Source organism: Leptospira vanthielii serovar Holland str. Waz Holland = ATCC 700522 (genome assembly GCF_000332455.1).
Lineage (GTDB): Bacteria > Spirochaetota > Leptospiria > Leptospirales > Leptospiraceae > Leptospira_A > Leptospira_A vanthielii.
Window position 1 is genome coordinate 1 of sequence record NZ_AOGY02000065.1, and the last position, 55,141, is coordinate 55,141.

At 40.4% G+C, this 55,141-nt stretch carries 63 protein-coding genes, 2 tRNA genes and 2 pseudogenes (1 of these 67 cut by a window edge); 46 read left to right on the forward strand and 21 right to left on the reverse strand.

Annotated features, from left to right (window positions below; translation table 11 throughout):
* Positions 1 to 46 precede the first annotated feature (46 nt).
* From LEP1GSC199_RS14860 to LEP1GSC199_RS14890, 5 genes are all read left to right on the forward strand, one after another.
* Positions 47 to 433 carry a hypothetical protein gene (locus LEP1GSC199_RS14860; RefSeq protein ID WP_002987303.1) on the forward strand — a complete coding sequence of 129 codons (387 nt, stop codon included), beginning with the start codon at positions 47 to 49 and terminating at the stop codon, positions 431 to 433.
* Between the two features lie 696 nt (positions 434 to 1,129).
* The gene (locus LEP1GSC199_RS14875) at positions 1,130 to 1,384 is read left to right on the forward strand and encodes a hypothetical protein (protein ID WP_157356638.1); all 255 of its coding nucleotides are present in this window, start codon (positions 1,130 to 1,132) and stop codon (positions 1,382 to 1,384) included.
* 57 nt (positions 1,385 to 1,441) lie between these two features.
* Complete coding sequence (locus LEP1GSC199_RS14880) at positions 1,442 to 1,837, forward strand: hypothetical protein (RefSeq protein WP_002987215.1); 396 nt, start codon at positions 1,442 to 1,444, stop codon at positions 1,835 to 1,837.
* A 536-nt stretch (positions 1,838 to 2,373) separates the two neighbouring features.
* Positions 2,374 to 2,883 carry a hypothetical protein gene (locus LEP1GSC199_RS14885; protein WP_039927007.1) on the forward strand — a complete coding sequence of 170 codons (510 nt, stop codon included), beginning with the start codon at positions 2,374 to 2,376 and terminating at the stop codon, positions 2,881 to 2,883.
* A 1-nt stretch (position 2,884) separates the two neighbouring features.
* Complete coding sequence (locus LEP1GSC199_RS14890) at positions 2,885 to 3,139, forward strand: hypothetical protein (RefSeq protein ID WP_039927009.1); 255 nt, start codon at positions 2,885 to 2,887, stop codon at positions 3,137 to 3,139.
* A 64-nt stretch (positions 3,140 to 3,203) separates the two neighbouring features.
* Here LEP1GSC199_RS14890 and LEP1GSC199_RS14895 read toward each other — a convergent pair.
* Both LEP1GSC199_RS14895 and LEP1GSC199_RS14900 read right to left on the reverse strand, forming a co-directional pair.
* A pseudogene (locus LEP1GSC199_RS14895) lies at positions 3,204 to 3,434 on the reverse strand (IS481 family transposase); the annotation flags it as partial.
* 223 nt (positions 3,435 to 3,657) lie between these two features.
* Entirely contained in the window at positions 3,658 to 4,257 is a 600-nt protein-coding gene (locus LEP1GSC199_RS14900) for a hypothetical protein (protein WP_002987204.1), read from the reverse strand.
* Between the two features lie 608 nt (positions 4,258 to 4,865).
* Here LEP1GSC199_RS14900 and LEP1GSC199_RS21480 point away from each other — a divergent pair.
* From LEP1GSC199_RS21480 to LEP1GSC199_RS14950, 10 genes and pseudogenes are all read left to right on the forward strand, one after another.
* Positions 4,866 to 5,138, forward strand: a complete 273-nt coding sequence (locus LEP1GSC199_RS21480) for a hypothetical protein (RefSeq protein ID WP_039927011.1) — start codon at positions 4,866 to 4,868, stop codon at positions 5,136 to 5,138.
* Between the two features lie 12 nt (positions 5,139 to 5,150).
* A complete protein-coding gene (locus LEP1GSC199_RS14910) occupies positions 5,151 to 5,378 on the forward strand; it encodes a hypothetical protein (RefSeq protein ID WP_157356639.1) in 228 nt (75 codons plus the stop codon).
* Positions 5,379 to 5,526: 148 nt separating this feature from the next.
* Entirely contained in the window at positions 5,527 to 5,922 is a 396-nt protein-coding gene (locus LEP1GSC199_RS14915; RefSeq protein WP_002987113.1) for a hypothetical protein, read from the forward strand.
* Positions 5,919 to 6,164, forward strand: coding sequence for a hypothetical protein (locus LEP1GSC199_RS14920; RefSeq protein ID WP_002986971.1), 246 nt, complete (start codon positions 5,919 to 5,921; stop codon positions 6,162 to 6,164). The genes LEP1GSC199_RS14915 and LEP1GSC199_RS14920 overlap by 4 nt, the downstream gene beginning before the upstream one ends.
* Positions 6,165 to 6,199: 35 nt before the next feature.
* Positions 6,200 to 6,445: a hypothetical protein gene (locus tag LEP1GSC199_RS14925; RefSeq protein ID WP_039927017.1), complete on the forward strand. Its 246-nt coding sequence runs from the start codon at positions 6,200 to 6,202 to the stop codon at positions 6,443 to 6,445.
* Between the two features lie 110 nt (positions 6,446 to 6,555).
* On the forward strand, positions 6,556 to 7,986 hold the full coding sequence (locus tag LEP1GSC199_RS14930; RefSeq protein WP_051999775.1) for an RHS repeat domain-containing protein: 1,431 nt from the start codon (positions 6,556 to 6,558) through the stop codon (positions 7,984 to 7,986).
* Complete coding sequence (locus LEP1GSC199_RS14935) at positions 7,987 to 8,451, forward strand: hypothetical protein (RefSeq protein ID WP_039927020.1); 465 nt, start codon at positions 7,987 to 7,989, stop codon at positions 8,449 to 8,451.
* Between the two features lie 1,066 nt (positions 8,452 to 9,517).
* A pseudogene (locus tag LEP1GSC199_RS22330) lies at positions 9,518 to 9,770 on the forward strand (RHS repeat-associated core domain-containing protein); the annotation flags it as partial.
* 766 nt (positions 9,771 to 10,536) lie between these two features.
* Positions 10,537 to 10,779 carry a hypothetical protein gene (locus LEP1GSC199_RS14945; protein WP_002987242.1) on the forward strand — a complete coding sequence of 81 codons (243 nt, stop codon included), beginning with the start codon at positions 10,537 to 10,539 and terminating at the stop codon, positions 10,777 to 10,779.
* Positions 10,780 to 10,820: 41 nt separating this feature from the next.
* Positions 10,821 to 11,075 (forward strand): hypothetical protein, encoded by a 255-nt coding sequence (locus tag LEP1GSC199_RS14950; RefSeq protein ID WP_002987298.1) that lies wholly within the window; start codon positions 10,821 to 10,823, stop codon positions 11,073 to 11,075.
* Between the two features lie 39 nt (positions 11,076 to 11,114).
* Here LEP1GSC199_RS14950 and LEP1GSC199_RS14955 read toward each other — a convergent pair whose 3' ends face one another.
* Positions 11,115 to 11,750, reverse strand: coding sequence for a TetR/AcrR family transcriptional regulator (locus LEP1GSC199_RS14955; RefSeq protein WP_002987434.1), 636 nt, complete (start codon positions 11,748 to 11,750; stop codon positions 11,115 to 11,117).
* Positions 11,751 to 12,017: 267 nt separating this feature from the next.
* On the opposite strand from LEP1GSC199_RS14955, the gene LEP1GSC199_RS14960 reads away from it, so the two are divergent.
* Both LEP1GSC199_RS14960 and LEP1GSC199_RS14965 read left to right on the forward strand, forming a co-directional pair.
* Positions 12,018 to 12,785 (forward strand): SDR family NAD(P)-dependent oxidoreductase, encoded by a 768-nt coding sequence (locus LEP1GSC199_RS14960; protein ID WP_002987306.1) that lies wholly within the window; start codon positions 12,018 to 12,020, stop codon positions 12,783 to 12,785.
* Positions 12,786 to 12,941: 156 nt separating this feature from the next.
* Positions 12,942 to 13,427 carry a hypothetical protein gene (locus LEP1GSC199_RS14965; protein ID WP_198288791.1) on the forward strand — a complete coding sequence of 162 codons (486 nt, stop codon included), beginning with the start codon at positions 12,942 to 12,944 and terminating at the stop codon, positions 13,425 to 13,427.
* A 184-nt stretch (positions 13,428 to 13,611) separates the two neighbouring features.
* On the opposite strand, the gene LEP1GSC199_RS14970 is transcribed toward LEP1GSC199_RS14965, so the two are convergent.
* Positions 13,612 to 13,686 (reverse strand) — tRNA-Arg (locus LEP1GSC199_RS14970).
* Between the two features lie 18 nt (positions 13,687 to 13,704).
* Positions 13,705 to 14,547 (reverse strand): hypothetical protein, encoded by an 843-nt coding sequence (locus LEP1GSC199_RS14975; protein ID WP_002987131.1) that lies wholly within the window; start codon positions 14,545 to 14,547, stop codon positions 13,705 to 13,707.
* A 32-nt stretch (positions 14,548 to 14,579) separates the two neighbouring features.
* Between LEP1GSC199_RS14975 and LEP1GSC199_RS14980 the strand changes: the two genes are divergently transcribed.
* From LEP1GSC199_RS14980 to LEP1GSC199_RS15005, 6 genes are read left to right on the forward strand one after another with little or no spacing between them, the layout of a single operon-like run.
* On the forward strand, positions 14,580 to 14,936 hold the full coding sequence (locus LEP1GSC199_RS14980) for an HIT family protein (protein ID WP_002987233.1): 357 nt from the start codon (positions 14,580 to 14,582) through the stop codon (positions 14,934 to 14,936).
* Positions 14,937 to 14,995: 59 nt separating this feature from the next.
* Entirely contained in the window at positions 14,996 to 15,751 is a 756-nt protein-coding gene (locus LEP1GSC199_RS14985) for a polyphosphate kinase 2 family protein (protein WP_002987308.1), read from the forward strand.
* Positions 15,748 to 16,488, forward strand: coding sequence for a UDP-galactose-lipid carrier transferase (locus LEP1GSC199_RS14990; RefSeq protein WP_039927025.1), 741 nt, complete (start codon positions 15,748 to 15,750; stop codon positions 16,486 to 16,488). Before LEP1GSC199_RS14985 ends, LEP1GSC199_RS14990 begins: the two co-directional genes overlap by 4 nt.
* 57 nt (positions 16,489 to 16,545) lie before the next feature.
* Entirely contained in the window at positions 16,546 to 17,016 is a 471-nt protein-coding gene (locus LEP1GSC199_RS14995; protein WP_002986961.1) for a MarR family winged helix-turn-helix transcriptional regulator, read from the forward strand.
* Between the two features lie 10 nt (positions 17,017 to 17,026).
* A complete protein-coding gene (locus LEP1GSC199_RS15000) occupies positions 17,027 to 17,446 on the forward strand; it encodes a DUF1398 domain-containing protein (protein ID WP_002987099.1) in 420 nt (139 codons plus the stop codon).
* A 20-nt stretch (positions 17,447 to 17,466) separates the two neighbouring features.
* Positions 17,467 to 17,901 carry a hypothetical protein gene (locus LEP1GSC199_RS15005; protein WP_002987249.1) on the forward strand — a complete coding sequence of 145 codons (435 nt, stop codon included), beginning with the start codon at positions 17,467 to 17,469 and terminating at the stop codon, positions 17,899 to 17,901.
* A gap of 62 nt (positions 17,902 to 17,963) precedes the next feature.
* Here LEP1GSC199_RS15005 and vapC read toward each other — a convergent pair whose 3' ends face one another.
* The 5 genes from vapC to LEP1GSC199_RS15025 form a co-directional block, all read right to left on the reverse strand.
* Positions 17,964 to 18,362, reverse strand: a complete 399-nt coding sequence (gene vapC / locus LEP1GSC199_RS21015) for a type II toxin-antitoxin system tRNA(fMet)-specific endonuclease VapC (RefSeq protein WP_083901965.1) — start codon at positions 18,360 to 18,362, stop codon at positions 17,964 to 17,966.
* Positions 18,359 to 18,589: a ribbon-helix-helix domain-containing protein gene (locus tag LEP1GSC199_RS15010; protein WP_002987196.1), complete on the reverse strand. Its 231-nt coding sequence runs from the start codon at positions 18,587 to 18,589 to the stop codon at positions 18,359 to 18,361. Before LEP1GSC199_RS15010 ends, vapC begins: the two co-directional genes overlap by 4 nt.
* A 130-nt stretch (positions 18,590 to 18,719) precedes the next feature.
* Positions 18,720 to 19,331 (reverse strand): hypothetical protein, encoded by a 612-nt coding sequence (locus LEP1GSC199_RS15015; protein WP_002987400.1) that lies wholly within the window; start codon positions 19,329 to 19,331, stop codon positions 18,720 to 18,722.
* Positions 19,332 to 20,825 carry an NAD(P)H-hydrate epimerase gene (locus LEP1GSC199_RS15020; RefSeq protein ID WP_002987005.1) on the reverse strand — a complete coding sequence of 498 codons (1,494 nt, stop codon included), beginning with the start codon at positions 20,823 to 20,825 and terminating at the stop codon, positions 19,332 to 19,334.
* Entirely contained in the window at positions 20,826 to 21,932 is a 1,107-nt protein-coding gene (locus LEP1GSC199_RS15025; RefSeq protein ID WP_002987267.1) for an LIC_12708 family protein, read from the reverse strand.
* A 132-nt stretch (positions 21,933 to 22,064) separates the two neighbouring features.
* Here LEP1GSC199_RS15025 and rimP point away from each other — a divergent pair, with 132 nt between their 5' ends.
* From rimP to LEP1GSC199_RS15095, 14 genes are all read left to right on the forward strand, one after another.
* A complete protein-coding gene (rimP, locus tag LEP1GSC199_RS15030; protein ID WP_232420803.1) occupies positions 22,065 to 22,553 on the forward strand; it encodes a ribosome maturation factor RimP in 489 nt (162 codons plus the stop codon).
* A 4-nt stretch (positions 22,554 to 22,557) separates the two neighbouring features.
* Entirely contained in the window at positions 22,558 to 23,955 is a 1,398-nt protein-coding gene (nusA, locus tag LEP1GSC199_RS15035) for a transcription termination factor NusA (protein ID WP_002987013.1), read from the forward strand.
* Positions 23,956 to 23,970: 15 nt separating this feature from the next.
* Positions 23,971 to 26,559, forward strand: coding sequence for a translation initiation factor IF-2 (infB, locus tag LEP1GSC199_RS15040; RefSeq protein WP_002987433.1), 2,589 nt, complete (start codon positions 23,971 to 23,973; stop codon positions 26,557 to 26,559).
* Between the two features lie 10 nt (positions 26,560 to 26,569).
* Positions 26,570 to 27,070, forward strand: coding sequence for a 30S ribosome-binding factor RbfA (gene rbfA / locus LEP1GSC199_RS15045; protein WP_002987134.1), 501 nt, complete (start codon positions 26,570 to 26,572; stop codon positions 27,068 to 27,070).
* Positions 27,071 to 27,106: 36 nt separating this feature from the next.
* Positions 27,107 to 28,036, forward strand: coding sequence for a tRNA pseudouridine(55) synthase TruB (truB, locus tag LEP1GSC199_RS15050; RefSeq protein WP_002987274.1), 930 nt, complete (start codon positions 27,107 to 27,109; stop codon positions 28,034 to 28,036).
* Positions 28,037 to 28,062: 26 nt separating this feature from the next.
* The gene (gene rpsO, locus LEP1GSC199_RS15055; protein WP_002987282.1) at positions 28,063 to 28,329 is read left to right on the forward strand and encodes a 30S ribosomal protein S15; all 267 of its coding nucleotides are present in this window, start codon (positions 28,063 to 28,065) and stop codon (positions 28,327 to 28,329) included.
* A gap of 5 nt (positions 28,330 to 28,334) precedes the next feature.
* Positions 28,335 to 30,425: a polyribonucleotide nucleotidyltransferase gene (pnp, locus tag LEP1GSC199_RS15060; RefSeq protein ID WP_002987149.1), complete on the forward strand. Its 2,091-nt coding sequence runs from the start codon at positions 28,335 to 28,337 to the stop codon at positions 30,423 to 30,425.
* A gap of 36 nt (positions 30,426 to 30,461) precedes the next feature.
* Complete coding sequence (locus LEP1GSC199_RS15065) at positions 30,462 to 31,748, forward strand: M16 family metallopeptidase (protein WP_002987208.1); 1,287 nt, start codon at positions 30,462 to 30,464, stop codon at positions 31,746 to 31,748.
* Between the two features lie 84 nt (positions 31,749 to 31,832).
* Positions 31,833 to 32,276, forward strand: a complete 444-nt coding sequence (gene dut, locus LEP1GSC199_RS15070) for a dUTP diphosphatase (RefSeq protein ID WP_002987379.1) — start codon at positions 31,833 to 31,835, stop codon at positions 32,274 to 32,276.
* 72 nt (positions 32,277 to 32,348) lie between these two features.
* Entirely contained in the window at positions 32,349 to 33,146 is a 798-nt protein-coding gene (gene flgG, locus LEP1GSC199_RS15075) for a flagellar basal-body rod protein FlgG (RefSeq protein WP_002974360.1), read from the forward strand.
* On the forward strand, positions 33,146 to 34,087 hold the full coding sequence (gene flgA / locus LEP1GSC199_RS15080) for a flagellar basal body P-ring formation chaperone FlgA (protein ID WP_002986954.1): 942 nt from the start codon (positions 33,146 to 33,148) through the stop codon (positions 34,085 to 34,087). Before flgG ends, flgA begins: the two co-directional genes overlap by 1 nt.
* A gap of 7 nt (positions 34,088 to 34,094) precedes the next feature.
* On the forward strand, positions 34,095 to 34,895 hold the full coding sequence (locus tag LEP1GSC199_RS15085) for a flagellar basal body L-ring protein FlgH (protein WP_039927032.1): 801 nt from the start codon (positions 34,095 to 34,097) through the stop codon (positions 34,893 to 34,895).
* 28 nt (positions 34,896 to 34,923) lie between these two features.
* A complete protein-coding gene (locus LEP1GSC199_RS15090; protein WP_051999780.1) occupies positions 34,924 to 36,033 on the forward strand; it encodes a flagellar basal body P-ring protein FlgI in 1,110 nt (369 codons plus the stop codon).
* A 35-nt stretch (positions 36,034 to 36,068) separates the two neighbouring features.
* Complete coding sequence (locus LEP1GSC199_RS15095; RefSeq protein ID WP_002987025.1) at positions 36,069 to 36,551, forward strand: rod-binding protein; 483 nt, start codon at positions 36,069 to 36,071, stop codon at positions 36,549 to 36,551.
* A gap of 61 nt (positions 36,552 to 36,612) precedes the next feature.
* Here LEP1GSC199_RS15095 and LEP1GSC199_RS15100 read toward each other — a convergent pair whose 3' ends face one another.
* Genes LEP1GSC199_RS15100 through LEP1GSC199_RS15120 form a run of 5 tightly spaced genes read right to left on the reverse strand, consistent with a single transcriptional unit; the run spans position 36,613 to position 42,032 of the window.
* On the reverse strand, positions 36,613 to 38,964 hold the full coding sequence (locus tag LEP1GSC199_RS15100) for a YhjD/YihY/BrkB family envelope integrity protein (protein ID WP_002986934.1): 2,352 nt from the start codon (positions 38,962 to 38,964) through the stop codon (positions 36,613 to 36,615).
* 10 nt (positions 38,965 to 38,974) lie between these two features.
* Positions 38,975 to 39,856, reverse strand: coding sequence for a class I SAM-dependent methyltransferase (locus LEP1GSC199_RS15105; protein WP_002987054.1), 882 nt, complete (start codon positions 39,854 to 39,856; stop codon positions 38,975 to 38,977).
* Complete coding sequence (locus tag LEP1GSC199_RS15110) at positions 39,856 to 40,464, reverse strand: class I SAM-dependent methyltransferase (protein WP_039927033.1); 609 nt, start codon at positions 40,462 to 40,464, stop codon at positions 39,856 to 39,858. Before LEP1GSC199_RS15110 ends, LEP1GSC199_RS15105 begins: the two co-directional genes overlap by 1 nt.
* On the reverse strand, positions 40,461 to 41,663 hold the full coding sequence (locus LEP1GSC199_RS15115) for an ATP-grasp domain-containing protein (RefSeq protein ID WP_002987318.1): 1,203 nt from the start codon (positions 41,661 to 41,663) through the stop codon (positions 40,461 to 40,463). Before LEP1GSC199_RS15115 ends, LEP1GSC199_RS15110 begins: the two co-directional genes overlap by 4 nt.
* Positions 41,664 to 42,032, reverse strand: a complete 369-nt coding sequence (locus LEP1GSC199_RS15120; RefSeq protein WP_002986958.1) for an RNA recognition motif domain-containing protein — start codon at positions 42,030 to 42,032, stop codon at positions 41,664 to 41,666.
* Positions 42,033 to 42,144: 112 nt separating this feature from the next.
* Here LEP1GSC199_RS15120 and LEP1GSC199_RS15125 point away from each other — a divergent pair, with 112 nt between their 5' ends.
* A complete protein-coding gene (locus tag LEP1GSC199_RS15125; RefSeq protein WP_002987198.1) occupies positions 42,145 to 43,005 on the forward strand; it encodes a flagellar hook-basal body protein in 861 nt (286 codons plus the stop codon).
* A gap of 424 nt (positions 43,006 to 43,429) precedes the next feature.
* Here LEP1GSC199_RS15125 and LEP1GSC199_RS15130 read toward each other — a convergent pair whose 3' ends face one another.
* The gene (locus LEP1GSC199_RS15130) at positions 43,430 to 44,182 is read right to left on the reverse strand and encodes an SDR family NAD(P)-dependent oxidoreductase (RefSeq protein ID WP_039927034.1); all 753 of its coding nucleotides are present in this window, start codon (positions 44,180 to 44,182) and stop codon (positions 43,430 to 43,432) included.
* 196 nt (positions 44,183 to 44,378) lie between these two features.
* On the opposite strand from LEP1GSC199_RS15130, the gene LEP1GSC199_RS15135 reads away from it, so the two are divergent.
* Both LEP1GSC199_RS15135 and LEP1GSC199_RS15140 read left to right on the forward strand, forming a co-directional pair.
* The gene (locus LEP1GSC199_RS15135; RefSeq protein ID WP_002987165.1) at positions 44,379 to 45,239 is read left to right on the forward strand and encodes an AraC family transcriptional regulator; all 861 of its coding nucleotides are present in this window, start codon (positions 44,379 to 44,381) and stop codon (positions 45,237 to 45,239) included.
* A gap of 137 nt (positions 45,240 to 45,376) precedes the next feature.
* Entirely contained in the window at positions 45,377 to 45,865 is a 489-nt protein-coding gene (locus LEP1GSC199_RS15140) for a GyrI-like domain-containing protein (RefSeq protein ID WP_002986980.1), read from the forward strand.
* A 36-nt stretch (positions 45,866 to 45,901) separates the two neighbouring features.
* Here LEP1GSC199_RS15140 and LEP1GSC199_RS15145 read toward each other — a convergent pair whose 3' ends face one another.
* Together LEP1GSC199_RS15145 and LEP1GSC199_RS15150 are read right to left on the reverse strand one after the other, a co-directional pair.
* A complete protein-coding gene (locus LEP1GSC199_RS15145; RefSeq protein ID WP_002987107.1) occupies positions 45,902 to 46,633 on the reverse strand; it encodes a class II aldolase/adducin family protein in 732 nt (243 codons plus the stop codon).
* A 62-nt stretch (positions 46,634 to 46,695) separates the two neighbouring features.
* On the reverse strand, positions 46,696 to 47,346 hold the full coding sequence (locus LEP1GSC199_RS15150) for a class II aldolase/adducin family protein (protein WP_002987229.1): 651 nt from the start codon (positions 47,344 to 47,346) through the stop codon (positions 46,696 to 46,698).
* A 154-nt stretch (positions 47,347 to 47,500) separates the two neighbouring features.
* Here LEP1GSC199_RS15150 and LEP1GSC199_RS15155 point away from each other — a divergent pair, with 154 nt between their 5' ends.
* The 3 genes from LEP1GSC199_RS15155 to LEP1GSC199_RS15165 all read left to right on the forward strand — a co-directional run bounded on the left by LEP1GSC199_RS15155 (position 47,501) and on the right by LEP1GSC199_RS15165 (position 50,756).
* The gene (locus tag LEP1GSC199_RS15155; protein WP_002987393.1) at positions 47,501 to 48,166 is read left to right on the forward strand and encodes a TetR/AcrR family transcriptional regulator; all 666 of its coding nucleotides are present in this window, start codon (positions 47,501 to 47,503) and stop codon (positions 48,164 to 48,166) included.
* A 182-nt stretch (positions 48,167 to 48,348) separates the two neighbouring features.
* Complete coding sequence (locus LEP1GSC199_RS15160; protein ID WP_002987322.1) at positions 48,349 to 50,211, forward strand: PP2C family protein-serine/threonine phosphatase; 1,863 nt, start codon at positions 48,349 to 48,351, stop codon at positions 50,209 to 50,211.
* Positions 50,212 to 50,450: 239 nt separating this feature from the next.
* Entirely contained in the window at positions 50,451 to 50,756 is a 306-nt protein-coding gene (locus tag LEP1GSC199_RS15165; protein WP_002987122.1) for a hypothetical protein, read from the forward strand.
* Between the two features lie 203 nt (positions 50,757 to 50,959).
* Here LEP1GSC199_RS15165 and LEP1GSC199_RS15170 read toward each other — a convergent pair whose 3' ends face one another.
* A complete protein-coding gene (locus LEP1GSC199_RS15170) occupies positions 50,960 to 52,360 on the reverse strand; it encodes a flavin-containing monooxygenase (protein WP_002987389.1) in 1,401 nt (466 codons plus the stop codon).
* Positions 52,361 to 52,496: 136 nt separating this feature from the next.
* Here LEP1GSC199_RS15170 and LEP1GSC199_RS15175 point away from each other — a divergent pair, with 136 nt between their 5' ends.
* Both LEP1GSC199_RS15175 and LEP1GSC199_RS15180 read left to right on the forward strand, forming a co-directional pair.
* Positions 52,497 to 53,141: a TetR/AcrR family transcriptional regulator gene (locus LEP1GSC199_RS15175; protein ID WP_002987087.1), complete on the forward strand. Its 645-nt coding sequence runs from the start codon at positions 52,497 to 52,499 to the stop codon at positions 53,139 to 53,141.
* A 127-nt stretch (positions 53,142 to 53,268) separates the two neighbouring features.
* Positions 53,269 to 54,123, forward strand: coding sequence for an ankyrin repeat domain-containing protein (locus LEP1GSC199_RS15180; RefSeq protein ID WP_002987162.1), 855 nt, complete (start codon positions 53,269 to 53,271; stop codon positions 54,121 to 54,123).
* A 132-nt stretch (positions 54,124 to 54,255) separates the two neighbouring features.
* On the opposite strand, the gene LEP1GSC199_RS15185 is transcribed toward LEP1GSC199_RS15180, so the two are convergent.
* Complete coding sequence (locus LEP1GSC199_RS15185) at positions 54,256 to 54,930, reverse strand: CDP-alcohol phosphatidyltransferase family protein (protein WP_039927098.1); 675 nt, start codon at positions 54,928 to 54,930, stop codon at positions 54,256 to 54,258.
* Between the two features lie 103 nt (positions 54,931 to 55,033).
* On the opposite strand from LEP1GSC199_RS15185, the gene LEP1GSC199_RS15190 reads away from it, so the two are divergent.
* Positions 55,034 to 55,110, forward strand: a tRNA-Asp gene (locus tag LEP1GSC199_RS15190).
* A 13-nt stretch (positions 55,111 to 55,123) separates the two neighbouring features.
* Here the strand turns inward: LEP1GSC199_RS15190 and fliG are convergent.
* Positions 55,124 to 55,141 carry the final stretch of a flagellar motor switch protein FliG gene (fliG, locus tag LEP1GSC199_RS15195; RefSeq protein ID WP_002987461.1) on the reverse strand. The gene runs 1,002 nt beyond the window's last position, so 18 of the gene's 1,020 nt are visible here — the last part of the coding sequence; its start codon lies beyond the right edge, outside the window; its stop codon occupies positions 55,124 to 55,126.

Below are 55,141 nucleotides of genomic sequence, written 5' to 3' on the forward strand. Positions count from 1 at the left end.
AGTTAAGCTTTGATGATGAACTATGAATTATGGAGCAGGAAAACTGATGCAACGTGATACAAAGTTAAAGAAAGTAAATGGGGGATATGTAGTCCAGGGTGGTCCACTGATGCCATACTCTGAAGGAGAAGGTATTACCATAGGTCAATTTGCGGTTACTAAGGGAACTGATGAGGCAACTCTTCGTCATGAAACGGGACATTTGCAACAATATCGGGAGTGGGGAGCGTATAAATACTTGAGCAATCTGGGCTCGTCTCCTTTTCGAAGAGGCGAAGCAGTCGGAGAGAATGAAGCGGACCGGCGAGCAGGAACATTTGCTTATGATGTGAATGAAAACAAGATACTTTTGCCCCTTAGTAATTTTAGCAATAGTACAGGAGATGGGCGTGTTGTATTTTATATTTATCTAGCACAAAAGTATATGCCATGAATTTTACTGCTAAAATAATAGTTATGTTTGGTTTGTTATTCGTCGGAACTTCCTGCGGAAGACCTAGAAATGTTATGGAAAATAAATGTAAGCTAATCGCTCTCCCTCTTTTAACACTAACACAAGGGAATGATAGTATGCAGGAATACGAGGATAAGAAGTTCGGATTGATTTTTTCTTATTATGCGTGTATGTCAAACGCAAAGTTATTCGGTACAGAATACCCATAGCAAGTTAAGAGGTTAAACTCATTATTTCGTTTTATCAATAATAGGACGATAAAGAAAATATGACTTAAGTTTGGCAATGTTTGCTGGCCGGAACAGATTTGGTTTGTTCATTTACTAGTGCGTCATCGATTTTCCTTCAGAACAAATATTTTTCCCTAGAAATTGGTTTGTGGAGCATCAACTCACTTCAAGCGAGAAGGATACGTCGGGCTTTGTCTGCAGGACGGGAGCGAACGCGGACCCCAGAGTAGCCTGATCCCGACGAACACGAGAAAAGTGATCGCCAAACAGAATGCAATGGTAAGCTCTGTTCTATGTTCGGGATTCGCCCAAATGAAAGAACTTATAACCCGTTTGGTGGTCCGCTTGCCACAACTGGGGTAACGATCGGCCAATTTGCGGTGACTGCTGGAACGGATGAAGCATCTTTGCGACATGAAACAGCACATTTGCAGCAATATAGAGAATGGGGGGAATACAAGTATTTGGGAAATCTTGGATCATCGCCTTTGTGATCCATTTTTTAAGATGTTCTGGAGATTTGGAAGAACAAAGAATTGAAGAATGCCAAACCACCACTGTGATTGCTTCCATTGCGATATCTCAGCAAGCAATAAGTAAGGAAGAAGAAAGGGATACTCAAATTTTGAATTTACTCACCTACAAATGGTGTATCGATATGGAGAAAGAGGCAATGGAAAGAAATACACCTTCTTTGTAGGCGATGCTTTAAGTTAAGCTTTGATGATGAACTATGAATTATGGAGCAGGAAAACTGATGCAACGTGATACAAAGTTAAAGAAAGTAAATGGGGGATATGTAGTCCAAGGTGGTCCACTGATGCCATTCTTTGGTGGAGAAGGTATCTCAATAGGACAATTTGCGGTTACTAAGGGGACTGATGAAGCGACTCTTCGTCACGAGACTGCACATTTACAACAATATAGAGAGTGGGGTGCCTTTAAATATATGAGCAACCTGGGAACGTCGCCCTATAGAAATGATCCAGTCGGAGAGAATGAAACGGACCGGCGAGCAGGAACGTTTGCTTATGATGTGAATAAAGATAAAAGACGATATTCGCTGCTTTTGCGGTATGTTAATTATTCGTCTCAGAGTCTTGATGGACAAAATGCATTAATTATTATGATCTATCTGGATTACATCCCATGAAGAAGATTAACATAATTATTATAATATTTTACATCTTTCTCTTCCATGCTAATTCTTGCGGTCGAACGAAAGAATCTTTAGAAAAGGAATGTAGGTTGGAGCTAACGTTTGCTGGGATGCCGAAAAGAAGTGATGAAACTAGGGAAGAATATGAAAATTCTAGAACTGGATTTCTTTTTTCATATTATTTTTGCATGAGTAGTGCAAAAAAATATGGTACTGAGAATCCTTTTTAGTGGATGATGAAAAAGAGATTACTGTATCTGTACAGTTAAACCAATTGTTTTTTTACATTTCTATCTCATTATTGCGAAGTCTTTAGTATGTAATTCTACAAGGATCTCATCGATATTTCCTTCAGAACAAATATTTTTCCCTAGAAATTGGTTTGTGGAGCATCAACTCACTTCAAGCGAGAAGGATACGTCGGGCTTTGTCTGCAGGACGGGAGCGAATGCGGACCCCAGAGTAGCCTGATCCCGACAAACAATGAAATAGTGGTCGCCAAACGGTAGATATGCTGTAGACTTAACTTCATGTTCGGGACTCGCCCAAAAGAAAGAACCTTTACTAAAACGGGCAGTGCCCCTATAGATGAAGCGTCAAGGGAACATGATTCATATGATCCTGGGTTTTTCCATGGATCGAATCAGAATATCAATGCGTATGCTAATTGGATTAAGAATGCATGGTCAAGTAGGCTTTCTACAAATTATTTTCCGGCTATTTATAAGCGAGAGTTCAATGCATTAGGTGGAAGATGTACGAAAGTTAAATTAAATGAAAGAGATCTTTGCGCAGGAATAAATACCTACTATACATCAATGGGAGACTTAGCTGTATTAGGCTTAGATACTACTTTGTTTACTACCGATATAGTAGTTTCTATACGTGTTCAGCAAGTTGAGAGATTAGCAAAATTTGTTCGTGACGGTCGTTATAAAATAGATGCCAATAGATTACCAAATATTGGAGAGCGTTTAAATCTTGGAGATCTAGTTGGAAGAACGAAAGATTTTACTAATTTTAGGAAGTGGAAATTTTGATATGAAAAGAATATTGTTAGTTTTATTATCTTTGATCTTTGTAAGTTGTCAATCTAGTAGGGATAAATGCTATGAGAACTTAGTGCCCGATTATAAATCATTTTGTGATAGCATTGTAGTTGGCTATGGTGCAGCAGAGGATGATGCAGAGCGGGAAAAAATTCGAAATCTCTCTGTTACAAGTTGTTTACTAGGAAGCATCCAGGATAAAAAATGCAAGCAAGAGCGTAATTGGGATATTGTAGATGTGTTCTAACTTTTCAATGATTGTATGTACAGATATCGTATTCGCCTTACATAATCCTCTAACTTATTTTAGATTATTGATCTTCTTCCTTTTCTAATTCTAGGAATCCATCGAGGAAAAATTGATCGGGAGTTCTCCCGTTTATATTTTTACCTTGGTGAGATTTTTTGTTGTTATATAACTTGAGATAAAGCTGAAAATCTTTTTCTATCTGATCAGCCGTTTCATAAAAATTTGTTCTACCAGCGACACGGAAGTGTTCGTCGCACAAGGTTCTATGAAGCCTTTCCACATATCCGTTGCTTTGTGGTCTTCGGAGAAAGGAAGAACTTCATTGTTTAATTAATTTACTAGTTCTAACAAATTCAGCTTTCTTCTCGCTACTTTGGTGCTGGTCAAGCATTTTACCACCTAAGAAATGACTTTGTGGTAAAAATCATTTTTCTAATTAGAGGATGTGTGACCACTGCTTATTTTCGAAACTGTCAGGTGAATGCTATATTAGCACACCTAAACTTTATTTAGTTTTAGTCTATCTCGTCGTCATTAAGTATATCTAATGTTGAATATCCGACGATAAGGTCTAGCAATTCACTTAGGTTAAATCCAAATCTTACGCCGAAATATAAGCCGAGAGACGCCTCAATTTTTACAGGAGAGTTGCAGTATGCTACTTTTCTCTTTGATTCGGGTATTGATGGTATTGGAAAGATGGTTAAAATATTTACGATTTGGTAATCTTTCTCTTTTGTTCTATCTTGTGGGTGTAATTGTTTATGACCATTGGAATTGATTAATATATTTGAAATCCCAATTTTGTTAGCGGGCGAATCCTTTCTAACTAATGGGAATATATCCAGGTTTGAATTGTCATTTATTTCATAGATTCCGAAATGTCCATCCCTCATACCGATCCCACGAGTGCTACTGCTGATAGTTAAACCTCCTCCTAGACACCAGAAAAAAAAATTTGCTCCGATATTCTCCTTTTCGATACCGATGGTAAAAATGTCTGCGGTGTCGTGAATTCGGTTACGCGAGTATCTTTTGACACTTTCACACTGAATAAGAAAACAAATTAATATTATTTTAAAAAATAAAAAGGATTTTATCGTAACTTTTTTCATAGATATACTTAATCGATTAAAATGATCTCATTGATTATGTTTAAGTTGTATGAACAGTGAATTGCTTATACACACAAAATAAGATAGCATTTTTTTGTGCGAAAACGAGGAAATATTGTCAAGAGTAGACTAACTAAATAAAAACGAACACCGATTTGGTTACTGGGGCTTGGGAATGGAATCCCAGCAGACACTCAATCTGTTGCCGACGAATCAGGGCAAGGTGGTAAAAGTCATATCACGTATAAACCGTATGGGGAGATATTTCTTTCCTGGTAGAACCTTTCGTTGTAATATTACTTGAGATAAACCTGAAAATCTTTTTCCATTTCATCAACCGTTTCATAAAAAATCGTTCGACCAGCGAGAAGGATACGTCGGGCTTTGTCTGCAGGACGGGAGCGAACGCGGACCCCAGAGTAGCCTGATCCCGACGAACACTAGAAAAATGATCGCCAAACGGGAATGCAATGGTAAGCTCTGTTCTATGTTCGAGATTCGCCCAAACGAAAGAACTTATAACCCGTTTGGTGGTCCGCTTGCCAACGGAGGTATCTCAATCAGCCAGTTTGCGGTGACTGCTGGTACGGATGAAGCATCTTTGCGACATGAAGCAGCAATATAGAGAATGGGGGGAATACAAGTATCTGGGAAATCTTGGATCATCGCCTATTAGGAGTTTATTAAAATTAAAGGATTTAGAATCAGAAAATGACGCAGATAAAAGAGCAGGGACATTTGGATATGGGGCTGGTGATAAGAAAGTGGATAAAATGATCTTATCTAGTGGAATTAACTTTTCTAGTGATATTAATATAGATAAATATAGAGAAAGTCTACTGCAAATTTATATAATTCGAAAAATAGGATATGTGCAATGAAAAAAAATAGAAATGTATTGGCGTTTGTGCTTTTTAATGTTCGTTTTCGGTTGTGCCCCTAGCGTTTCTGTTATGCGTGCTTCATGTAAAGAATATTATATAGAAGAAGCGCCGTTGTTAATGGGAGCAGCGGGTGTGACAAATGAAGAATTGAATCCGGTGTTGACAGGACTTTTGACTGGTTATTTAATGTGTCTGGATAATGCAGAAACAAAGGGAGATCCTGGGCCAAGGCTATAACGTTGGCAGATTTTGTGCGAGACTACTCATTTTTAAAAGAACAATAGATGAGTCCGGTAAGGTATGTCGAAAGTCATCAGAATCCCTTTAGAAATGGTAAGGCAGAAGAGCAACCTGTGCGTTGTTAAATTATGGAGCTGGAAAACTGATGCAGCGTGATACAAAGTTAAAGAAAGTAAATGGGGGATATGTAGTCCAAGGTGGTCCACTGATGCCGATCTTTGGTGGAGAAGGTATCTCAATAGGTCAATTTGCGGTTACTAAGGGAACTGATGAGGCGACACTTCGTCACGAGACTGCACATTTACAACAATACCGAGAGTGGGGAGCGTATAAATACATGAGCAACCTGGGAACGTCGCCCTTTGGAAGAGGCGAAGCAGTCGGAGAGAATGAAGCTGACCGGCGAGCAGGAACGTTTGCCTATGATGTGAATAGTCGAAAAAGGTTTAGATCGATTCTATTTTCGGTTTCCAATGTCAATCAAACTAGCAGCTATTTAAACTCAATGGCAATCGTTATTTATTTGGATTATTTACCATGAAACTTTATACTTTAAACATTTTATTATTTTCCTTTCTAGTTGTTTCAGTTTCTAACTGCGAGATGACAAAAGAAGATGCAAAACAACTATGCAAGGAATCTTTATTCGCTCTGGCAGCCTTTGAGAAACGAGTTGATGAATCCTCCGAAGAATTTAGTGAAAGACAGAATTCTTTTTTTGTAATTTATTTAGCATGTATGGTAAATGCAGATACTTACCGAGATCCCTTAAAAGGCTTTTGAATTTATAATGATTACACATTATATAGATTTACTACATGAATACTGAAATAAGAACAATATTAGTGTTCCTGCCTATCTTCTTTTGTGGTTGTTTTGGAACTTATGAACAAGACAGAAAAAAGTTTTGTAAAGAGTCTTCTGTATTTTTAGGTATAGCAATCGATCAGCAACAGCAAACAGAGTCAGAAAGAACAGAAGGTCTGTTATTTAATTTAATTGATTATCATTTTTGTGTTAGGCTGGTAGAAGAAGATGCAAACCGATTTACGCCGACCCTCTAGACATATAAGACTGATTTTCAACAGAAATATATTGTTAAGCAAAATACTAAAGTAATACTTTTACGTTGGTGGCTCAGTATAGCCGAGGGGATGCGATCCTTTTGAACCAGATGGCGTCGAACGACTGGCTTGTGAATCCATTTTGTAAAGATGTAAATATCGATTGTGATACTTACTGGAAAAACAGGGTGGGGTTTTTCTTCATAAAAACATTGGAAGATACCAATGTCTATGTGGATGGGAAGTTAACAGAAGGTCATAGAGCCCTTCCTTGGGTGGCACTACTCGGATTTTTATTCTGGGTGGTGTATCAGACAAAGGATCAAACAGAAGATGCCAATGATCATAATGTGGAAAAAACTTCAGATGATTTCGTAGGAATCTCCCTTCTACCAAGTTTTACCAACAGAATCCAAAAGCAGATTCCAAGATATGGAACGGCACTCTTAGTCGTTGTTTTTTCTTTTACCACGACAGCAGGATGTTTTCCTTTGTTACTGGGTGGTGGTGAGGCCGAGTCGGGAACACCGATTTGGTTACTCGGACTTGGGAATGGAATCCCAGCAGACACACAGTCTGTTGCCGACGAACCAGGACAAGGTGGGAGTGGAGGCGGGGGAACTTCCACAGGTAATGCCAGAGTGGAGGGGATGTATTTTTTCCATCCCGACCATTTGGGTAGCATTACCATGATTACCGATGGTCATGGGAATGTGCTTGCCGGCGGGGAAAGAGGTGGTAAAAGTCATATCACGTATAAACCGTATGGGGAGATATTTAGAACAGACTCGTATGGACCAGACATTACTAAATTCAAATATACGGGACAAGAGGAAGACCAGGAGAGTGGGTTGTATTACTACAAGGCCAGGTATTATGATGCGAGTCTTGGCAGATTTGTGAGTAACGATGGTCAGGTGTTTCCTGATAAAGAACAAGGGATGAACCGGATGATGTATGTTGATGGGAATCCGTTGAAATGGGCGGATAGGAGTGGGAATAGGATTAGTCAGTCATTGATTTTTGGTTTACTTGGTTATATTTTGGCACCAGAAGGTAAAAAAATAGAAGGCTTTCTCACTGGCTATTCTATTGGGAAAAAGAAAGATCTTGCTAGACATAATAATGACATTGATAAAAATCTTAGAGGAATTCTTGGCAAATCAGATTTTAGGTTTGAACATTTAAAACGAAGTGACTTTGGAAAATCATTGAACCAAATGTATAAAGAAGCAGTTCATGGAGACATTGGAAATTGGATTACCGAAAGATATACTGAAATCCGATATTGGGTTCCTAAGAGAAAAAGACTTAGTCGCACGGATATGAATGAACGGCAGAAGAAACTTGCACAGGAAAATATTTTTAACTGGCTCGTAGTAACTTCGATATTGAGAACTTGCAGAGTCGCTAATTGTGCATATAATTGGACACCATCGATTCCGGAGAGTGGTTGTAATGAATTTGTTTGTACCGATTCAAATGGGTCTCATTGTAAACCAGAACTATATAATTCATCCGAAAATAAGTGTGGTAAATGAATGAAAAAACTGTGTTTATTTTTTATTAATTTTAGTTTGGTGATTCAATGTGTAAATTTGAACTACATTAATGATCAGAAAGAAGAAAACAAAAAGCTGGGCCAGGCAAATTCGTTGCTTCTGATAGCTAATAGTGTTTTGATTGATTATAATTCTGGGTTACCGGTAAATAATATGTTATTCCGATATTCAGTAATAGACAGTCAGAATATTGTACTGAGTTTGGCTCAATATTGTGTGAATATTTATACTTTAGTCGGACTAGATCCAAATAAAATAATAACCGAGTGGCAATCATTAACTAAGTATCCTAATAAATGTGCTTTGAATAATCCAAGAGATTTTAAATGTATTACTTCAAAGAACATTTACATTAATGAAATAATGCTTCCTGCTTCGTTGGGTCTAACAGCCGCCGAAAATTTATGCAATAATGAAGCAAAAGGGACAATTCTGGTTTATTAGTTTTTTACTTTAAGTATTGTTGAAACTTCAAAGACGACTGAAGTTTCAACAATTAGCTATTTCTAAAGTATCTTTGGATTAGTAAGTCGTTTCAATTTTCCGATAAAATCACATATAGCATTTGTGATTTTATTGAAGTCGATAAACTAAGTTTATCGCAGAAGATGATCCCTTGTCTGACTTTAATGCAAGCGGACGGCCATACTCTTTAGAAAGTCTTTCAAATATCGCTTTTGTTTGCGCTAAATTCGTTTTATTTTAGATTTCACAAGCAAGAAGACTACTATGAGTATCTGTGATTCTCAAAAGATTACAGATACTCATAGTACAACAGATGAAATAATCAACACGCCAAACATACCAAGTTCTCTTGTTTTCAATCGTTGATTTCTGCTAAGGCACAAAATAGTCGTGCTTTAGTGAAATGGATGTTTCTATGATAGTTAATGCTAAACCAAGGAAATTCATTTATTGTTTTAAATGCATCTTCCAAAACAAGATGATAAAAAAAGCAGCAAGAAAGCATTTGCTAAATTTAATGCTAATATTATCTTTCCACTAGGTGCTACAAAATCGTCTTCAAGGGAAATTATTGGGAAATAGTTTGATTCTCCAATATCTGTAGAAATGTAATTTGGAGTTTATTATAGTATTAGATTTGGTGTTAATTTTTCTGAATTCATTGACTTTGTTTTTGGGACAGTTCAGGTTGATGTATTGGTTGATGATGTATAGGAGAGCTTTGCTGTAACTATATTAGTGAAGAAAGTTTTCTTTAAATTGTGTGCTATTTCCTTACAAAGACGTCTTTAGTATGTACGGTCACCATCTATTTTTACTTCAGGACAAATAGATTTTTCTAAAGTTCTGTTGTTTGTATAAAATCCCACCCAAGCGAGAAGGATACGTCGGGCTTGGTCCGCAGGACGGGAGCGAACGCGAACCCCAGAGTAGCCTGATCCCGACAAACACTAGAAAAGTGATCGCCAAACGGAATGCAATGGTAAGCTCTGTTCTATGTTCGGGATTCGCCCAAATGAAAGAACTTACGACCTGCAACGTCAGAGTGGAGGGGATGTATTTTTTCCATCCCGACCATTTGGGTAGCATTACCATGATTACCGATGGTCATGGGAATGTGCTTGCCGGCGGGGAAAGAGGTGGTAAAAGTCATATCACGTATAAACCGTATGGGGAGATATTTAGAACGGACTCGTATGGACCAGACATTACTAAATTCAAATATACGGGACAAGAGGAAGACCAGGAAAGTGGGTTGTATTATTACAAGGCTAGGTATTATGATGCGGCTCTTGGTTGGTTTGTGAGTGACGATGGCAGAAATAATCGACTTACCTGCCGAGATCTGGATGTAACCAAATCACGAGATCCCACAAAACATTTGGAAGCGGGATCAATGTATTTTGAATCTAAAGACCGAGCCGAATTTGAACTCGATTTTCCAAATCTTTATAATTTATAATTTCGAGTGTTTGTTGTTGGATCCTTTCGATTAAGATAAAGACAATGTGGTTTAAAGATTGGAAATATCCTTACTGAGCTAGCCAAATTGATTGACAACGGAGGAAAAATGGATACAAGAAAATATGCCTATCTATCTAAAATATCTTACTCTGGCGTATTTCCTTTTGACAGAAAGTTGTATGATTTCAACGACTACTGATGCAGAATGTGGCAAACGTAAAAGGGAACGACAATTATGCTTAGGGTTAAGTATCATTGGCAATTCAGACAAAACAGAAGGCTTTTTGAATGGATACTTTTTATGTGCTCAAAATCGATCTGAATTCTGCGATTAATAATCGCTCTTATTCTTAACCCAGTTGAACAGAAAGGATATTCACCTTACACAATCCTCTAACTTGATTTAAATTATCCAGATTTAGAATCGAAAAATGACGCAGATAAAAGAGCCGGGACTTTTGGATATGGTGCTGGTAATAAGAAGATAATTAACATGATTTTATTTAATATTGGTAATGCGGCGAGAGGTATTAGCACAGAAAAATATGGTGAAAGATTAATCCATATGTTTATGATTACAGAAGTATTAGGATATATTCCATGAAAAAAATAAAATTCTATTCGTTGTTGTTCTTTTTGTTTCTTCTTTTTGATTGTACTCGAAGCGTATCTGCTATGCGTGATTCATGTAAAGAAAACTATATAGAAGAAGCTCCGTTGTTAATGGGAGCAGCGGGTGTAACAAATGAAGAATTGAATCCGGTGTTAACAGTGCTTTTGACCGGTTATGTAATGTGTCTGGATAATGCAGAAACAAAGGGGGATCCTGGGCCAAGGCTATAAATTTTTTGTTGTTTGGTGGATAGGCAATTCAGGAAAGAAAAATGATAAATTGGCCAATAATGAAAATTGTATTGTTTTTTCATATGCTGGCAATTCTTTGTAATTGCATAGGTAACTCAAAACCTTATAAAATCAAACTTTGTGAAGAGGCTTACGCGGTAGGCGCTTTAGGCATATTACAATTAGATGTAAATAATGAAGAAAAAATGGAAAGATCTACATTGAATTTGCTTATCTATCATGTATGTGTCACTGATGCAAAAGAATGGAGTGAGAGACAAAAGCCAAAGTTATAGTGTGCCTCGTCACATACTAACATCTCTGAGGCTGATGGCTCACTGAGCTGGGTTTTTTAATGCTGGGATCACCACATGGTCAATCAATGCGATAAAGAGAGCCTTATCTGGAGGTTTTCTTTCTATGAGTGCGCGGTAAGTTGCCATCGAGTTCAATACCTTACAAACAAGTTCTACATTTGCTTTTTTAGAAATTTCTCCACGTTCCATTGCTCTTTGGATGAGGGTTCGATTCACTTCCGTCCAAGGACCAAAAATTTCAGTAATTCCCTTTTTTTCAATTTCTTCATCTAACCAAAATGTTCCGAGTCCTCCCAATACCCGAAGTTTAGCATTGGCTTCTTCCATCGAATGGGGTTTGAGTATTGCTAGAAAATCATTTCTGAGAGAACCCGTATCGGGAATTTTCTCGAGTTCCAACTGGTTGCGGTTCATCCAAATCAATGCTTCTTTGACGAGTTTGACTTTCGACGGCCAACGGCGGTAACAGGCTGCCTTTCCCGTACCTACCTTGATGGCAATTTTATCCATAGTCATGCCATCAAACCCTTCTTCGGCGAGCATCTCAATGGTTGCATTGAGAATGGATGCCTCAAGTGAGGGGTCTCGTTTCCTCCCAAGGACGGGAGTTTGCGGGGAGGGGGTCGAAACTTTTTCTCTTTTTTTCTTTTCCATCGAATTTAGATTATATCATACATAAAATCTTTTAAAAACGGCATTGATTTAGCTTTCTACCAAGCCTTTTGAAACGTATCTGAATCTCTGGTTGTTTGGCAATTGTATTCTTACTGAAAAATTTTTCTTTTTTCTTGACCTTATACAAACATATTTTCAGTGTCTAAATACGGAACTGTCTAGTTCCGAAACCAATTGGTTCCGTATGTATATGCAGACCCAATAGTTTAGGAGCCAGAAGGAAATATGCGAGTAGGGGATTGAATTATGGAAACAGAGAATAAACGCATTGCTCTCGTAACTGGGGCAAACCAAGGGATAGGTTATCAGGTAGCAAAAGAATTGGCAGAAAACGGGCTGACAGTCCTTGTTGGGTCACGCGATAAAAAACGAGGTGAGACAGCAGCAAAAGAGATTGGGTTGGGAAGTATCGCTATCCAATTGGATGTAACAGACCGAACATCGATTGCAGACGCAGCCGAGAGCATAAAGAAACAATTTGGACACCTCGACATACTTGTTAATAATGCAGGCATCTCCAATACAAGGATGCAAAAACTAGGTTTATCAATGTATGAGTACATGGCATCGTCCCAGGCAAGCATTGCTTCTATTGATGAAATGCGTGTTGTCTGGGATACCAATGTGTTTGGAGTCCTTACTCTTTACCAAGCGATGTTACCACTCCTTCGTGAATCTAAAGATGCTCGTATCGTCAACGTATCAAGCACTCTTGGATCACTGACAGCAAATGCAGATCCTAACTCCGGTTATAGTTCATTCTACAATCCGGTTTATGCTGCATCAAAAACAGCCCTCAACGGTATCACTCTTTCGATGATGCTCGAATTAAAAGACACTGCCATTAAGGTGAATTTGGTATCTCCAGGTTTTACGAAAACGGCCATGACTAATTTCGAGGGGTATGAAAGTCTTGAGGATGGTGCGCGCGAAGTGGTTAGGGTTGCCCTACTTGGACCGGATGGACCAACAGGGACATTTACAACATGGGATAATGTTCATGTTCCCTGGTAAAGCAAAAGGATATATAATATAAATTCTCGAAACGCCCGCTTTAGTGGTGGGCGCTGTTTTAAGGAATTTTCCATCTTCGACAAACAATGAAAAATTGTCGCCAAACGGAAGTCATGTTTTAATATGAGGAAAATGTTTGGGACTCGCATGAATTTGATGGATAAATTATGGACCCGGATTTTATTACTTTCTAATGCCGGCTTATGGTTTTGTGTAATACTTTTCCTTTTAAGCAACTGCAATGGAATCGGCGGACCTTCCGTGATTCCTTACGAGAATTTTAAAAACCAAGCAGAAAATTATTTTTATCTAAAGGTAATTGAGTGTGGACGTATTTATTCTGATGGTCGCTCGAATGACAATGCTTCACAAAGTTCTCGAAGCGATGACAACTTTCTATTAGGAATTTTATCAGGAGTGGCTTCAAAATCATCAGAGATATTGTCTGTTGCTGGCCCCAGTTATGTGACAATAAAAGATGCTAACTATTGTTATAAATCTATTTTGGCAGTTCCTTGTGGGCAAAACTATTCAGAATTCCTTGCGGCTTATACTCTTTCCTACTCATTTAATTGTTCACCAGAGAAAGCTTGTATCACAAGTCATCAGAATACTTTCCAAGGAAATTTTTGTAATAGATGAAAGCGAGGTGTTTAATTTACCACAAAATTTGGAAATTAACGATGAAGCTGATTTTCTTCTTTTGCCAGAATCTTCGCACCATTAACTCTGTATTTCGGTGGAATGAAAATTTTGCAAAGCCGATGACAGGAAGGAATCGCCCTTTCTGCTGGTTCGCCTGCCTCCCATCCGGGTCGAAATCGTTTGGTGCCCCAGGAGGGAATCGAACCCCCACTGTCGGTTCCGAAGACCGATGTTCTATCCGTTGAACTACCAGGGCATGGTGACGGATGTAATGTCAGGATAGGTGGGGGTCGTCTTCGGGCAAATGATTTTTTGGAGGAGAGAGGCTCATACGAATGATATAGAGGGCAAGGAGGATGGTCCAGCCGATGAGGAAAAAACGAAGGAAAAGGAAAACGTAGTAAATTGGTTTTGGGTCGCCTGGAACAATAAAAATCGTTAAGTCATTGGCGGTGACGATCTGCGAACCTGGGAATTTTTTTCGAATGGAGTCGAAGGCTTTGCGAAAGTCGCCAAGTCTTTCAGAAGGATCTAAATGGAAGTCGTTTGTATAACGTAAGGAACCTTCATCACCAAAGGCATAAAAACGAGACTCCCAGCCAATAAAGCTAAATTCGGCGGGGAAGGAACCCGGTGGATTTTTTAGAAAAAAATAAAGTGTGCCACCTTCGTAGGAGAAAGAAGGGATTTGGCCTTCAAGTCGTAATTTTTCTTTGCTAAACCCATCTTCATAAAAATCCGACCAGTCCCCCCATTGGTAAACAGTTCCCGTTTCCTCTTTCCAAAGAAAACCGCCAAGGTTTGGTAAAGCTTCTAATGACCCTTCAAACGAAGTGAGTTTTTTGTTTTTTGTTTTTGCATCCGATTTTGTGAGACTAAGGGAACGAAGGGTATTTTTTAATTGGATGCGGAGGTCTCTCACTTCGGCGGTATTGGATTCATGGATTCGTTTGCGAATCTCTGTTTCTTCTTTGCGAAAAGGATTGGAAAATACAACTTCAGAAAGCGAATAAATGAATTCGGTAAGTGGGTCTTGAGAATCACCTTGGGTCTGGGCGAATGTACTTTCAGCACCTAAAAGAGATAGGAACAGGATGATTAAAAAATAGATTCTCATCTCTTTACCTATCGGCCAAATTGGGAAGAATGATGAACTGTCCCATCTGCGAAGCCCATAAAAATGAAACTCAAATCCTCTTCCAAAACGAAGATTGGATACTCCGAAAAGCAGACCAAAACCTGGAAGGGTATATGTACATGGAACACCGCAGACATCTGGAGTCTTGGTTTACCTTAGGGATTAGCGAGTTTGAAAACTACGGGCGAGCTCTCCACAAAGCCACGGAGATTTTGAAAGAACACAATCCAGAAAAAATGTACATCGTTGCAATTGCGGAACGAGTTCCTCATTTGCATGTGCATTTGATTCCGCGTTATGAGAACCAAGAAAAGGGACTGGATCATATTGCAAAAGCCACCGGACCTGGATTTCCTAAACCAATGTAATGAAAAAGATAAATAAAAAAAGGTAGGTTTTTTAAAAAACTTACCTATGATTTTCCCTTGTGGTTTTAGAAAGACATCCAACCAATCAGGTTCCCAAGTATTCAACGAGTGACCTTACTGACTTACAAGAAAGGTTCTTTTTGTTACAGCGGGAAAGTTCCAAACAAAAAATCGCACATATTTTTTTGTTAGAAGGTTTTGCCTCCACCGGCAAAGGTTCCATCTTACAATCATTAACCATTCGTTTGGATCCTCGGAAGTTTAAAGTGTATTCACCTTATGTGCACCAATCAGAAGATAGAGGGTATCCCTTTCTTTGGAATTTTTGGCGTGTGGTTCCCCGGTATGGTGAGTTTCTGTTTTATCTCAATACTTATTACAGTCGTTTAGCATACCTTCGTTCTGAGAAAAAAATCAACCTTTCTGAATATGATCACAGATTACTTTCTATTTTAAACACGGAGAGAATTCTTTCCAAAGACAAAATCATTGTTCATAAATTCTTTTTACATATTTCAAAAAAAGACCAAAAAAAACGTTTGGAAGATTCTAAAAAAAAGAAAAAGGAATGGGAACTCTCTGCATTCGATAAAGACCAAGGGCAACATTACAATCGTTACTTCGAGATTTTTGATGCGATATTGAGTTCCTCTCGAACCATTGATTCACCTTGGCAAATCATCACGAGTGATAAAAAAGAAGACACCAAGTTACTTGTCTTTGAATCCATTCTCGAACGGTTGGAGCGAGTTCTACAATTCGACTCGAGAACAGCACTCCAGTCGATAAACCACGGAACGGAGCTTATCCCATGAAATCAAATATGAATACAAGTCGGATACTCCATCTAAATCAGTTAGATAAAACGCAGAGCTTACCACCTGATGCGTACCAGGCGAAGATGAAAGTCTTAAAAAATCGAATCAGAGAGCTTACTTTTCTTTCTAAAGCAAAAGATAGACCTGTTTTATTTGTATTTGAAGGTTGGGATGCTGCTGGAAAGGGGGGAGCGATTCGACGACTCACTCAGGAAATTGACCCAAGATTATTCGAAGTCCATAATATATCCGCACCAAATTCTGAAGAAATCCAACACCATTATTTATGGCGGTTCTGGAACCGAATCCCCCAAAAAGGTCATATTGGAATCTTTGACCGATCTTATTACGGCCGTGTCCTTGTGGAACGAGTGGAAGGTTTTGCTACCGAATCAGAATGGTTTAGGGCCTATGAAGAAATTTCTTTATTTGAAGAACAATTGGTGAGTTTTGGAACCATCGTCATTAAGTTTTGGCTCCATATCGATTCCGATGAACAACTGTTACGTTTTGAAACAAGAAAAAACGATCCTCTCAAACGTTGGAAACTAACCGAGGAAGATTGGCGTAACCGAGACAAATGGTCACTCTACGAAGAAGCCGCAAACCAAATGTTTCAAAAAACAGATGCCCCCAAAGCCCCTTGGTTTTTAGTCCCAGCCAATGACAAATACTTTGCCAGGACAATGATTCTGGAAACCGTTGTGGAACGTTTGCAGGAAGAATTAAAATGAATTATTCTTTGATTTAATTTCCTTGACAATAGTTTCCTAGGAAACCATTGTCTGTTTATGGGGAAAAAGGAAAAACTAGAACCAAGCCACTTAAAATCCCATATCGGGTATCATTTGCGGATTGTATCCAATGCCGTTTCCCATTCCTTTGCAAAAAAACTGGCTACCCAGGACGTCACTGTTGCCGAATGGGTCATTCTTCGGGAAATGTATTCCCAGGAGGAAAACACATCCCCAAGTATTGTGGCTGAGATCACAGGGCTCACAAGAGGTGCCGTATCCAAACTGATTGATCGTCTATTGCACAAGGGCCTTGTGACGCGAGCCGAAGCTACTGGAGACCGGCGTTATCAAGATATCAGGCTCACACCAAAAGCGGCCAAACTCATTCCTAAACTTTCCAAGATTGCAGATGAAAATGACGCGACCTTTTTCTCGGAGCTTTCCCAAACCGAAAGGGACCTTCTCTTGGAAACACTCATCAAACTAACAGAACTACATAAACTGAATACTAACCCAATCGAATGAGGAAAAAACGATGACAAGTCTAACAACGAAACTTACCGACGCACAAAAATTGGCGATGTCCATCCGTCCCAAAGTAGGAGGTTTTCCCGTCCTTGCGGAAGTCCTTCGTAGTACCGGAGTAGAAAGGAACCGCTGGTCACTCCCGTCCTGCCAAGCAATTTACCAGATGAAAGATGGTTCTGTCGTACAACAAGGAACTCCTCTTGTTAGTGGTGTTTTTGAGATCGCGAAATTTGACAGGGACGCTCTCATCACAGCACTTCGCACGGACCAAGAGGGTCGAAGCACTTTCCCCGAATTTCTAAAAGCAGCATGGGAGGCGGGTTGTATTGGTTATGATGTAGACTTCGCTTCTCGCAAGGTTGTCTACTATGGTGCGAACGGGGAAAGTTATTTGGAAGAGTATCCAGCGGTTGTGGTAAACCGATAATAAAAAATATGGAACTTAGAATGATACTCATCGGCGGGGTTTTCCCCGCTCTGCTTCTAGGAATGGGAACCGTCATTATGAAGCTAAGTCTTCGTGCGGGAATTAGTTTGCCCCTCTATTTGGTTTTTGTGGGGTTATCCATTTTTTGTTATGGAATTGTCTTTGCTTTTCAAAGTGGAATGAAAGAAGTCACTTTAAGTGGGGGACTCTTTGCTTTTCTTATGGGCCTTTCCTGGTCTACAGCCATCTATTGTATGAGTTATGGTATTTCGGTCTTGAAGATGCCCGTATCAGTCATTGCTCCTCTTACAAATTCCAATGCAATCGTTGCGGTCATCTTGGGGGCTATTGTATTTTCCGAATGGAAAGACTTGAATTTATTAAAAGTTTTCATCGGAACAATGCTAATTGTTCTAGGAGGAATCATTGTATCCAGTTCTATAAGAACAACCTAAGATTTATATATTTATGATACTTCCTTTTTTATTAATACTGCTATACAGAGTAATTGCTTATACTAGAACCAATTTTCTAATTTAAGGGATTGAATTCTCGAGAATTCTTTTTGATTATTTGTGACAAGTATTCCATTGTTATTTAATACGATTGAAGCTATAATCAGATCGTTTGGACCAATTGATAATCCCTTTAATTCTAAATTGGAACGAATTTCAGAATAGATTTCGGATTCTGTATCATTAAAACCAATAATTTCAAAAGGATCTACGAAATCTAAAACAATATCCCTGTTTTTTTTGGGGTTTTGACTTTTTAGTGCACCTAATAAAAGTTCTGCTTTTACTATAGAAGGAATTTTGATTCGATTTGGATTAAGTTTTTTAATGTTATTTTCAATATTAATATTTTTGCCTTTAAGAAAGTAAATACATATGTTTGTATCTAAAAAATAGTTCAGAAAGCTTCTCTCTTACTATCATCTTTAAAACTTATTGGATCAGGTTTATTGAAGGATTTATCATCAATAGAACCATATAATTGAAAAAAATTGTCAGGCCATTTTTTCTCAAAGGAACTTTGTAGTTTTCCTTTAACCCATTGCGATATAGAAACTTTTTCCTTTTTTGCAGCTAATTCAATTTTTTTGAGTGTATCTTGATCTAAATATAATGATAACTGCGGCATTTCAGTCTCCTATTAAAAGCTTGATGCAAGTATATGCGCAAGTATGTTTGTGTCAATTCTATTTTCAGACATTGGAATTTCTTTTATTTTGATTCATTTTGTAATTGTTTACATAACACTATCTATGCATCTACTTATACGGCCTTTGTTTGATTTGAAATGTGTAGGTTCTATCTTCCGAAAAAACAAGCACCTGAGCATAAAAACCTAAATCCAGAGAACGAAACTTCGATCGGAATATGGAGGCATCTTCATCAAAGATTTCTTTGCGACAGTCGACAACCAAGTCTTTCCATTTTTTTTTGGAAACCGAATAGTATAAAAATCCATTGGCCTGAGCAGGGATGGTTCTTGTTTCCCATTGGATCTCTTCTTTAAAACACAAAATTCCTTGTCTCGTTTGGATTCGAAACTCAGACTTCCAATTGGGGTTTGGCACCTGGATCTCCGACTTAGTACCATTCTCTATAAATAAAAAGTAACCTTGGAACAAATCATCTTCTTCTCTTGATAGACTCAAATAGGTTGGGTAGCCGTCTACGATCTGTTTGTCGGACTGGGTTCGATTTTGGAAACTTCCTGGGTTTAAAGCACGAAACCCAATATAAAAAATGAGAACCACAAGAACCAAATCAATGAGAAGGACAACCTGCCTCCATCTTGTTTTTTTGTTTTTGTCCCCAATTTGTTTTAGGTATTCGCGAAATTCTTCGGGAGAACGAGAGTGGTATCCTTTTCCCATCTAAAGGATCTCCACAAGAGATTTTAGAATTTGGTGGGCAGAAGGGTAAGGTTCTTCCAATTGTTTGGAATGGTCCAAAAAGGAAAGAGCCAAATGGACAGCCTCTGGAATGGGTAAATCCAAACTCAAATACCGAGCGAGGATCCCGGAAAGTAAATCTCCTGTTCCCATAGTCGCTAGTTTCGGATTGGGTGATTCCCAAACATAAGAAGAACCATCAGGACAAACAAGAAGGCTCACAAAGGATTTTAAGAGCACATAAACATTGTTTTGTGGACAATATTCAATTAATGAATCGTATGCGGCCTGAACCGAGTGGTGGGTAAGGCCTGTCATTCGGTTTAACTCACCCACGTGAGGTGTGAGAAGGATTTGATTTCCTTTGGGAAGTGGATTCGCTTTTGTGGGAATGGCACCGGCATCTAAAACTAAACGGACACCATCAGGCACAATCCATCCACTGAGATCATTCGGATACTGGGTAAGGCCTGGACCCACAACCAAGGTTTTTGTTTTTTTAAAAAAAGGATCCTCTAGAGTTTCTGAAAGCGAACCAGTTTTTGCCATTTTCGAAAGGTCTTCTTTCAGAATCAGGGAACTGATTTTGAGAGAAGGGGAAAAAATTTTACTAATCCCTCCACCTAACTGAGAAAAGGCCTGTTCGGAAAGGAAAATGGCTCCTTCCATTCCATCCGAACCTCCATAAAATAAGGCAGAGCCCGCACTGTATTTATGGTCTTTGTTTTTTCGTTTGATGACAGAAATTGCCGATTCGGGATCTGGTTCTAAATAATACCGTTTGGAAAAGGTAACATCGTTTAAATGAGAACGTACAGGAAATCCAATTGATTCATAGTATCTCGGAATGATGGAATCCTTTTCATAAATAAATCCAATATTTTCCCATTTTCTAGTCCCAAGTTCCTCAATGGAATCGGCAAACACAAAACTAGGGGCATCGGTATCTTTTTCCCCGAGAGTATAAGGATTCCAGCCACTCGCTGTATCCAGGGACAACCGATAAAAAAATACATCCGACTCATTAATGGTATCAATGAGTTCCGTCAGTTCTTCCGAAAGAGTATTCTGAAATCCTGTTCCGAGAAGTGCATCCACGAGAAGGACAGAATCTTCTTCTGCCTCTTCCCATTCTTTGTAAAAATCATCAACGGTTCCAATGGCACCGAGTGTTTTGGAAACTAAAGATTCGTAAAACTTTCCCGCCTCGTTTTTATTAGGTGATGTGGCAAAACACCGAACGGAATATCCTTCTTGGTATAGGGTATGGGCCAGTGCATAACCATCCCCGCCGTTTCCTCCACTCCCAGAAAAAATCCAGATGGATTCTGCCGTTTTCCACAAGTCTTCGTTGGCATGAAAAACAGAAAGGGCCGCCATTCCCATTAAGGTTTGTTCGCTAAACCCCAATTCCTTTGTTGTGAGAGAATCTATTGTTTTAGATTCTTTGTTTGTGAATAAGGGTTTGTGTTTCATTTAGATCCAACGATACACTTCGAGGGCACCTGCACGAATCCGAACCGAATAGATATTATCAAAAGCATCCGTATAGGTCTCTCTCCACTGTCCCCGAGGAGTCGAAAAAGGAATCCGTTTGTTATTGATATGGTTTCCTTCTTTGTCATGGACTTGGAGCCTTGCTGCGTTTCCGCCGTCTTCTGTTTCCCAGATATAAAATTCCCCATTGTTGCGAATGGAAAATAGAATTTCCGAGGGGTCTTGGATTTCTTTTAAAAATTCAGACTGTTTGGAATCAAAAACAAAACGAAAGATCCTACGGAATTTAAAACGTTTGTCCTTTTTCGAGTAATAACTAAAAGATCCGAGAACATACTCACCTTCCGGATGGGGCAGGAGTTTATCGAGAGTGATGTCATATTCTTTAGCATCGTTACTGGCAAATACATCAAGTCCCGACTCTTTTAGATTTCCCTTTAGCTCACCTTCTTCAAAATAAGAAAGTCGCATTTCTTCTGCGATGCGGTGGTAAACAAATAACTTTTCCCCATCTCCCGGTAAAATAAATTCGATGTAACGAAAAGGTTCGGAGTTTTTTCCAGAAGCCCCTAACATAAACTTTACGACACCTTTTTGGGAGATTTGTACAAGAAACGATGGAAGGACTGTTGCCCCTTGGGTGGAAAAGGCGCCACTGTATGTTTTGTATAAGTTCTCTTGGCCTTGGGGAAGTTCCATTCCCTTGGTGGAAATTCTGTTTTGAACAATGAGATCCCCATCTTCATTCATAGCAACTATTCCGATCCCACCGAACCGAAAAGGGTAATGGGGAATTCCAGAATTGGATTTGAAATCCGGGTTGCCAAGAGTGGCATCAAGCCTTCCATTTCTGTCAAAAAGTTTGATTACAGCTTGTTTATTGTCCGCCATGGCGCTAATATTGGAAGAATTGGGGATGGTCAGTGGGACATTGGTGAGTACTTGGTTCACCACCACACCTTCGAAACTCTCGTTGGTTTGTCCAAGGGGTATGCGAAAGAGGATTTCCTCTTTCAGGCTCTCCACTCGGAAGCGAAGGCAGGATAGGGAGAGTAAGAGGGTGAGGAAAAGATAAAGGGTTCGCATGGTGCAACATCCATTCCCTAATTTTTTATTTACAGGACAACTCGCTTTTCCTAGCTTGACAGTAGACATGTTAAATTTTAGCATGAGCTGGGTCACTTATACAGATTCCTATTGGAATCTTTTGGAAATGGTTTGGTATATACCGAGGAAAACATCAGAGAACTTATTTTACGCGTTCTCGCTCCACCTCTAGCGCTTTTTTCGCTCCAAGTACAGAATCGGAAAAACCACGCCCTCATTGAGATAGAACTTGATCATCTCACAGACAAAACTGGCTCAGCTAGTTTGGAAGACTGTGAGAATGTTTCCAGGGGACTCAAAGAGGAGCTGGATTTATGGGGAGAGGAATTTGATTTCACTCTCCAAGTCTCCTCCGCAGGAGCAGAACGTGTTTTGCGTCTGCCGGAGGATTTAAGTCGTTTCCAAGGACTTTTAGTCAAACTAGAAGTACCGCTGGAAGCAGGAAAATGGGACAAACGATTGTATCGTTTGGGACCGGTTTCGGGGGATTCAGTTGAGCTTACGCTTTACGATCGTAAAACTCGACACAAAAAGAACCAAAAATCGGTATCTATGCCCATCGCAGAAATACGAAAGGGAAATTTGTATTTAGAAATTTAAGACTATGGCGACAAAACAAGCAACGAAAGAAACTGGGCTATTCGAAGCCATCCAACAATTCTGTCAGGACAAATCTCTTGATAGAGAACTCGTACTCGGTGTCATCCGAGACTCACTTCTCGCCGCCTATCGCAAAAAAGTCGGTTTGGAAGCGGAGACAGATGACCGTTGCCAAGTAGACTTCGGTTCCGACAACAAAAACGAAATCATCATCTCTGTCCTTCGTGACGTGGTAGAAGATAAAACAACAAACCCTCTAGAGATCTCTCTAGAAGAAGCAAGTAAATTGGATCCTGCGGCGCAAGTGGGAACCCAAATGCGTGTGTTTGAAAAACCACAAGACCTTTCTCGGGTCCTTTCCAGCCAAGCCAAACAAATGGTTTTCCAACGTTTGCGTGATATGGAAAAGGAATTACTCTACCAAGAGTATAAATCCAAAGAAGGGGAACTCACTCACGGGTACTTCCAACGTTGGAAAAAAGACATCATGTCCATCGACCTCGGTAAGGTCGAAGGGATCATGTTAAAAAAAGACCAAAACCCTGGCGAAAAATACCGCCAAGGGGATCGGATGAAAGCCATCATTTCTCGTGTGGAACTTAGACCCCGCGAACCAATGCCAGTCATCACACTCTCTCGTGCATCGGGTGACTTTGTGAAAAAACTCTTCGAGATGGAAATTCCCGAAGTGTATGACGGTATTGTAGAAATTCGCGATGTAGCCCGTATCCCATCTTACAGAACTAAGGTGGTTGTGACCACAAGTAAGTCTGATGTGGATCCTGTGGGAGCTTGTGTCGGTATGAAAGGGGTTCGGATCCAAGCCATCGTAAGAGAACTCGGAAACGAAAGAATCGACATCGTATTACATTCTGACGAACCAAGTATTTTTATCGCCAATGCGATTTCTCCTGCAAAACCAGTAGAAGTGCATGTGGACAGAAAGAGGGGAGATGCCCTTGTCATCGTTCCCGATGAATCTCTTTCGCTTGCCATCGGAATCAACGGATCCAACGTCAAACTGGTATCCCAACTTTCCGGTTTCAAAATAGACATCAAAACTGTATCCCAATACAACCAGGAACTGGCTTCGCCGGAAGCTCGCGAAAAACTGGATCGACTCTTCAATGCCCAACAAGAGGCAATGGAAGAATCAGAAGACCAATATGGTGACGGTGCAGACGAAGAAGAAGAGGATTCTGGATTCACTCCACTGTCCGAAGTTCCGGGTCTCACTCCAAGGATCGTTGGCCTTCTCGAAGCCGGCGGGATCAAAAACGTGGAAACCCTTCTCGAGTTCAGCCAAGAGGAACTTTCGAAAATTTCCGGAATCGGGAAAACGACAGCAGAACAAATCTTACGTCTGCTTCGTGAATCTATCGAATGGGTAGAAGAGGGTTAAGTTTTAAGGCATAATATGGAAGAGCAAAAATCGATTAAAGAAACCCTCCAGCAGGGAGCCAGTGGTGACAAAACCAAGAAAAAGCTTGTCATCAAAAAGAAAGCGGCACCTGCAGATGAGAAAAAAGAATCCAATTCTGGTTCACAAGCAGCGGAAGCAGTAAAAACTTCTTCCCCCGCTTCGGACAAAAAAAAGGATTTGAATGAACTCATTCGTGAGGAAGCCAAAAGACAGGGACTCGGTTCCGGTCCGCAAGCTCCTTCCCAAGCATCCCCCATTGTGTCGCGTCCGGATAGAAAACCGGAGCCACAACCAGAACGAGAGAGACCTCCCATGGATCGCAAACCCGAATCCATTCTCTCTGGGGATACCTCTTCTCCTAACTACCGCCAAGGCGGTGGTCCTGGCCAACAAGGCGGCCAAGGCGGAGGGAATCCAGGTTATTTTAGAAAAGAAGATCGTAATCCGATTGTATCGAGACCTACCACTCCTCGTCCCCCAAGACCGGAAGGCCAAGGAACAGGATACCAAGGAAATCGTGGACCTGGACAAGGTGGCCCTGGTGGATACCAAGGAAATCGTGGACCTGGACAAGGTGGCCCTGGTGGATACCAAGGAAATCGTGGTGCAAGACCGATTGGTCAAGGTGGCCCTGGAACGGGAAGACCTCCTGGAGATTCTCCCTTCGGTGCTCCGGGTGGACCTCCTGGCGCCGGCGGCCCTGGTGGTGCTAAAAAAAGAGTCTTTGATAAGGAAAAAGGCGGAAGAGAAGAAAACGAAAACACTAAGTTTTTCAAACAATCCTTTCGCAAACAAAAAGCTCAGGCTGCGGCCCTTGCCGCAGTACCAAAAGAAATCTCCATTTTGGAAAACATCCAAGTGGGAGAGATTGCTAAAAAACTGAATTTAAAACCTGGGGAAGTCATCAGTAAACTCATGAAAATGGGGATGATGGTAACCATCAACAATGTGATCGATGCAGAAACGGCTTCCATCCTCGCGGATGATTACGGCTGTAAGGTGAAGATTGTTTCCCTTTACGACGAAACTGTCATCGAAGAAGAAAAGGATGCACCAGAAGATTATATCACTCGTCCTCCAGTCGTTACTATCATGGGTCACGTTGACCATGGTAAAACCAAACTTTTGGATACCATTCGTTCGTCTCGAGTGGCAGAAGGGGAATCGGGCGGAATCACTCAGCACATTGGTGCCTACCAAGTAGAAACCAATCGGGGAAAGGTAGCTTTCCTTGATACTCCTGGTCACGAAGCCTTCACTTCCATGAGAGCACGTGGTGCCTCGGTCACTGACATTGTCGTGCTTGTTGTTGCTGCCGATGACGGGGTTATGCCTCAAACCATCGAAGCCATCAATCACGCCAAAGAAGCAGAAGTACCAATTATTGTTGCTGTAAACAAAATTGATTTACCTGCAGCGAACCCGGAGAAGGTGAGACAAGAACTTTCCAACTACGGATTACAACCGGAAGAATGGGGCGGAACTACCATCTTCTGTGATATCTCAGCTAAAAATAATATTGGAATTGATAAACTCCTCGAGATGCTTCTCATCCAAGCAGAACTTCTCGACCACAAATCCAATCCAAAACGAAAAGCCAAAGGAACCATCGTCGAAGCAAAACTCGATCCAGGTCGTGGTGCTGTGGCAACTGTCCTCATCCAAAACGGAACACTCCGTGTGGGTGATGCCTTTGTTGCCGGAGTTCATGCGGGTCGTGTACGAGCGATGTATGATGACCTTGGTAATTCCATTCGTGAAGCAGGTCCGTCTTTTCCAGCCCTTGTGACTGGACTCGATGGAGTGCCGGATGCTGGTGCACCATTTGACGTCGTGATCGATGACAAAGAAGCACGCACCATCTCTCATAGCCGTCAAGAGTATGAAAGACTAGGCCAGTCGAAAAATGCTGCGACCCGTGTCACTCTAGACAACATGAGCGAGATCATCAAACAAGGTGCTCTGAAAGAACTCAAAGTGATCATCAAAGCGGACGTTCGCGGATCGACAGAAGCCGTGAAAGAAGCCCTTGAGAAACTTTCTACGGCAGATGTTCGCCTAAATGTAATCCATGCAGGAACGGGTGCGATTGTTGATTCCGATATCATCCTGGCATCGGCATCCAACGCGATTGTGATTGGTTTCCATACACGTGCGAATCCAAAAACAGTCTCTCTTGCTGAGAAAGAAAAAGTCGAAATCAAATACTACAGTATCATTTACGATGTAGTGAACGAAGTCAAAGCTTCCATGGAAGGAATGCTCGAACCAGAAAAAGTTGAAAACGTGATTGGTAAGGTAGAAATCCGAGACGTATTCAAAATTTCCAAAGTGGGTAACATTGCAGGTTGTATGGTCAAATCCGGTAAGGTAACCAAACAATCGCACGTTCGGGTCATCTCGAGCGAAACTGGTGAAATCACTTGGGAAGGTAAGATCAAAAACCTCAAACGTATGAAAGACGATGTGGCTGATGTTCTTACTGGGTTTGAGTGCGGTATCTTACTCGATGGATTTAATGACTTTGTTGTGGGTGATGAGATCGAAGCTTACGAGATCCGAGAGATTGCTCGTAAACTTTAAGGCGGCCTAAATGAATCCCATTCGAATGAAAAAACTCGAATCGGAGATCATTCGCCAAATCTCCACTGCGATTTTAGCAGGCAAGGTAAAAGACCCTCGGGTCTTTTTGCCGAGTTTCCATCGGATTGAGATCAGCGAAGATCTGAAATATGCAAAAATTTACTTCACTGCTCTTTGTAATAACAACGAAAGAAAAAAACTCACACAAGGACTTGTTTCTTGTGCGGGGTTTCTCTCTTCTTTTGTAGGAAAGAATCTCCACCTGCATACCAACCCCAAGTTTAGTTTTGTCTGGGACAATAACTACATCAAAAGTTTGGAAGTGAATCGTTTGATTGATGAATCTGCCCCCAAAACTTTGTTTGAGGAACTCCATCCAAGTGAAAACGAAGAGGATGAGGACAGGGACGAAGAACTTGAGGATACAAATTCTGTCGCATCGGACAAGGTTCAGGACTTGGAAAAATCCTCCGAAGATACGGAAAAAGATTCCAATTCAAAAACCTCATAGCCTTACTGCCGTAATTATCGTTAGGTGAATGATTCTATGTCTAAATCCTACCAATCCGGTTTTTTATTTGTCTATAAACCACAAGGCATCACGAGTTCTGATTTAGTACTCAAAACCAAACGTCTCTTAAAACAAAAGTCTGTCGGCCACACGGGAACTCTTGACCGGTTTGCCGAGGGTCTTCTCATTTTGCCTTGCGGCGACTACACTGCTTTTTCCCAAGTATTCCTTGGAAAAGACAAAACCTATTTTGCGGAAGTAGTTGTGGGACTACGCACCGATTCAGGAGATCCTGAGGGAGTGGTAGAAGTGGAGGAAAGAGCATCCTCCCAATTACGTTTCGAATCTGAATATCCCATCGAACGATTGGAAGAGGAACTCATTGGTCTCACCAAACTCAAAACACAGAAGGCGCCCAAAATTTCGGCCCTGAAAGTCGGTGGCAAACGCCAATCGGATCTCGTTCGAGAAGGGGCCGTTGTGGAAGAAAAGGAAAGGCCCATTTCGATCTACAAAGTATCCGAGATCCAAAGGACAGAGGTCGGATTTTCCTTTCGGATCCATGTGAGTTCTGGAACGTACATTCGGAAAATTATTTTGGATCTATCCGAAAAATGGGGGATTCCCATGTCTCTCGGAAGACTTGTCCGCGAATCGATCGGAGAGTTCGATTTGAACGGGGTAAAACCCGTGGAAGAAATCACTTACAAGGATTTGCGAACCTGGAAAGAAGTATTTCCGCTTCCCGTTCGCATTGCCGACGGGGCGGAAAAAAAGGCCGTGATCCATGGGGGATACATTTGGGACAAACTCCCGAAGGCGGAGGAAAACGGGTTTTATATCCTGGACTCGGACGAAACCACCATCCTTGCCTGGTGTTCCTATGACGGGAAACCGGATCACATTCCCTACCGATACAGAAAAGTATTTTTTGACCCTTCCTTAAAAATTATGTTTTCTAATTGAGACCTTCTTAAAATCTGGATACTGTTATGATCACAAAAGAACAAAAACAGCAGATCATTGCTACTTTCGGTAGCAAACCAAACGACTCAGGTTCTGCAGAAGTACAAATCGCTCTTCTCGACTCTCGTATTAAAGACCTTACTGACCACTTCAAGGCTAACAAGAAGGACTTCCACTCTCGCCGCGGACTAATCGCAATGGTGAACCAGAGAAAGAGTTTGTTGGAATACCTAAAACGTTCCAACCTCGAAAGTTATAAAAAGCTGATTGAAAAACTCGGCCTTAGGAAATAAATCCTATGGCTACAGAGTTGACTGGTACTTGGGGTAGAGATTCTATCACCATTGAGACCGGCAAGTGGGCGAAACAAGCTCACGGGTCGGTTGTATACAAAACCGGAAATTTGGTTCTACTTGCCACTGTTTGTGCTGCAGAGGAACCAAAAGAAGGACAAGATTTTTTCCCACTTACATGCGAATACACTGAGAAAGCCTATTCGGTAGGTCGTTTTCCTGGTGGATACTTCAAACGCGAAGCAAAACCTGCAGAACACGAAGTATTACTTTCCCGAATTTTGGATCGTCCCATTCGCCCTATGTTTCCAGAAGGATACTTCTCTGAAGTACAACTTCTAGTCCAAGTATTATCTGCAGACAAACAAGTTTCTGTCCAAGGACATGCGATTAACGCGGCTTCGGCGGCACTTTCTGTTTCTTCCATTCCTTTTGCAGGCCCGATTGCTGGTGCTCGTATTGGAAGGATCGCTGGTGAATTTATTCTTAACCCCACAAACGAAGAGATCACAAGATCCGATTTGGATTTGGTAGTTGCGGGAACAAAAGAAGCCATCGTTATGATCGAAGGGGAAGCAAGCGAAATCTCTAAAGAAGATATGATGGCTGCTCTCCGTTTTGCCCAAGAACAACTAAAAGTTGCAGTTGAAATGCAAGAAACTTTAGCTAAGAAAAACGGAACTGTCAAAAAGGAAGTTGTTTTAAAAACTCCTGACAAAGAACTTCTTAAAAAAGTTCGTGAGTTCGCCTACGACCGTTTGTCGGCTGCAAACAAAAATTCTGACAAAACAAAACGTAATGATGACATCAAAGCCATCAATAAAGAAACAGTAGAACATTTCAAAACCTTACTGGCTCCAGAAGACAAATCAAAAGATATCAAACATTACCTACATGAATTAGAATACGAAGTGGTCCGCGAACTTGTGCTTAACGAAGGAATTCGTTTTGATGGTCGTAAAACCAATGAAATTCGTCAAATTTCTTGTGAGATTGATGTCCTTCCTGGACCTCACGGATCGGCAGTATTTACAAGAGGACAAACCCAATCCCTTGGTGTTGTGACTCTAGGAACTACTTCTGACAACCAAAGATACGAAACTTTGGAAGGTTCGAAAGAAAAGAACTTTATGTTGCATTACAATTTCCCTGCATTCTCTGTTGGGGAAGTTCGCCGTAACTCAGGTCCTGGCCGACGTGAAATTGGTCACGGAAACCTAGCAGAACGTGCGATTAAAAAAGTCCTCCCCACCCAAGTGGATTTTCCTTACGTGATTCGAATTGTTTCTGAAATTTTAGAATCGAATGGATCTTCTTCTATGGCTTCCGTTTGTTCGGGAACCTTGGCCCTTATGGCTGGGGGAGTTCCGATTTCTGGTGCAGTCTCTGGAATTGCGATGGGACTTTTTAGTGATGAAAAAGGTCGATTTGCGGTTCTTTCTGATATCGCCGGAATCGAAGACCACTTCGGAGACATGGATTTCAAACTCGCAGGAACCAAAAAAGGGATCACTGCCTTCCAAATGGACCTTAAAGTCAATGGACTTGGTTTGGAAGTTTTACAAAAAGCCATCGAACAAGCAGAAGTGGGCCGCGATCATATCCTTGGAGAAATGAACAAAGCGATTTCTTCAGTCAAAGGCAATTTGAGTTTAAATGCACCACGTATCACTCTAAAACAAATTCCTAAAGATCGTATTGGCGAGCTCATTGGTCCTGGTGGGAAAATGATCCGTGCGATCATCGAACAATCTGGTTCTGAAATTTCTGTAGATGACACAGGAAAGGTAACCATTGCCTCTCCAAGTGAAGAAGCTAAAGAAAAAGCCATTGCCATGATCGACGGAATCTTTGAAGAAATCGAAGTAGGCAAAATCTATGATGGTGTCATCAAACGAATTGCTGACTTTGGTGCCTTTGTCGAAATTTTGCCAGGAAAAGAAGGACTTTGCCACATCTCTAAACTAGATGTGAAACGAGTGCAATCGGTTCGTGACATTGTTACCGAAGGGGACAAGATCCAAGTGAAAGTGATTTCCGTTGATAAAATGGGGAAAATCGACCTTTCCAGAAAGGATGTTCTTTTAGACAACTAAACAGTCCCCAAACAATTGTTTGGGGGGAGTAACCAAATGGCATCCGTCATCGAATGCAAACGAACCTTTTTACCTAATGGGTTAACGGTTCTATTTCAACCTATGAAACACGCATCTTCTATGGGGGTGGGTGTTTTTTTGAAACAGGGCAGTCTTGCCGAAACCAATTCCGAACATGGATACTTCCACTTTTTAGAGCACATGCTCTTTAAAGATACGGAAACGCGCACCAGTAAAGAAATTGCAGAATCCATTGAACGTGTCGGTGGAATTTTGAATGGATCTACGGGTCGTGAATACACTCAGTACTATGTAGTTGCTATCAAAGACCAAGCGGAGCTTGCTTTTGAAATCCTTTCTGATATGTTATTTCGTCCTCTTTTTCGCAAAGAAGACATCAAAACAGAGAAGGGTGTCATTATGGAAGAGATGCGTTCTTATGAAGATGCGCCCGATGATTTTGTCTACGATTATTACTTTCGTAACATTTTTGGAAAGTCACCTTACGGGCGTGATATCATTGGAACCAAAAAATCAGTCACAGGGGTCAGTGAAAAATCCATCCGCAGTTTTTTCGAGAAACATTATTTTCCCAAAAATATGGTAATCTCGGTTTCTGGAAATTTTACTTGGGAAAAAATTTTAGATCTCACAAACAAATATTTTTCCTTTGAAAATCCTAAGGGAAAACATCCCACGGAACTCATCATCCCTGCACCGAAGAAACACTATTCCAAACATCTGGAACGCCGAAAAATCGAACAGTTCCATATTATGCTTGGGGTGAATGGAAACAAAAGGGACTACCGAACGGTGACTGTCACTCAACTTATCTCTACCATTCTTGGTGGGGGAATGGCTTCCCGCCTTTTCCAAAACATCCGTGAAAAAGAAGGCCTTTGTTATAGCATTTACAGTTTTCCTTCCTATTACAAAACAACGGGACTCTTTTCCATCTCCTCGGCCACTTCCAAAGAGAAGGCAGCCCGTTGTGTGGAACTCATTCTAAAAGAGTTAGAAAGTATTGCAAAAAATGGATTTTCCAAATCGGAACTGGCAGATGCAAAATCCAACCAAATGGGTTCCATTGCCATCGGGTATGAACTTCCCGAAAACCGAATGAACAATATTGGCCTCCAAGAAATCTATTATGGAAAATATTTCTCTTTGGAAGACCGAATGAAATCGATTAAGTCGGTGACCTTAGAGGAAATTAATGAGACCGCAAAACAGTTGTTTGATTTGAAAAAAGTGCATTTGTCTTGTGTGGGCGATATGTCGGAAAGTCAATTCTCCAAAATCCCTGTCCAATTTGGTGGGTAGTAAAAAACAATACGTAGTGAATTGTCTTGACCTGAATCAAATCTCTATTCTCCGAAATATAAACCAAAGAAGAAATTAAAATTAATGAAGCCTCCCATTGTTTCTCTCCAAATTTTAAAACCCGGTGCTGTCGTTCCCGAATACAAAACGTCTGGTTCTGCGGGTATGGACCTTTCTGCCTGCCTAACGGAAAATTTAATCCTCACCGGAGGCGAAGTGGTTTTTGTCCCAACGGGACTTGCTATGGCCATCCCCGACGGGTATGAAGGACAGATTCGTCCCAGAAGTGGATTCTCAACCAAAAATAGAATCATTATGCCGAATAGCCCCGGGACCATCGATTCTGATTACCGGGGAGAAATCCTCATCCCACTTCTCAATTTAAGTGGTGCGGACTTTGTCCTCGAACCGGGAACTCGGGTCGCTCAGATTGTGTTTCAGGCCGTAGGACAGCTGGCAGTGCAAGTCGTGACAGAACTTTCGATCACTGAAAGAGGAGTGGGCGGGTTTGGGAGCACAGGAAAATAAGACATAACTCGGAAAAAAGACACTTAGCTTTTTGTAAACTCTACCGATAGAAAGCTGTAGAGGTGCCTTTTTATGATGCGATCCCTTTGGACCGGCGCTACCGGGATGATTGCCCAACAATTTCATATTGATACCGTTGCCAACAACTTGGCCAACGTAAACACAACTGGTTTTAAAAAGAACCGTGTGGACTTTGAAGATTTAGTTTACCAACACCAAGTCCTTGCGGGAACTCCAGCCACCTCTGTTTCCGAAATTCCTACTGGTGTGAATGTGGGTCATGGTGTAAAAGTCGCTGCCACACAGAAGTTATTTGAGATTGGCTCTTTCCAAGCAACGGGAAACAAACTCGACCTTGCCCTCACAGGTGAGATGGCATTTTTTAAAATCCAAATGCCTGACGGAACTTTTTCTTATTCTCGGGACGGATCTTTTAAAATTGACTCCAACCAACAAGTGGTGACCTCGAACGGATATCTTCTTGAACCACCCATCATCCTTCCAGAAAATGCCATCCTCAATACTCTTATGGTTTCCGAAGAGGGGGAAGTCACAGTGAAAATTGGAAATGACATTCGTCCCACAACGATTGGCCAATTGGAACTCTACCGATTTGTCAATCCAGCCGGTCTCCAAGCTGTCGGTAAAAACTTGTTTCGAGAAACTGTGGCTTCCGGTGCAGAAATTCCAGGAATGCCATCCCAAGAAGGATATGGAAGTGTCCTTCAAGGATTTTTGGAAATGAGTAACGTAAAAATCGTAGAAGAGATGGTGAATATGATTGTGGCACAAAGGGCCTACGAATCCAATTCCAAAACCATCCAAACCTCGGATAACATGCTTTCTACGGCGATTGGTTTGAAACGTTAATGAAACTTTGGTTCCTCCTCTTTTTTAGTTTGGTTTTTTCTTTGTCAATCTTGGCAAAGGAAAAGGAAAATCGTCTCTACTTAAAACCCAAAACGGTTGTGGGGAATAGTGAGATTCGTTTGTCCGATTTTACCAACTGGAAAGGAAACTGGAACCCAATCCTTTTTGAAAACCTAAAAGCACCTAAAATCTTAGATCCAGAATCTTTGGCTTTGACACTCAATGTTCGTTACTTGAAAGAGTTTGGGGATGAAATTGTTTATGAAGTGATGGGAAAAGAAGGAATCCTACTTCCACGAACCACTGTGGTCGGAAAAAAAGATTTAGAACGAAGTCTTTGGAAAGAACTGCAAGAGAATGTGGATGGTTCCCTCGGCGAAGAAGGCCAATCGGTTCGTTTGAGTTCTGAAAAGGATTCCATCCAAATCATCTCTGGAACCAAACTCGTATGGCGAAATACCGGTCGCACCCTCCATGCAGGGAAACGCCTCTTTCCTTTGGACTATTACTTTGAAGGGAAGATGGTACATTCCGAATCCATTCCCTTTCTGATTGAAGAAAAGAAAAAAACTTACTTCACCACAAGGGAGATTCCCTCCAAAGCAGTGTTAACGGATGCCGACGTGGCTCTAAAAGAATTTTTTACCGCAGACCATAACAAAGAGTATATGGACGAAAGTCCTGCGGGAAAAACAGCTCTCGGTGTTCTCACAAGTGATACTGCCATTGAAAAAAAACAAGTGAGAACCTTACATACGATAGAGAGAGGACAAGAAGTCCAATTGGTGTATACTGTTGGAAATTTATTATTAAAAATCAAAACAAGGGCACTTGCTTCTGGAAATCGTGGGGATGAAATTCAAGTTTTGAACTTAGCCTCGCAAAAAATCATCAAGGCCCGTGTTCAAAATGAAGGGATTTGCCTTCTGGAAGAGATTTAAAGTTCGTATGAAATCAAATATACATTTAGATTCAAAATCTAATTTAAACTCAGGTTCAAATGATCAATTCAATTTGACTCAAAATCAGATTGTTTTAACAAAAAGGATTTCCTTCGTGAGAACTTCACTTGGAAGGAAATTTGTCATTTCAATTTCTGAGTTAGCAGCCATTAGTTTTTTGACTCTCACTTGTCTTTCTTTTTTATCGGCCGATTCCTTGTGGAAAGACAAAGATCCGTATTCGTATCCAAAAACCATCCAACCAGGAACGGTTGTAAAGGTCGTTTTGAAAAATGGACTTCGAGTGGAATATGAATCCGAATACAAAGCCACCTTTGATAACGATATCAAAACCGTTCCCGATAAAAAATTAGTCCCTGACCTACCGGCCTATAATTCCAATTCCACCTATATGCGATCCAAAGTGGGAAAATCAAAATCCCAGGGCAAAGTTGTCGGTGTGATGGCAGTTCTTGTGACGGGAATTGACCCAGGGACTGGGAATTTGGAGCTTGAGGGAAGTAAGGTATTTAACTTATCGGAAGAAAGGATTAACCTTCGTTTGTCGGGAACTATTTCTCCAGAGGATTTGGATAAAAACCGATTTATTTCGAGTGATCTCATTGCCAACTTGCGTGTGGAATACCAAGGAACTTTAAATCCGAAAGAACTCACTAATCCCAATATCCAAATGAAACGAATCACAAACCCCGATGGATCGGTAACAGAAAAAGCGGAACTTTCAGAACCAGAAAAACAAGAAATTATTCTCAAAAATATCAAACGACTCTTAGGGGAAAGTGAGTGATCCAATGACTACAAAAGAAGTGAGTCAAATGAACTTAGGTCTATTGAATTGGAACCCATATAACTTTGGTTTTTTGGTTTTGGTTAGTTTCTTTTCTCTCCCTCTATGGGCCGTGGAAACTCGCCTGAAAGATTTAGTAAGGATTGATGCCGTACGTGAAAACCAACTCACAGGGTTTGGCCTTGTGGTAGGCCTGAATGGAACGGGGGATACAAAAAATCCCCTCACAGAAGAAGCCTTACAAAACTATCTTGCAGGCCTTGGTGTGAATACAAAAAAGAATCTAAGGGATGCGAAAAACACAGCTTCGGTTCTTATCACTGCCAATGTACCCGTCAATCTGAAAGAAGGTGATAAAATTGATATCCTAGTTTCTTCACTGGGTGATGCACGTTCTCTCGAAGGTGGAGTTCTTTTGCAGTCTCCACTCAAAGCAGGAAATGGAGAAACCATCGCTGTTGGCTCCGGTGTACTTGTGTTTGGTGGGAAAGAAAAAAAACGGGGTGGTGCCGACAAAAAATCGGGCTCTAATACGGCGCTTGTTCCTATGGGTGCCATTTTAGAAAAATCTGTTCCCAATGCACCTATAACCAAATCTGTCAAACTAACCTTACTCGAAAAAGACTACACAACTATGGGTGCCATCGTCGATGCGATCACGGCAGAGCTTTCCGTGGTTCCAGAGGTGGTGTCGCCTACGGAGATTTTGGTTGCCCTTCCACTAAAGGTGTCGAGCCAAAATGCAGCCGGAGAACTTGTGGTGGGAGAACCCAAATTGGATTTGGCCTTCCTTGCAAAGTTAGAAAATCTAACAGTCAATTCTTCGCCAGTGGCTCGGGTCGTCATCAACGAACGAACGGGAACGATTGTGATGGGTGCAAACATTCCCATCGATGAAGTGGCGATCTCCCAACAAGGTCTTACCATCCAGATTGCCAACAGAGACAAGGCGCGTTACTTTTTTCCCATTCAGGATGAGGGGAAGGGAGAATCGGTTTTTGTTCTAAAAGAAACCACCCAAGTGTCGGATGTAGTGGCTGCCCTGAATAAAGTAGGAGCCTCCACCCGGGACATCATCTCCATTCTGGAAGCTCTGAAAAAACAAGGGGCCCTAAAAGCAGAACTTGTGATTCAGTAATTGGGAAAACTGCCGATAGAATTAGAAGACATAATATGGACATTCACAAAATCCAAGACTATTCGGGAAGGCTCAGTCGGTCCCAAGATGAATCCATCCTCAACCGGATGAAATCCTATTCGAATGATTTAGAAAAACCGAAAAAACAGGGACTGAATGATTTCCAAAACTTATTAGAAACTCATGAAGAACTGATGGGTAAGGTAAGTTCATCTTCGCTTCGAGTGCCGCAAAACATTCGTGAGGAGATTAAAGAAGATCCCTATAGAAAAAAGCTATATGATGCTTCCGTCGAATTTGAATCTGTTTTTGTGAAGATGATGCTAAAAGAAATGAAAAACACCATCCATAAAGAAAAAATGATCGATGGTGGGTATGCCGAAGAAATTTTTGAAGATATGCTATATGATGAGTATGCAAAAAACATTTCTCAAAACGAATCTATGGGAATTGCAGAAGAGATTTACAAACAGATGTCTGCTTCTCTTCCACCCGTAAAAAAGAATCCTTATCTTTAGAACTTTAGATCGGGAACAAAAGGGAATACCTTTGTTTTATCTTCCAACCGATCTAGTTTCATTAAATTAAGTCTTTAAAAGAGATTTTTTTTAGTTCCTCTTTTAATTTATCCTCGATTTGGCTTAAACCTTCATTGAGTTTTGGTATCACACCTGTAAGTTCCTTGGGAGCTCCCAATTTAAAACTGGATGTTTTTTCATATAAAGTTACCAAATCAATTTGCTCTTTTGGTTTAACCGGTGTTATTCGCTTATCTTCTGTGGTCTCTACAAGTTTTGCATCGGTGAGTTTTTCTATTATATCGTTTAAATCTTTTTCTGGCATAAGAAGTGTTTTTCGCAAAACTGAAAGTTTGATAAGCTCTCCATTTTTGATTTGGTGGTCATAGGTAAGAGCCAATACTTGAATCGTCTTGTAAAACTCATAAGACAGAGTACTATCAATATCATCGAAAGGATGTTTGGGCAGCATATATCGATCTGGAAACTGCAAAGTTGCTGTCACTTCTGCACCATAAAGAATGATCAGTGAAATCGAATAGATAGCAAGTAGAGCAATAGGGATTGCAGCAAGTGCCTTATACACTAACATTGTTTTTTCGGTAAATGAGGTTAGATAGATATTTATAAACCCCCAAAAGAAAATAATGAGAATGATCCCCGTGATTGCGGCTCCAATAGAGGATGCCTTAATCGGAACTTTAGTATTAGGGATTATATTAAATATCAACAAAAAGAATAACCAAAGAGCAAGGAGTGGCAGGAGGATTTGGAAGATGGAATATAAGGAAAAAAACTGTCTCCCTCCTTGGTATTTTTTCCAGATGGTCTGTCCTTTTGTATCATCTTCCACACGGATGATTTTATTGAATTCACCCACACCCACAATACCTAACATTCCTTCATTTAGAGTTTCACCTTCGCCTTGAGTTTCGATTTCAATTGTGTCTTCTGTTGATAAAGTTGTTCCGTCTGTTGGGACTTCTACTCCCTTAGTTTTTTTGGAGAGAAGTATCATGTCTAAAATCATTCCCGCCTTACCTTTGTAGGTGGTAGACCAATTTTCCCCTTCATCTTCTGAAAGCAAAATATCACCAAGGGAAGTTAAAATAAAAACATCGTAATCCTGTTTTTTCGGAGAAGCAAAAATCCATACTCGTTCATAAGAATATTTTCTATGTCCTAAGTCCGCCCAAGTATAACCACCGTCAGTGGTCTTAAAAATGGTTCCGCTGTCACCGACAAGGAAACCAATATTTCTGTTTAGGAAAGCGATATCATTAAGTGGTTTTTGAGAGATTTCCTGAGGAAAAAATGAAGTTCCTCCATCACTGGTTTTCCACAACCTCCCTTCACGATCTAAAATAAACCCATCTTTGTCGGAAAAGAACCGAACACGGATCGGTGTAATCGCAGGATCTGTGAATCGTTTGATTTCTTTCAGTGTTTTTCCTATTTCGTATCGGAGAGTACGAGTGTCCCCGGTGAGAATGAAAAGAGTATCATAATCGATGGCACCAAAGTCTGAGACGATGATTCCTTTTAGGGAGTGGAGTTTCCAAGTGTTTCCCAAATCATTGGAATAGAGAAAAGTTCCTTCTTCTGAAATCGTAAATAGATCATTACCAATGCTTCTGATACGGAAAAAATTTTCTTTAGAAATATCCGGTTTTTTACATGTTCCTGTTTCTACTGTATCAAAATCAACGCAGAGCATGTTCTCAAAGTCGATGCTAGAATTCGGGATAAAGGATATGGATTTGTTCAGTTCCTTAATTGTACCGATATTTCCTTTTTCCCCTGCGACCCACAATTCTCCCTGTTTTGTAGAAACAATAGACTTTAAGTGAGGAGGGCGAACCGAATCAGAGATTTTATCCGTAATGTTTTTCCCAACTACAAAAAGCAGCGGACCAAAAGATATTAGAAAAAAATAAAATACGAATTTATTAATAAAGTTTCTATGGAGGTCAATTTTCCAAATGATATGAAAGGCTTTTTCTAGAGATCGCAAAACAGCTGTAGCCGGGAAGATGAAAACAACGAATCCCACAGCTCCGATTTGTGAAGCAGTTGAGATGATATCGGTTAGAGTGTCCAGATACGGAGTGATATCAAACTGAATATTGTTTCGAAGAAGGTAAGAATTGATTTCATCTACCATTTCCCCTTGCCTGGTTTGGATTCCAGAAGCCACTGTGATTAAAGCGAGAGCCACGGTTAAGGTAGGGATAAGAGTCACAATGGTTGTATAAGCAAGACTTGAACCAATGATGAGGCAATCGTCTTTCATAAACCGGTGCACTGATACAAGTAAAACCCGAATGCTTAAGATGAGTTTTCGTTTCCAGCCGTTTCCCTCTGGAATTGCAGTCAGTCGGATGAGTAAGGGAGATTTGGTAGTATCATTCATTTTTGGTTACCTATTTTTTAAAAGCGTACAAAACGTAACTTGAGGTGATGGGGTATCCGTGTTTTTTCCATTTCGACCTATAATGGTAATACGAAATGCGAAACCATTGAAAGTAGTCTTTCCATTTTTTGAAAGTCCCCCTTGATTTTTGCAGTTTCGCTAACAATGGAAAATCCACTCCGAAGTATGTTACAAAACGATTAAAACCAAGGTTCGTCAATATTTTTTTAAGTATGGTGTCTGAGTAATAGAATAGATGGCCAGGCATATAATAGTGATATTTTGATCCCTCTTTTTTGGCCTGCCACCCATCAAAATTGGCAGTTTGGAGTAGGAGAAGGCCCCCTGGTTTAAGAATCCGCGTAAGTTCTTTAAAGAAAAGGTTCGGATTTTCGATATGTTCGATTACTTCTACCATGGTGATGACACTGAAGTGGTTTTTTGGAAACTTTGCATCAGTTAAACTTCCGTTATAGGTTAGGATTCCATTTTCATTCGCATAACGAGACGCATATTCTGAAATCTCCACCCCTTGGATTTGGAATCCTGCCTCCCTTGCTGATTCTAAAAATCCTCCAAAAGAAGATCCAATATCTAAAAAGTTTCCCGAAGGAACAAACTTTTGAATATTTCGGATTCTAGCCTTCCAAACATACGATGCGAATTTTTTGTTTTCTCTTTCATCGATATAGCTATAGTCGGCTTTGCCTTGGTAGTAGTCTTGACTATATAATTCTTTTTGGTTGGGTCTTGGATAAAGAGCTTGGAGTTTACAATGTTTACATTCGACAATTGACAATCCGGAATATTTCCCCGTGGTTGTATGTAGGGGATGCCAATCACAAAGATGGTCTAACGGGCATTCTTCGTTCAAAGAAAGATTTGTTTTCATTATTTTTGTGCAAGGAAAAACCAGTGGCAAATTCTTTCTTCCAATTTACCTAGGGGAGTTCTCTCCGAATACCCAATGGATATATTCGAAAAAATTGATAGGAATTCTTTTAATGCATCGAGTGAATAGGTTTCTGCATAACCACCGCTAAGGTCTGCCAAATTCATTTTCCCTTTCGAAAGTCCAAGATGAGTGTCTCCTTCGGCTCGAATGGAACCTAAAAGAAATCCTCCCTCATCCAAAGAGGAATACAAAGAAGAGAGTAGTTTTTTTGCCTCTTCTCTCCTGTTGTAATGAAACACCCCCCAACTGACAATCAGGCCGAATTCCTTGGAAAAAAATGGCAAATGTGAGTCGGGTGTATGAATCCATTGAATCGGAGAAGGTTCCAATTTCAAATTGTCAATAGTCGTTTTGGCTGTGTCGCAGGCGGTGACCCGGTAACCCTCATTCTGAAGGAGATAAGAATGCCTGCCGGAACCACAACCAAAGTCTAGAGCTTTTCGATTGGTGGGCTTAATGCGAGAAAGTAATCGTACCAAATTTTCATCTGGAAAGGCCAATTTAGATTTTGGCCTTTCGTAGTGTTCATCCCAGACATTCTTCATGAATTGAATCTTGCGAATATAGAATCTAACCACTCTTTTGTGGTGATTGCTGCCTTTGTTGTGATTCCAAAAACTTGCGTTCTTTTGTGATTACCCTCTAACTTTTCTAACGAAGAACCTGTTGGAACCAATTGTTTTTGGAAAAAAACGGTTTCACCGAAATTCGCAGGTAAGGTTATGGGTTCCCCCATTTTTTTCTGATTGTCTTTGGGTAATGTGAAAACTAATGCTGATTTGGTGATTCCATCTTTGGCTTTTTTTAAAAACCCAGGTCTTGTTTTTTCTCCAATGGTGACGGAAAGTAGATCGTTAAAATACTGATACCCATAATGTTCGGGGATTAGCACGTCGGCTAAAAATTCGCCACCCACTTCAGGGGCTGATTCAATTAGAAGACATTCTTTATTTTTTGTAATTTTGAATTCAGCAACAAAAGGCCCCGTTTTTAGTTTTGTGGCCGTGACAATTGCCTGGCAGATCATCTTTAATTCCCCGGCCATCGGGACATGTTTCGATGGTGCTACATGGGCCACTTCGATAAAGTTTGGTTTCCCTGTGGTGATTTTATCTGTAAGTGAGATTAAATAAAAACGTCTGGCAATGACAAAACCAAGAACCGTGACTTCATCTCCCGGAATAAAAGGTTCTAGGAGAAAATTTTCGCTGGTTTTTAAACGACTGAACTTTTTGAATTCTGCCTCAGTCTCCAAAACCGTAATTCCTTTTTTACCAGAACCTTCTTTGGGTTTGGCGATGATTGGAAATTTAAGTTCGATTTTTTTTTCTTTTGCTTTGGTGACTAAATGGGAAGTTAAAGAAGCAGGAAGTGGGATTCCAAATTTTGTTACTGAATTTTTGAATTTTTCTTTATCCAAAAATAGATTCACTGTATCTCGAGGATTTCCTCGGAGTTTTAATTTTTCGGCCAAGTAAGACACTGTGTAAACCGCTTTCCCGTAAGAACGGGAACCAACTCCCATCAGTTTGAAGGGGAGAGGTACTTTACTCATTGAATGGAGAATTTTTCTATATTCGTGAGTAGATTCTAATATGCGAATGTCCGATTCCACAAGACCAGGAGCCTGGGGATTTGTATCCACCGAGATGACTTTCAGTCCTCTGGCTTTAGCTGCCCGGATCAGGGGGATTTGGTTCTCTCCGGCTCCAATGGAGAGGTAACTGCCGGTCAGTTGTTTCATTTACGAACCGCGAGAACCGCCTCTCCTTTGGACACCTGTATTGCCACCACCACTCGTTTGGTTTCTTCCAAAGGTTGGTTTGGAAACAGCTGGACTTCCTTTTTTCTTGGCAGCATCGTTTTGTTGTTTGGTCAGTTCTTCTTGGTTCACAAGAACTATTTTTTTCCCTTCCACTTCCTTTCCGTTTAAGGCGGCGATGGCTTTGGTAGCATCAGCATCCGCCATATCTGCCGTTCCATATCCCAAGGATACCTTGGTAATTTTGTCCCGTTTGATTTGGAGGTGTTCCACTTTTCCATGAGCGGAAAGAAGTTTTTCGAGGGCTTCGTCCGTAAGCGACTGGGGGAGATTTCCGATGGATAACTTCATGTCCTTCTTTTTTAGTAATTTACACGAAAACTTCAACTCTTTTTTGACTATGTCGCATTTTCTCTTAGGGAAACGCAGGATCTGACCGAAATATAGGATAGGTAGGAAAGTTATGTTACGAGGACTTTATACAGGCGCCAACGGGATGATTTCCCAACAAGTGAGAATGGACGTGATTGCCAACAATTTGGCCAACGTGGATAAAACCGCATTCAAAAAAGATACAACTGTATTCAAAACCTTTCCTGAAATGTTACTCCATCGTTATTCTGAAGATGGAATTGGAAAAACGCCAATGGGTTCTTTTGACACCTCGCCCGTTGTCGGGAAACTAGGGTTTGGTGCCGAAGTGAACGAAGTTTACACTCGCTTCGACCAAGGCTCTGTAAAAAAAACAGATAATATATTTGATTTGATGATCCAAGACCAGCCCGGTATGGAAAAACCTGCTTTCTTTTCTGTTCTTACGAATAGGGGAGAGCGCCTCACTCGGAGTGGTAGTTTTGTTTTAGATAAAAATGGATTTGTTGTCACTCCGCAAGGTTTTCCTCTGCTCGGAGAAAAAGGTCCCATCCAAGTGAACCAAGGAAATTTTCTTGTGAAAGAAAACGGAGAGATCTATATAAATGCGAAACTGGGAACCGCCCCCAAAGACGGAACCAACTTTAGCGAAAACCGTTTTGAAGATCCAGTTCTCCTTGATACCCTCAAAATCCGAACCGTCGAAAATCCACGCCACCTCGACAAAGAAGGGGACTCGTTTTATTCAGACACTCCCGAATCGGGAGAACCCACTAAGTTCCCCACTCTTCTTGCCCCGCAAGTGATGCAAGGATACTTAGAAGCTTCCAATGTTTCTGTTGTGACAGAAATGGTCGATATGATTGAAGTGAACCGCGCCTACGAAGCCAATTCCAAAACCATGCAAACTCAAGATAGTTTACTTGGTAGGTTATTCGAAGTAATGCGGTAGATAACATTAATAGTTCCGTTTACTTTGCTGTTGAAGTCTTTCGGGCTGCTACGGGGTGCGCTTTCGCTCCCGTCTGCATCCGCAGACCAAGCCCCCCATCCCTTTCACCGGAAACTCTTCCTCTAACGTTTGAAAAACTTTGAGTTTACACTTTTAGTGAATTGTATTTTTTCTATTCAATTTGAAATCTTTGGTCTGAAGTGAACGAAATATGCAGATTGGATATTTTAAGTATACATGTTATTTATATTTAGTAACTTGCATTCCTGAATATTAATTATTTTTTATATATAAAATTAGAAAATACGATTAGATTAAAAAAGAATTTAAATTTACTATTACTTTCTTCAAAAAAAAGCAAGCTACGTGACCAGTCCTTAACGTCCCATTCGGAAAAAAAATAGAGAAGGTTATCTAACACCCGCTAACTCCTTGTTCCCCCATCCACACGATACACCGAACCCGTAATAAAACTAGACTCTTCTGATGCTAAAAAGGCAATTAAGTTTGCGACTTCTGTTGGTTTGCCAAGCCTTCCCATAGGAATGTTTTTTTCCATGGTTTCCTTTCCTCTTTCGCCCGCTACATCGAGGATAGCTGTTTCTGTCCAACCAGGGCAAACCGCATTGATCCGAACTCCAAACTTTGCGACTTCCAATGCTCCCGTAGTGGTGAGTTCAATTACTCCTGCTTTTGCAACGCAGTAGGGACCAAGACTTGGCGATGCACCAAGACCTGCAATCGAGGCCACATTGATAATGGACCCTCCAATACGATCAGCTAGCATAAGTTTGGTTGCATACTTTTGGCACCAGAACACGCTTGTTAGATCCATAAGAATCAATTTATTCCAAACTTCTGTGCTCACCTTATGCATAAAGGTGGGTTTGTTAGCAATTCCTGCATTATTCACCATGATGTCCAAACGTTTGCCTTTTGTTTTTAAGCTATCAACAAGAGTTATAATATCCTCTTCTATCGTCACATCACATTTGATAAATTCGGCAGAACCGCCAAAATTTTGAATTTCTGTAATCACTCGGTTGGCTTCGATTGTATTGATGTCCGATACGATGACATGAGCACCTTTCTTTGCGAGTAGTAAACAGGTTTCCCTTCCAATTCCGAGAGCACCACCTGTGACAATTGCATTTTTTTCTTTCAATATTAAATCCATATCCTAAAATGAATTCCGCCAATAGTATAAGCAATTAAAATATAAATCGTTGTTATATGAATTCATTTTTGATAGACCGATTGGTATACGCGTAAAATCCTTTTTACCAAAGATTCTAGAAATCAAAAACCAGTGGCCAGAAGAAATAGAATCTTAAGTCTAGGCAAAGTTCTTCTTACGAATCGAATTTAAATCTATGGACTACTACGATCATATCAAACTGGCAGTCAATTTTATTGAAAAACATTTGAGAGATGACATTGGTGTGGAAGATGTCTCTAAAAATGCATTCCAATCCCGGTGGCATTTCCAAAGGATATTTCGTTATGTCACAGGTTACTCTGTTTATACCTATTTAAAGAAACGAAGACTCACAGAAGCCGGAAACGATTTAATCCTCGGAAAAGAGAAAATTATCGATATAGCTTTTAAATACCATTATACAACTCCAGAGTCTTTTCTTCGTGCCTTTCGTTCTGAATACGGAGTGAATCCTTCTGATTACAGAAAACAACCAGAACATAGAAATTTTCCTAAATTGGAAATTGATTCTTTACGTGATGGGATTCGAATTGATGGGTCTGGAATTAAAACACAAGTTGTGACCAAAAATGAATTCATCCTGATGGGAAAAGCATACAGAACCACAATGCAAAGATGCCAAAACGAAATTGATATTCCTAAATTTTGGGGTGAATTTATGAGTAAAGGTCTAGTCGAATCCATTCCCGATAGAATTGGTCATTCTCTTTTGGGAATCTATACAAACTGGGATTATGCGGAAAATTTTGATGTAATCATTGGATTGCAAGTGAGTTCGGATACCTTCATTCCTGATGGATTTGTCACTCATCGAATGAAACCCGCCAAATATATGGTCTTTACCATTCCTGGAAATCAAAACGAGGACATCCTCAATGGTTGGAAGTATATTTATGGAACTTGGATGCCAAACACAGGTTATGAAAGAGAGTTTAGTGATGATTTTGATTTATTTGATGACCGGTTCCAATCAGAAACAAACCCTGAATCAGAAATTTATATTCCGATCAAATAGTTATGGTTTTCCTATTCTAGTGATCAATTTTTGAAATTTCAGAAAACAGATTTTTTCCTATACTTGGTTGGCAGAATTTCCACTTAAAAAGCACAAATTGTCAAGAAGAGAATTTCCATACATTGTATGTTCTTTGTATGGAAAACACAACTCAAAACAAAATTCATTTAAAACCCATGACTCTTGTGGGGATCAAAGCCCGAACCTCCAATCGTGAGGAGATGTCGGGAAATGGTAAAATTGCAAGTCTTTGGCAAAGATTTTGGGAAGAAGGAATTCTTTCGCAAATTCAAAGTAGATCCAACCTTTCCGAATTTATGGTAACTTATACGGATTTTGAATCGGATGAAAATGGAGAATACACCATCTTGATTGGAGCTTGTGTCGATGCGGTGGGTGTCCTTCCAAATCACCTAACTTCTGTCACAATTCCTGCGTCCGATTATATCCAAGTTCCCACTCCTTGGGGTCCCATTGCAGAGATTGGAATCGAAACTTGGAAGGCCATTTGGTCTGAAGAAAAATTTAAAAAAAATCGTTCCTACAAAGCCGATTTAGAAGTTTATGGTGCGAATGCTAAGGATCCGAACCATTCACAGTTTGATATCTATCTCGGAATTCTGTAGAGACTTATCGTTGTAGAGTGGCCGAATTGCAGTCACCTAATATGCCTTAAACCCAGTCGGTGTTTCACCTCGAGAATAGGCGGCACTGGCTTTTCTTTCGTCTTTGATGAGTCGACTTTTTGCAATCAAACGCACCCACCAAGGAATCCTTCGGATCGGACTTCCCGTGGAGTGTGCTAATAGATAGGCTTTGGAACATTTCTCTATTAACTCACAATTGTAAATGGCTTTGTCGCGAGTCACACTTGTGATCACCACTCCTTGGTCCTGGAGAAAGGCATTGGCTCCCGAAAGGACAATGGGCCCCGCTGCAACGGATCCATCGATTCGTTTTGGAATCATTTCCACCGGTGCTCCGAGTTGGCGGCACTGCTCATCAAAAACTAAGGGGAGTGGATGATCGAGAGTATTTAGTAAGGAACTCCAAACTGGTTGGAAACAAACGATAGCACCTACATCTGGTCGTAAGGAATAAAAGCTGGCATGGAAACGGATCACTGCCAATCTTTCCTCCGATTTCGAATTCAATTTCAGAAAGGCAGTGGGATTTTCTATGGGAAATTCTTCGGTCTCAAGTTTTGATTGTTTGCCCTCAGTTCGGTGCATCAATAGAAAACTACCTTTTCCTGGAAGGCGAAAGGAAAGGTCCGCTTTGTGTTTTTGTAAAAGACCTTTGGAATCAAGGCGGTGCCATAAATGATTTAACTCGGTTCTATCGGAGGATGTTTCGACTTTTGAATTTCTTTTTTTAAAAGTGCTAACTTTCATTATGATTTTCGTTTTCCTTTTTTGATCGGTTTTTGTAACCAGTGGATTCTAATATTTCTAATCTAATGTGATAGTGCTGAGAGTAACTGTTCTTTCATCTCGTTTGGCATAGAGGTTAAGTTGGTATTTTTTTCGATTCTGTTTCGTAAAAACCGAGCCGCTTCTTTTTCCACTAACTTTACATTGGCGATCGCTTGGTCGAGTGTGAAAGCACCACAAACAAGACCATGGTTTCTGAGTAGGTAACCATTGGTTTCTTTAATGATTCTGTTTCTAAAAGCCCTGACAAGAAAGGAAGTTCCTGAAGGAGCGTAAGATACAATGCGTATAAAGGGTCCGATGTTTTTTTTGCCTTCGCTCGACTCGATATCCATATCCAAACCAAGTAAGGAGACGGCACTGGCCAGTGGTTGGTGGGTGTGTAAACTGACTTCAATTTCTGGTCTCAATCTAAAAAACGAAGCATGAAGGCCACTTTCGGTCGTTGGTTGTTTGGTACCTCCTACCATTTTTAGATCTTTGATTTGTAAGATACAAAGATCTTCTGGTTTCATCGTATAATAATCAGTGGCAGAAGGAGTAACTGCCATTAGTTCCGAATCAATACGAACTGCTAAATTTCCGCCGACTCCCGCTAAAAATCCTAGGTCAGCTAACTTAATACAGGCGGCGAGCATGGACTTCTTTACTGTCTCTATTTTTGCATCTTTCATGACTTTCTCCCTCTTCCCCAGGAATTGATTTTAACCAAAACCCGACATCTGTCGATTATAAATTAGCAATGATCGGGCATTTGTCGACTATATTTTCTATTTACGACTAGATTTTGCTTGAAATTCTCCAAAAACTCGGCTTTTGTCGAGTTTGATGCTAAGTTCTAAGCCAAAACAAATACCGGGGAAGGATACCAAAACCTCTGTTGCAAAAAAGGATGAGGATAGAGGAAAGGACCATAGTCGTCGGATTCTCCTTGTCCAATCCCTTCGGGAACTTCTGCGAGAGGAAGATCCTTCTTCCATTACCTTTGCTAGAGTTTGTGAACGGGCGAAAATTCCCAGAGCCTCAGCCTATCATTTTTTTCCTAATATGGGAGCCTTGTATCTTGGTCTTCGTTTGGTTCATTCTGAATTGGTTTCTGCAAGGTTAGAAAGAGTGGATACCTCGGAATTTGAAACTTGGCAAGATTATGTACATTTTCTTGCGAGAGAAGCAGCATCTGTTGTCAGGGAGGACTTAGCTCTGATGCGAGTGGTGTATGGAGTTCGCAATGAAGAGACCAAAGATGTAGGAAAGGCACTAGATTCTACCATTGCGAAATTGGCTTTGTCCCAAGTCGAAGACCGATTTGTAATTCCAGACTTACCAGATATGGCTCGTAAGGTGGGGATTGCTGTTTCACTCATTGATTCAGTTTTTCGCTACTCGTTTCGGGAACAAGGTGAGATCACCGAAGAGATGGTAAGTGAAGCCGGAAGAGCTGCCGTGGCTTACCTGCGATCTTATCTTCCTGAATTTTTAAAATACAGAAAATAGATTCCTTACCCTTGGGCCCTCGCAGAAAAGAAAAGACCCAAGTAAAAAACAGTCGACATTTGTCGGTTTTTTGTCAAATTACCCCTTACGCCAGAAGTGATGCCTTCGCTGCCTTTTGATTTCTAAAAGAGGCCAAGTGGGGTTTTACCACTTCTTGCCATTTGCGAAAAGGGAGATAATTCATGTTAGTAACAAACTTTGGTGTTTTCTTTAGAAAGTTCAAAAAGGTTTTAGCTCTGTTTGTCTCCTTTGTTCTAGGTCCCACCGAAGGTTTTGTAATGCGGCATCGGATTTTGAATGGAACCCTCCTTGCGGGCATTGTGGCTATGGGTGTCGGGCTTACTTCAGAATTCTTTCGAGAAGGTTTTGAAATCGGAGGACTGATTGCCTTATGGGTAGCCTTTGGGTTTGCTTGTATTTTTTATTATCTTGCACGGTTCCAACACCAGTTTCAAATCCTTATCCTTCCTACCTTTATCATCAGTTCCTTAACATCATTCTTACAAATTCAGTACAGTGGAGGGATTGTAAGCGCCAATGTGATGTTACTTGCTCCTATCCTTGTTTTGAATATGCTCATCCTCGGAAATAAATTTGATTGGTTGGCCATTGTATTTTTTGTCGTGGCTCTTTTTTGTGTGAATTATACCCAAGGAATTCATCCCGAATGGTTTTTTGATTATTCCTCTGAGAAAGCAAGAAGTGAAGATTTCCTCATCACAGGGATATCGATTTTATTTTTACTCGGACTTATGTTACGCACACTCAATCGTTCTTACGAAGATGCGATTGGAGAAGTGAGTCGTTTGAAATACCAACAAGACGGAGATTATTATTTAACCTCACTACTCACTCGTCCTCTTTCTGGAATTCGGATTCGATCCCAATCAGTGCAGTTCCAATCCTATATCAAACAGAAAAAAGCATTCCAATTCAAAAACAAAGAGTATGAACTCGGTGGTGATATTTGTGTAGCAGATCAAATTGTTTTGCGTGGCCGCAGTTATTGTGTATTTGCCAACGGCGATGCCATGGGAAAATCCATGCAAGGGGCAGGGGGAGTTCTTGTTTTTGGAACAGCTTTTCGTGCTTTGATTGAACGAACTCATAGGGAAGGAATTCTTTCGGGATACTTTCCCGAACGATGGTTACATACCGCCCTCAATGATCTGAATGATGTATTCGAAGGTTTTGATGGTTCTATGTCCATGTCCCTTCTTTTGGGGTTGGTAGATGAGGAAAATGGTTTTTTATATTATATCAATGCAGAACATCCATTTCCCATTCGGTTTCGTGATGGGCATGCCGATTTTTTATCGGAAGAGGCAACGAACTTTAAATTAGGGATGCAAAAAGACAAAGCTCGGATTGAAACCTGTTGGATTCGGCCTGGAGACACAATCATCATTGGCTCTGATGGACGAGATGACCTGGGTATGGGAATGGATGCCACAGCGAATCGAGTGATCAATATGGATCACACTTCTATCTTAAGGCAGGTCGAAGAAAGCGAAGGTGATATCGAAAGATTGGGACTTCGCCTCCAAAAGATTGGGGAACTCACAGATGATCTCTCCTTACTCAGCATTCGGTTCCAACCGCAAACACAAGTAGATCCAAAAACAAGAGAGCTAAATTTGGAAGAACCAATTCGCCTCCTGAAAAAAAACAATGACTCCGAAGCTCTGACCCTTCTCACAACGTATGCTGATTTATATGCTTTCGACCCCGCCGTATGGAAATTGTTGCACCGAGTGTATCGTAAATTGGAGAAACCTGCAGAGGCAGGTAGGGCGGCCGAGAATTTTTCTAATACTCATCCATCAGGACTCCAAATGATCCTAGATGGTGCCATCCAATATGCAAAAGCAAGTCTGATCGAAGAAGCCATTGATATGGCAGAGCGGATTTATAGTCGTAAACCTGACGTAATCCCTGTAATCAAAATCCTTGCCCGTCTTTATAAAAAGTCTAAAAGACCCGACAAAGCCGAAGAATACCAAAATGAAATCCATCGGTTACAAAATAGATCGAATGAATCATAAAGTGAAAGGCCAGAAGGCCCTGAGTGAAATCGTATCTTATGGGTTAGGTGAATTCTGCCTGTATTGTTTTTTAGATATGATTACCTTCTTGGTAAATAAATTCGTAAAAAAAGATTCATTTTTCGAGAAATTACACTTCTTATTGCAATCAATACAAAAATGAATTTACTTTTAATAATCCTCGCTTTGTTATCGTACCAATAAGGAAGATTTGATACTATCTTCATAAGGTTACATGTATGGAAGAAAACGAAACAATAGAGATTCCACAGATTCAAGAAGAACCTGCTCCTGAAGTAGCAGTTGTGGTTAAAAAAGCGGCTCCTAAGAAGAAAAAAGCAGCAAAAAAGAAAGCAGCGAAGAAAAAAGCTAAAAAAGCGGCTCCTAAAAAGAAGAAAGCTGCAAAGAAAAAAGTAGCGAAGAAAAAGAAAGCGGCTAAGAAAAAAGTTAAGAAGGCTCTTTCCAAAAAGAGACCAGCGAAAAAGAAAACTGCTAAGAAAAAAGCAGCGAAAAAGAAAGTCGCAAGAAAGAAAAAAAGACGTTAACGACGTTTGGGATAGTAGCTTTAGTTTTTTACCAGGAATATACTTCCTGGAATTGAGTCGGATCTATTATCCCAAAAATCACCATTTTTATCATATCTACAAATTCTTAAAAAGAATATCTTTCTTTTTAGTTTTCAATCTATCAAAAAGTAAATTGACAGTCTTCATCTGGTCACTCAATCGCCATACATTTCTTAAGCCATTTAGCTTTTTTCAGGAGGAACTTGTGGAGACATTAGGTCTTGGAATTGTCCTGGTTTTAATTCTGGCCATCCCATTTTCTTTTGGATTTTGGATCTATACTGTTTGTATGCTACCTGATTGACATAGACTGAGTGGCGACCTGTATTTAGATATTGGATGTTCCCATTGAGCAATGGGCGATCGTTTTGAATCAGTTGGGCAAACCGTTTTGCCGAAGGATTTCCCTTTCGATTTGCATCAATATACGAAGCGATCAAATTTGCCATTTCATCGAACATTTTATAGGCACCGCCGTCTGTTTCCATATAACCAAGCGCATATAAATTTTCGTAATTTCTGTTGAATAAAGTAAGGTAAAGTTCCGGTCTTCCCTGTTTCCACTGAAAGTAACTTTCCTCCATATAGGGGATCGACCAGTTATAACCGGTTGCCAAAATGATGAGATCAATCTTTTCCTTTGATCCGTCCTTAAAGATCACGAAATCACCTTCTAATTTTTCTATATCAGGTTTTGCAATCACATCACCATGTCGTAAATTATGTAATAGTTGATCATTGATGATAGGATGTGTTTCGAAAATTTTATGATCAGGCGCAGGTAAAGCAAGCTTAGTTAAATCACCAACCAGTAGATTCAATAATTTCCCGAGAACAAATTGTGAGAGCCAATTGGGAATCCAATGGGCACCATCACCAAAAACATCCGCAGGTTTTCCCAGAATATGTTTTGGAATGAAATGGTATCCTCGTCTAACACTGATATATGCCTGTTCCGCATTCGCACCTGCGTCACAGGTGATATCACATCCCGAGTTCCCTGCACCTACCACAAGGACTCGTTTTCCTTGAAACAAATGGGAAGATTTATAGTTTACGCTATGTAGAATTTTGCCAGTAAAACTTGACTGTCCTTCGATCGTTGGAATATTAGGCGACCACGTAATTCCACTGGCGCAGACAATTCCGCCAAATAGATACTTCTCGCCAGAACCAGTTTCAACAAACCAATATTTGTCTACTCTTTTGATTTGTTTGATCTCTGTATTGAATTGGATATTAGGATAAAGATTATAAACCTTCGCAAATTCTCTATGATAGTTCAGAATTTGTCTGTTCGAAGGATAATCGGGATACTCATCAGGCATTGGAAAGTCGAAATAATTGGATAGATATTTAGAGGAAATAAAATGAGCACTTTCATACATAGGGGAACCAGGATTTTTTATATCCCAAATGCCACCGACATCACTATGTCTCTCAAATACTTGAAATGGAATTCCCTTAGAGAGAAGGGATCTTGCCATAGCAAGACCTGCGGGACCCGCACCAACGATGCAGATTGTATCAGATTTATCAATGATTCCTTCGGAATCTATATTTTGGTTGTTTTTTAGTTCCATATTGTCCCCATTCTTAACATGAGCAATGCTCATGAAAATATGATCAATGCTCTTTATTTAGAATGAGTCAAATACAAAATGAGACTTAGATCAAAAAAAGAAGTGCAAATATAACCCCGGGAAATCTCCTTTTCTTATGAGTCTTGAGTCAAAAATACCTGTTCAAACCAGGAGTCGGGATCGGGTCGAACTCATTCTAAAAACAGCTAGGGATTTAATTGGAGAAAAGGGAATCGATTCTGTTAGTATGCGAGAGATTGCACAGACTGCAGGAATTCAAATTGGTTCCTTATACCAATATTTTCCAGGAAAAAGCGCCTTATTGTTATCCATCATGAATCAATATTATGATTCACTTTATCAGGAAACAAAACGAATTCTGGATCCTGTTCGGACAATTAAAGAATTGGAAGTGGCAGCGGAAAAAGCCTTCAAACAGTTCATCGATTTTTTTCAGAAAGATCCGGCTTTGGCAAATCTTTGGGCAGGAGTCCGGGCCATTCCCGAATTGGTAGTAGAAGACAATCGTGACACATATAGAAATGCTAATTTAATTATAAGAACAACCATCCGTTGCCTTCCAGTGCTAAAAGAATCGGAAGTCCGTCCTTTTGCTCTCTATTTCAGTCATACAACAGGAATGATTCTTCGATTTGCAAAAGAAATCGATACTGACCACGGTAAGGCGGTGATTAAAGAATCATTGGAAATATTGAGAATACGGCTTCGCGAATTTGAAAAAATTTCGAAACAGAGAGTTAAACTAAAAAAAAAATCCTAATCTGTCTCGAAAAGAAATCTGGAAATTGACCGGAGTTCTCTCCTAACAGGGGCAAAGTGTAAACCATATCCCAACAAATCCTTCAAATTTTCACTTGCTTTGCGAAAGAGTAAAGTAGGATGTTGGAATGAAAAAAATATTTCCACTCCTAGTTTTATGGGGATTCATTGCTTGTTCCAGTTTGCCCTACACAATCGAAGACCGTAAATTTGATAAAGCCAAACAAATGATTGAAGAGGGTGCCGACGTGAACGAAACTTCGGACTGTTTTCATGCCTTAACCATTGCCGCAATGGAAGGGGATGAAAGTCTCGTTAAACTTCTACTTGATAAAGGTGCCAAAGTGGATAACCGTTCTAAAGAATGTGATTATACCGATCGTATTGGACCGTTCCGAATGAAATTTCGTTGGGGTGCTAGGACAGCGCTTGACCGGGTAGCCAATGCAAAAATTGCAAAATTACTTTTGGCAAAAGGGGCTAATCCAAACATCGCCGGATACCGCGAATATACTTTTGCGCCAGACTATGACGTAGCTTTATGGAATGCAGTTCGTAATTCTGATTTTGAATTGGTAAAGGTATTAGTAGAAGCCGGTGCCAATGTGAACGTTTATAATAATTCAGGAAAAAATGCCATTTGGGAAATGGCCGATGCTAGAAAATCCCAAGGGAAACCGGAATTTCTTTCTTACTTACAGTCCAAGGGAATGAAAAAACTTGAAATTACTGATGCAAAAGCCAAAGCAACTGATGGAAAAGTTTTAACTAAATACAAACACATTGCGACAGGTGCTGTGACTGAAATGTCTCTGGATATAGCAAAAGGTGTATATGAAAATCCTAAAAATTATTCAGCACTTACATTAAACGCAGCCGATGGAGCTTATTATCATTATGCGGAATTTGTTTGGGTGGAAACTGGACAAAATTTGTATGAGTGGTATTTACTTCGCCGAAAAAGAACTGGCACTTTGAAATAAAAAATTCAAGGAACATTCTAGTAAAAAGTATACTTTTTCAAGTATAAGGATATATGATTTCTACTTTTGGTTTTTTGTTTTTGACTCCGAAAGTTTTGGCAATTTAAATCATGAGTAGAAATCAAAATCCAATTAGATCTTTTGGTATTTCCTAGCCTGTTTTTTATTTTCAGGATCTAGTTCTATAGATTCTGGATGGAAAACAATATTCCAATACCGAACGACATAGGCGATCACTCCAGCAGTGAGAACAAAAAGTAAAACATAAGCGGAGATCACAGGATACATTAAAAATTCATAGGGTGCGCCGAATTGTAAAAAATATGGCAATGACATATACCAAATCACCGACACTGCTACGATTCCCACTCCAAATTTTCCCCACCAATTAGGTCGTCCTTGTAATCCTCTCTTTAAATACAAATACCCACCAAGCCAAACACCTAAAACCTCGCGGATAAAATAGACAATGAGGATCCAACTGGGAAAATCAAAATGGATCGTAACCACAAAGAGTCCGCCCAGTGTTACCAGCTTGTCGCAAACCGGATCTAGGTATCTGCCAAGGGTTGTTTCTTGGTGGAGGAGACGAGCAAAGAGGCCATCCAAATAGTCACTGAAAACGGCTGCCATTGCGTAGAAAATGGAGGCAAAGAAAGCATGCAGGTTTGCTGGGTTATGTGCATAGTCGAAAGTACTTTGGAAGAAAAAGGGGAGTAACAATACCCTAAATACAGATAGAAAATTGGATAGAGTAAAGATTCGATCCTGGAAAAGGTCTTTGGCTTTTTTTTCTTCGATTTGCATAGAACCAATGCCAGATTCTAAAAATTCTAACGAAAGGCAAGAAAACAAATGAAAACCGTGTTGACTCTCGAAGTCGATTCTATACCTTGGTTTTTATTCCGATGGAGTTGTAGCTCAGTTGGTCAGAGTGCCTGCCTGTCACGCAGGATGTCGCGGGTTCGAGCCCCGTCAACTCCGCCATCGGTTTTTCCCCTCACTCAATATACTCTTC

Coding starts and splice junctions, on each gene's coding strand:
- dut (WP_002987379.1), top strand. CDS start 31,833: ATGAAGCCTCCCATTGTTTCTCTCCAAATTTTAAAACCCGGTGCTGTC.
- LEP1GSC199_RS15180 (WP_002987162.1), top strand. CDS start 53,269: ATGAAAAAAATATTTCCACTCCTAGTTTTATGGGGATTCATTGCTTGT.
- LEP1GSC199_RS14950 (WP_002987298.1), top strand. CDS start 10,821: ATGATAAATTGGCCAATAATGAAAATTGTATTGTTTTTTCATATGCTG.
- LEP1GSC199_RS15170 (WP_002987389.1), bottom strand. CDS start 52,360: ATGGAACTAAAAAACAACCAAAATATAGATTCCGAAGGAATCATTGAT.
- LEP1GSC199_RS15025 (WP_002987267.1), bottom strand. CDS start 21,932: ATGCGAACCCTTTATCTTTTCCTCACCCTCTTACTCTCCCTATCCTGC.
- LEP1GSC199_RS14860 (WP_002987303.1), top strand. CDS start 47: ATGCAACGTGATACAAAGTTAAAGAAAGTAAATGGGGGATATGTAGTC.
- LEP1GSC199_RS14965 (WP_198288791.1), top strand. CDS start 12,942: ATGGATAAATTATGGACCCGGATTTTATTACTTTCTAATGCCGGCTTA.
- LEP1GSC199_RS15000 (WP_002987099.1), top strand. CDS start 17,027: ATGACAAGTCTAACAACGAAACTTACCGACGCACAAAAATTGGCGATG.
- flgA (WP_002986954.1), top strand. CDS start 33,146: ATGAAACTTTGGTTCCTCCTCTTTTTTAGTTTGGTTTTTTCTTTGTCA.
- LEP1GSC199_RS21480 (WP_039927011.1), top strand. CDS start 4,866: ATGAAGCAGCAATATAGAGAATGGGGGGAATACAAGTATCTGGGAAAT.
- LEP1GSC199_RS15065 (WP_002987208.1), top strand. CDS start 30,462: ATGGCATCCGTCATCGAATGCAAACGAACCTTTTTACCTAATGGGTTA.
- LEP1GSC199_RS15095 (WP_002987025.1), top strand. CDS start 36,069: ATGGACATTCACAAAATCCAAGACTATTCGGGAAGGCTCAGTCGGTCC.
- rpsO (WP_002987282.1), top strand. CDS start 28,063: ATGATCACAAAAGAACAAAAACAGCAGATCATTGCTACTTTCGGTAGC.
- LEP1GSC199_RS15100 (WP_002986934.1), bottom strand. CDS start 38,964: ATGAATGATACTACCAAATCTCCCTTACTCATCCGACTGACTGCAATT.
- LEP1GSC199_RS14885 (WP_039927007.1), top strand. CDS start 2,374: ATGTTCGGGACTCGCCCAAAAGAAAGAACCTTTACTAAAACGGGCAGT.
- LEP1GSC199_RS14890 (WP_039927009.1), top strand. CDS start 2,885: ATGAAAAGAATATTGTTAGTTTTATTATCTTTGATCTTTGTAAGTTGT.
- LEP1GSC199_RS15020 (WP_002987005.1), bottom strand. CDS start 20,825: ATGAAACACAAACCCTTATTCACAAACAAAGAATCTAAAACAATAGAT.
- LEP1GSC199_RS14980 (WP_002987233.1), top strand. CDS start 14,580: ATGAACTGTCCCATCTGCGAAGCCCATAAAAATGAAACTCAAATCCTC.
- LEP1GSC199_RS15085 (WP_039927032.1), top strand. CDS start 34,095: ATGAAATCAAATATACATTTAGATTCAAAATCTAATTTAAACTCAGGT.
- LEP1GSC199_RS15105 (WP_002987054.1), bottom strand. CDS start 39,856: ATGAAAACAAATCTTTCTTTGAACGAAGAATGCCCGTTAGACCATCTT.
- LEP1GSC199_RS14915 (WP_002987113.1), top strand. CDS start 5,527: ATGCAGCGTGATACAAAGTTAAAGAAAGTAAATGGGGGATATGTAGTC.
- LEP1GSC199_RS15090 (WP_051999780.1), top strand. CDS start 34,924: ATGAACTTAGGTCTATTGAATTGGAACCCATATAACTTTGGTTTTTTG.
- rbfA (WP_002987134.1), top strand. CDS start 26,570: ATGAATCCCATTCGAATGAAAAAACTCGAATCGGAGATCATTCGCCAA.
- LEP1GSC199_RS15125 (WP_002987198.1), top strand. CDS start 42,145: ATGTTACGAGGACTTTATACAGGCGCCAACGGGATGATTTCCCAACAA.
- LEP1GSC199_RS15175 (WP_002987087.1), top strand. CDS start 52,497: ATGAGTCTTGAGTCAAAAATACCTGTTCAAACCAGGAGTCGGGATCGG.
- LEP1GSC199_RS15015 (WP_002987400.1), bottom strand. CDS start 19,331: ATGGGAAAAGGATACCACTCTCGTTCTCCCGAAGAATTTCGCGAATAC.
- LEP1GSC199_RS15135 (WP_002987165.1), top strand. CDS start 44,379: ATGGACTACTACGATCATATCAAACTGGCAGTCAATTTTATTGAAAAA.
- LEP1GSC199_RS14880 (WP_002987215.1), top strand. CDS start 1,442: ATGCAACGTGATACAAAGTTAAAGAAAGTAAATGGGGGATATGTAGTC.
- LEP1GSC199_RS14925 (WP_039927017.1), top strand. CDS start 6,200: ATGAATACTGAAATAAGAACAATATTAGTGTTCCTGCCTATCTTCTTT.
- LEP1GSC199_RS15145 (WP_002987107.1), bottom strand. CDS start 46,633: ATGAAAGTTAGCACTTTTAAAAAAAGAAATTCAAAAGTCGAAACATCC.
- LEP1GSC199_RS15130 (WP_039927034.1), bottom strand. CDS start 44,182: ATGGATTTAATATTGAAAGAAAAAAATGCAATTGTCACAGGTGGTGCT.
- LEP1GSC199_RS15185 (WP_039927098.1), bottom strand. CDS start 54,930: ATGCAAATCGAAGAAAAAAAAGCCAAAGACCTTTTCCAGGATCGAATC.
- LEP1GSC199_RS14930 (WP_051999775.1), top strand. CDS start 6,556: ATGGCGTCGAACGACTGGCTTGTGAATCCATTTTGTAAAGATGTAAAT.
- LEP1GSC199_RS15110 (WP_039927033.1), bottom strand. CDS start 40,464: ATGAAGAATGTCTGGGATGAACACTACGAAAGGCCAAAATCTAAATTG.
- LEP1GSC199_RS14990 (WP_039927025.1), top strand. CDS start 15,748: ATGAAATCAAATATGAATACAAGTCGGATACTCCATCTAAATCAGTTA.
- LEP1GSC199_RS15005 (WP_002987249.1), top strand. CDS start 17,467: ATGATACTCATCGGCGGGGTTTTCCCCGCTCTGCTTCTAGGAATGGGA.
- LEP1GSC199_RS15160 (WP_002987322.1), top strand. CDS start 48,349: ATGTTAGTAACAAACTTTGGTGTTTTCTTTAGAAAGTTCAAAAAGGTT.
- LEP1GSC199_RS14975 (WP_002987131.1), bottom strand. CDS start 14,547: ATGAGAATCTATTTTTTAATCATCCTGTTCCTATCTCTTTTAGGTGCT.
- nusA (WP_002987013.1), top strand. CDS start 22,558: ATGGCGACAAAACAAGCAACGAAAGAAACTGGGCTATTCGAAGCCATC.
- LEP1GSC199_RS14900 (WP_002987204.1), bottom strand. CDS start 4,257: ATGAAAAAAGTTACGATAAAATCCTTTTTATTTTTTAAAATAATATTA.
- LEP1GSC199_RS14910 (WP_157356639.1), top strand. CDS start 5,151: ATGTATTGGCGTTTGTGCTTTTTAATGTTCGTTTTCGGTTGTGCCCCT.
- infB (WP_002987433.1), top strand. CDS start 23,971: ATGGAAGAGCAAAAATCGATTAAAGAAACCCTCCAGCAGGGAGCCAGT.
- LEP1GSC199_RS14955 (WP_002987434.1), bottom strand. CDS start 11,750: ATGGAAAAGAAAAAAAGAGAAAAAGTTTCGACCCCCTCCCCGCAAACT.
- LEP1GSC199_RS15115 (WP_002987318.1), bottom strand. CDS start 41,663: ATGAAACAACTGACCGGCAGTTACCTCTCCATTGGAGCCGGAGAGAAC.
- pnp (WP_002987149.1), top strand. CDS start 28,335: ATGGCTACAGAGTTGACTGGTACTTGGGGTAGAGATTCTATCACCATT.
- flgG (WP_002974360.1), top strand. CDS start 32,349: ATGATGCGATCCCTTTGGACCGGCGCTACCGGGATGATTGCCCAACAA.
- LEP1GSC199_RS14960 (WP_002987306.1), top strand. CDS start 12,018: ATGGAAACAGAGAATAAACGCATTGCTCTCGTAACTGGGGCAAACCAA.
- LEP1GSC199_RS15140 (WP_002986980.1), top strand. CDS start 45,377: ATGGAAAACACAACTCAAAACAAAATTCATTTAAAACCCATGACTCTT.
- LEP1GSC199_RS14995 (WP_002986961.1), top strand. CDS start 16,546: ATGGGGAAAAAGGAAAAACTAGAACCAAGCCACTTAAAATCCCATATC.
- LEP1GSC199_RS14920 (WP_002986971.1), top strand. CDS start 5,919: ATGAAACTTTATACTTTAAACATTTTATTATTTTCCTTTCTAGTTGTT.
- LEP1GSC199_RS15010 (WP_002987196.1), bottom strand. CDS start 18,589: ATGCCGCAGTTATCATTATATTTAGATCAAGATACACTCAAAAAAATT.
- LEP1GSC199_RS14935 (WP_039927020.1), top strand. CDS start 7,987: ATGAAAAAACTGTGTTTATTTTTTATTAATTTTAGTTTGGTGATTCAA.
- LEP1GSC199_RS15165 (WP_002987122.1), top strand. CDS start 50,451: ATGGAAGAAAACGAAACAATAGAGATTCCACAGATTCAAGAAGAACCT.
- truB (WP_002987274.1), top strand. CDS start 27,107: ATGTCTAAATCCTACCAATCCGGTTTTTTATTTGTCTATAAACCACAA.
- LEP1GSC199_RS15120 (WP_002986958.1), bottom strand. CDS start 42,032: ATGAAGTTATCCATCGGAAATCTCCCCCAGTCGCTTACGGACGAAGCC.
- LEP1GSC199_RS14875 (WP_157356638.1), top strand. CDS start 1,130: ATGGGGGGAATACAAGTATTTGGGAAATCTTGGATCATCGCCTTTGTG.
- LEP1GSC199_RS15150 (WP_002987229.1), bottom strand. CDS start 47,346: ATGAAAGATGCAAAAATAGAGACAGTAAAGAAGTCCATGCTCGCCGCC.
- LEP1GSC199_RS14945 (WP_002987242.1), top strand. CDS start 10,537: ATGAAAAAAATAAAATTCTATTCGTTGTTGTTCTTTTTGTTTCTTCTT.
- LEP1GSC199_RS15155 (WP_002987393.1), top strand. CDS start 47,501: ATGCTAAGTTCTAAGCCAAAACAAATACCGGGGAAGGATACCAAAACC.